The following is a 56,164-nucleotide window of genomic DNA, read 5'->3' as shown; positions in this document are numbered from 1 at the left end:
ACCGAATTGTCTCGGGCTTGGCTTTGTCACCCACGCACAGGAATAGGCCATTGACGTCATCCAAAATGGATTCGTACTCTCGCTTAGCGCGGATGCAGGGTGGGTCGTTTTTGTCGTCAAGCACCTTCTTGCTGCTAGCGACGATTATCGCACCTTCACGGGCCTGACCCAGCGCAGATCTCGCGTCCTTGGATACCTCCGCATCCTCCCCATAGGTCGACCAGCTATCGTGGGAAAGGGCGTGCCATGAACAGTGGTGTGGCGCCTGGAGCAAGTCGTACTCCAGCACTTCAGGAGTGTCTTTGTAGCGATCCCAAATTCGCTCCCAGATAGAGGTATGGGCATCGCCACCAGTCAGGAAGCGAGTTTTATTTCTGCTGAATGACGACGGAGCCAATTCGATGTTCAAAATCACACTAGAGTGGTTTTTCGAAAGAGTTTTCTCTGTGTCGTCATCTTGCTTCGGCATAGGCGCCAGCAGTGTTGCGCTGAAGAAGTCACCATAGGTGTGTCCGCCAATGGTCGAGAATGTCTCACCGGTCTTCACCAAGATTGGCTGGATGTCGTCTGTTTTCCCTCCCTCATCCTCGCCGAAAACGCGAACGGCATTACCCACCAGTGCGTAGCCAAGTTCTTTCCAGCGAAGCACTCGACGCCTGGCTTCAACATGGAAGGCTTGGGCGTCATCGCACAACGTCAGACCGAGTGAGTTGCGTCTCCGGAAAATCATGGGAGACGACCATATCTCACGGATCACGATTCGTTTTTCAGCTTGCGGCTTCTTATCGTCTGGGTAGTCCTCAATCGGCCCAAGCCAAAAATGCTTGCGTACACCGAGGCAATGATCCTCGTCAGGATGGCTGAGAAGAAACGCATCGACGTAGGGCCGTTGATCGCCGTCCGTAAGTAAATGCTTCCTCAGCTCTCCCGCAACGTCCGGCGTCTCATCGTTTGGATCATCCGCCGCTTGGCGGATACGGACATCGATGATGATGGTGGTGGCGTCGGTGTTAGCAAGCCGCACCATGGTCATGTCGCCGTTACCCACCGGGAAAAACGCAATTTGTCCAGCCATGGAACACCCCCCCAAAAGAAGACGCGGATCGTCGTGACGGCAGCACGATACTCATAAAAAGTAGATGAGTCTAGTTTTTAGTGGTGTTATGATCGGGTCACTCATAGCGTTAGGTAGAAAATGATGACCGACCAACGACCGAAAAAAGCAGGCCGCTGGGGGCAGATGCGACGCTTGGAGTTCATCGACTTCAGGCTTTTGTGGGAAGGGAGGGTAAATCGAGCTGATCTGCTGGAATTCTTTGGAATCTCAGCGCCGCAAGCGTCTATCGACTTCGCGAGCTACCTCGAACAGGCACCTGGAAATGCTGTCTACGATAAGAATGTGAAAGCGTACGTAGCCACGGATACGTTCACTCCAAAGTTTGCCCCTGATGACGGATTACGCTATCTGGATGAGCTTCTTGCACGGGAGATGGGTGTAATCGATGAAGCAGAAAGCTTCATCGGCTGGGCGCCTCCGATGGACTCGGTGCCTAATCCAATCCGCTTGGTTGATAAGTTGGCCTTAATAAAAATTCTCAGAGCGATCAAACGTGAGGATGCTCTCGAGATTAACTATCAGTCGATGAGTGGGCCAGATCCATCTGTGAGAACAGTTGCCCCGCATGCCTTAGGGTTTGATGGATATAGATGGCACATGCGAGCTTACTGCTTCAGACGAAGCAAACACATTGATTTTGTTCTTGCGAGAATACTTTCGCTAAGTTCGAAGGATATGCCATCAGCGCCGCCGTTCGATAAGATGTGGCATACCTATGTGAACGTGATAATTGGAGCTAACCCTCAATTGGATGAGGGGAGACGTCGGGCAATCGAGTTGGATTATGGAATGCAGGATGGCCAGAGTATCTTAACTACCCGGCAATCTCAGCTTTGGTATCTTTTGCAAAGACTGGGTCTTAGAAGCCAAAATCCTGATCCGAAAGCTCAGCAGTTGGTGCTTCTAAATCAACAAGAGTGCAGTGGGTGGTTGGGGGAGTAAGCTAAGCTGTGTGCAATGATTCAGAACTGTATTGGCAAATATAATTGATGGAATAAAAATGGTTGCGATATTAGAGCTGGTAAAAGATCCTTACGAGCGGAAGGCTAGAGTGATACCAGGCCTTCTAGTTTCATTGCCACTGCTTGTGCCATTACTTTGCGTGTATGGGGCTAAGCATCCGGTACTTACCAGTGTTATTGGGCTCTTGGGCGGATGTGGCGCGATCTATGCGTTAGCGAGCGTTGCGCGTGGTCGAGGAAAAAAGCTGGAGGAAAAGCTGCTCGCTAAATGGGGCGGGATGCCTACCACTCTAGCTTTGCGCCACAGTGATAATTTTCTGGATAGCCTCAGCAAGCAGCGATATCACCAACAAATCTCATCTAAGCTGGGCATCGCCATGCCTAGTCCACAGGATGAAAAAGCTGACCCTGCGAAAGCTGACGACATTTATATAGGTGCGACCAAGCGCCTTAGAGAGTTAACTCGTGGGAACAAAAACCTCCTGCTAAAGGAAAATATTGCCTACGGTTTTCATCGAAACATGGTCGCGATGAAGGCTGTTGGTATTTTATCTTGCCTCTGCGGGTTAGGGTATGGCGGACTGATTGCGGGAGTAATTAGGGTCAAAGCACCGCATTTTCAGCCTATTCACCTAGCAGATCCGGGACTTGCCGCAGGACTTACAATCCTGATATCCGGGGCGCTTTTGATGGCCTGGTTATTCTACTTCGACAAGGATGCGGTCAGGCGTATGGGGTTTGTCTACGCGGAGCGTCTGTTCGAATGTCTTGGTTCGCTGCCAAATCCAAGGACAAGAAAACAGCCGGCTAAAACCCAGGTGGAGTCATGAACTAGGCGGGGGGCGGCATTCTTGATCATTTTCTCCCTCCCACATGGGCTGTAGTTGGTGTTAAAACCCCAAAACCGCCATCAAACAGTTTCAGGGATGTCGCTCGTAATATCTGGCTCTTGTCTGCGGGCTTTGGGCGTGCAGATCAACAGGTCATTTCCTCAAATTGAGATTTTAATGCCAGATACATATCCCACTAGCGGATTACTGAAATCTTCCGGGTAGCAATGGTACTGTGCGTGGGCAAGTGTCTTGGCCGGCTACTAGCGAATCACTTCGAGCTTTCTCCTGATGCTGAATGAGATCTGAGCTACCTCAGTCAGCCTTGTGCCAGTAGCGGTTCACCGTAGTGGTTGGCACCCCTAGCTTTCTGGCAGTTTCAACCTGAGTCATGCCTAAAGCTTTGCACGCGAGCACGGCAGTCAGCCTTCCCTGGGAGACCTGGGCGCCAGATCGGCGAGCAATCAGCTTGCCATTTTCCAACTGGGCCATCGCGGAAGTGATTATGCCAAGGGTAGACAGCTCTTCTACCTGATCGGAAAGCTCCCTTAGCAAATCCTGAGGAGTGACATTTTCGCGCAAGCTGGTTTCGAGCAGAAGGAGCGACATAGCTCTCACGCCAAGAATGCTTGCAGCGGCTTCAAGCGTGTCCATCGAGGGGGTAACCTTAGCATTTTCAAGGTTGTTGACGTGCTTTGGGTCGATGCGAGAGGAGAAATCCTCCGCCTTCAGGCCGCGAGCAAGCCGCATTGCGCGGAGAACGGCGGCGAGTGATTCCTTGGCCTGCATTCAAACCTCAAAAATGAGGATAAGGCCACAATTGCTAAATTCCATTCCACGGAATATATTCCACGTCGGGATAGCAGGTTGACATCCCCCTGCGGAAGGCGACCTGCCTTGCCTTAGCTCCCACAGGCGGAAGCTGATCCATGTGAGGGTCTAATAACCGCTGTTTTTTAGTGTCACCTGCGCAGTTGCTCCAGCTTTACGCCAGCGGGGAACTGCGCCCTGAATACATAGGATATGTAGTGATTAAATTTGACTGCGTGAAAGTCTCCGGGAAGCTTGATTACATCAATGTGACTTATCAAATGAGCAAAGGGGTCAAAGCGACTGTTAGCCTTGATGGGCAAAAAATCCCCAACATTCAAATGGAGACTGAGTTTTACGAAGAGCTAAACGAGGGGGATAACGTCACGCTTTATACGATTTTTAAAAACTCCAAGAAAAAAGAGAAAAACTTTGGAGTTCTCTACGGATTTGAGAACACTAAGGGCGTGAAAGATTTTGCTACTAAATATCGGTGGCAGGTTCCTTCTTACTTGTCCTTTTACGCGATGATAGCTTTTGCCGTCGTGTTTGTTCTAGGGTGGTTCGCCACCGTTTTTGTAGGGTACTTCCTCGGTTTCAGAGGTGTTGAGATCTCACAGATAACGACATGGGCATTAGTTGAGGGTGGCCTGGCGGCGGCGTTTTTCCTTCATGCCGCTTGGCGAATGGTGAAATGCACGTCTGACCCACAGAGCTGGGTCGTGATGGAACCTGCGACGCTAGCGAGTCGATTCAGCAAGCTTCACAAGTAAGATAACCGCAGCGGTTACAGGAAACGTTTACAGCCGCATCCGGATTTGCAGATTCACTATGTCTCATAGCTGCCTGGCTCCTGCTCCTGCTTAACGGATGGTTCGGGCGCGTCCAGCAACACTAACGGCTTGCCGTTTTTGGTAATGATAAAAGTGTGTCCCTTGGCAACTAGCGCTACCAGGCGCCTGAGACGTCTACCAGCTTGGCTCATGGGAATAATGGTCAGCACTCGTCATTCTCCTGCATGGCGGCCCCGGCACCTTCCCAGCAAGCGGAGCGCGCAGGCGTGAGGATGGAAGCCCGGCAGGGCCGAGACCCGCCTGGCGGGGCTCGGTTCACGACAGCCATCCGCCAGAGGCGGCACGCTACAGAGCCGAAAGGCTAGGTTTAAAGGATATTCAGATCCTGCTAACTGCGCTGTTGCTCATCAATGGGCATCTTTTGCAAAGACCTTGCTCCAATCTCGAGCAACCAGATCGGCACACACCCTTGGCGCTCCGCCGAAGCATCGTTGAGATAATTGAAGCATTTCGGCCTCTGTTTGATACCTGATTGGATTTCCATCCTCGTCAACCAGCACACCGTTGACGCCCATCAGCAACGCATGACCCGCTACGACGTCGTGAGCGGAGACAGGACACAGCGATACACCGCAGACTCCGTCCCCAGCCGCCACCTTGGCCAGCCTGTAAGCAATCGACGGCATAGGGTAAAAATCACCAGGTGCACATAGCTCTCGGTTTACCTGTGGCTTCTTGCCGGCCGCCGAGCTGACCATTACAAGGCTCGATTCGGACAGCCGCTGCTTGGTCAGATCCAAGTACACGGGCGATCCGTTTCTCAGCAAATGATCCATACCAGCAGCCCAAGCGATGCAATCCGACGCACCCTCAGGAGTGACTGGAGCATGCACCACGCCCAGCACCGGCTTATTGTCATGCAGCAGTCCAACAGACACTGCCGAGCCCTTGAGCCCCTTCAGAAAGTCACTGGTACCATCATTAGGATCTACGACCCAGCAGAAAGGATCGCCGGTCAGTACATGCCCAGTTTCCTCGCCCCAGAAATCGCATTGAAGGACGCGTAGGAGCTCAGTCCGCAGCACATCCTCAATTTCGACGTCTACCTCTGCCTTGTCCCCGAAACCTCTAGGCCCACTAGGACGCATGTACTCAGCTGCGAGGAGGGCCCCAGCTAGCTCAACAGCTGTAATTACTAAGGGAAGAATGTTCTGTGTGTCCATGCGCCCAGTGGGCCGAGACGATGCTCGGCCCGTACGACTGCCCTTCATTTAGCTGGAAATTTGCTAGTTGTGATAATGCTTGGCCCGCAATTCAGGCACTCAGTAGACCCACTCAGTAACTCAAATTTGCGTTCAGAATTATCACGCCGACAGGCACCCATCGGCGTACGGGAATAAAGCCTCGTCATGTCGGTCGATTTGTGCCCTAGCATAGCCTCTATCCTATCGCGAATGGGCATGACATCGGCGTTATTGGAATAGCTACTCAGGTAGTAAGCGGTCATTTGCAAGGACTCTAGCATTTGCTTCTCAGGTGCTGGAGATCTGGAGTGAAAAAAGGGGTTTGTGAAAATTTGTAGGCCAATGAAAGGCCATGTGCTAATCCGCTCAAGCAGTTTTTCAAACTTTACTTCTTGGGAGGGGCAAGCTTTCTCGACCTCAGCCTTGATGACCTCAAAGCTCTGCGCCCTCAGTTCCTCTAGGGTTGCAAACTCAAACTTCGAGCTGCCTACACTCATCCTGACATCGTGATAGTTCGCATAGCCAAGGCAACGGCTAATGAGATTCTGAGCGGCGCTAAGTCCGATTCGATTCTCGCCTGGCCAATCACGCTGTAGAAGCTTTGCTAGGCGTAGAACGCCTTTGCCAGATTTTACATCCTGCGGAAAAATAGAGATTCGCATGGTCATCCTCCAATGATTGAGCGGTGTCGGCTGCCCGCAGCGACATATGTCGAATGAATTGCGAAGCGTAGGATGTTGAACCTGTGAGTGACCTATGCGTGCCGACCGCTCGATCCAGGCTGACCGATTGGGCAAGCCTATCACGCTCATGGCAGAGGCTGTCCAGCACACTTTAAGGGTATGCGACTGGCATACTCTTAGTTGGTGTTGAGTTTGCTTGGGCAATAGTCGAGAGCGGACTATTAATGTGGCCCAGTAATTGAAATGGCATACTTAGCTTGCCGACAATGACCATGAGATAAGTTGAGCACCAGCGCTCGCGGCAAGCGGAGCGCGTCAGGCGTGAGGATGGACGCCCGGAGGGCCGAGACACGCATAGCGGGGCTCGGTTTACGACAGCCGTCCGTCGTGGCGGCACGCAACAAGCCTCCCATATGTAGTGCGAAGAACTTGGAGACCAACAACATGAGACACGAAAATCTCCGCATCAGAGAAGCAGCCAGGCGCAAGACGCTCTGGAGGTTAGCCTCACTAGAACCAGGTCACCCTGATGCGCCCTCTTTGATAGTGCTCCTCGACAGTATTTCTCTTGAAGAGCGGGGCGAGCCTGTTCTCGATCCTGTATTGACGCTGGAAGAAATTCCACGCTTCGTGCCGATCCGCCGCCATCCCTCTGGAAAAGAAATTGTTCTCGAGCATGAAATTCCAGAACCATGGCGAGAGCGCTTTCTCCAAGCAAGCATCGGTTCCACGCGACTGGTAGACGGAATGTATGCAACGGACTGGCAGAAATTCTTGAAGGAGTGGGCACTAGAGATGCAGGTTGTCGATACTCATCGAGCTGCCATATTCAAAGATCAGGCTATTGACGGATCAGGAGATTAAGCATGGCTGATGAAAGAGATGACACTGTTTACTGCGACATCAAGATGCCTGTCGACCAAGGAAGGGAACTGCTCAAATTGGTGCAAGCACTGCGAGAGTCCAGAGATCACCCGCACCTTGAGCGAGTGTTATCCGATATGGAGTACGAACTAACTACCTCCATAGATATCGTTGACAATCCTCCAAGCTGGGGATTTTGGGTGCACTGATGCCTCTGCTTGGCTGACCTCTGTCAAGGATCGCGATTTACTAAAGGTCTCGATCCCAGGCATCCATCGCATCTTTTATGCTTTTGTGCCATTGAAGATTGGCGCTCGTTAATGTGGCGGCCACCTGCTTATTTACGTCTATATCTAGGCGGGACGGTAGATTTTCTCTGTCGCTGAACAAACTTGCGCACGCTACGGCATAGTCACCAGTTGTGATCGACTGCAGGCAGATGTACTGCACGGATGAACCGTTAGCTAGTCGACGCCAACTTATCTGTTGGATGGTCTCGGTGTGCTTAGATAGGGTGTTCGCCGCTTTATGTGGTGCTTCGTCTTGGCATCCACGCTTGCAGTATGAGGCCATGATAATGTCACGCAGCTCCTCAGCATCAATCGACATGCCTCCACGCTCAGTCGTCGAAAGCGTCTCGAGGCTGTTCACTGCCTGAATGAAATTATCCTCCTGATCCTTTTCGCGCTGCGATCTTTTATCAGGGAAGAGCCATTCAGCTATTCGTTTCAAAAACATTGGTTGGCACCTGAGCCTAGATTCTGGTTGGCAGGCTACCACCTTGCGTGCTCGGCAGTCATGTGTGTGATTGGCTGTTGGCAACTGTGGTGGGGCGCCAACAGCGGTGCAGACCTTTGAAAGCTGTGCAGAACTGTTTTGCCAGCAGCAGGTCTGTATGCCATCTTGTCGGCCATAGTGCTGCTCCAGAGATATTCTGGTGAGTCTGGCGCTTCCAGGCACGAGATTGTTAAAAACTATTAAGGAAGAATTAAAATGGCCGGCAGCAGTTTTTTTGCATTGTTGGATGATATCGCAGCCCTGTTAGATGACATTTCTCTCATGAGCAAAGTCGCTGCAAAAAAATCCGCCAGTGTGCTGAGTGACGACTTGGCAGTGAACGCTGAGCAAGTTACAGGCATGAAAGCAGATCGCGAACTTCCTGTGGTGTGGGCAGTGTTCAAAGGCTCACTCAAGAACAAGGCGATCTTAGTTCCTTGTGCCCTTATCCTCAGCGCGGTGCTGCCCGCAGCCGTTAAATGGCTCCTCATGGCTGGTGGTATATACCTCTGCTACGAGGGCTACGAGGCGATCAAAGACAAATTTTCTCGCGAAGGGCATGGTGCGGAAGAGCACGGAAAGAAGGTGATCCCCAAAAGCACAGAGGAACTAGCGGAGTACGAGAGGCGGAAGATCAAGGGTGCGATCAAGACAGACTTTATTTTGAGCGCCGAGATCATCGTTATCACCTTGAACGTAGTGGCTGAGGCGCCTCTTTATCAGCAAATCTTGACCCTGATTGTGATTGCGTTGGCGATGACCGTGGGGGTCTATGGCATGGTTGCTGGCATTGTTAGACTCGATGACGCCGGGTTCGCGCTCGTTAAATCGAAGGCTGAAGGAGTGTGGGGTAGGGCGGTCAGAAAGTTTGGCCAAGTGTTGGTGTCGGCTGCGCCATTTCTGATGAAAGCTCTGTCCTGGATCGGGACGATTGCCATGTTCTTGGTCGGCGGTACTTTCGTTGCCGAAGGCATACTTCCGCTTGAGCACGCTGTCGAGGCTGTGGTCGCAGAAACTGGAAGCTGGGGTGCGGTCGTAAAAGTTGGGTTGTTTGGCGTAGTTGGAGCAATGGCAGGATTTGTAACTGCAGTAGCGGTCAGTGCTTTTTCTTGGGTTCGCAGGATCGCAGCGAACTGAGTTAGTCGGTGCTGAGATGGATTGCTCTCGGGCAGATTAAATATGTCAATTGACGGAAAATTCGGCGGGCTCACGAAGGCTCTGGCCCTCCATCGGAGGCTGGATGCCTTCCTCCGGCAAGGTGGTGGGGGCGGTCAAAGAAATCGTGCAGGTGGGCCCGCCCTCACGATGTCCACTTTTTTGGCTGTCCATATGGACAAATCTATGGTGGCTCAAGCCCTTGATTTTAGGGGCTTAGAGAGTGTCCATGTCCATGTACCTTTCGACTGGGGACGGGGCGGGATTCTGGTGCATGGCATCGCGCCGCTGCATCATGCCATCGAGGCGTTCAGTGAAGGGCGCGGCGGGGCGCTGACCGGGGCGTTGCTCAATGGCGTTGCCGGGGTGGTGGCCGGTGCCGTGGTGCTGGCGGTGGTGGCGGTTGCCGGCAAACTGTGGCGGGCGGTTCGGCCGGCCAGCTGATGCGAATGGGCCGCAGCGCGGCCCGGAGGGTTCAGGTCAGAAGTGAACCTTGACCAGGAAGCTCATGGTGTTCTGGTCAGTAGTAAAAGCATCGCTGTCCTTGATGCCGTACTTGTTCTTCCAGTAGTCGTACTCGACACCCACGTACAGCTGTTTCTCGCCCAGGTGCAGCGCCTTGCCCAGGTCGTACTTGATCTGCGGGTTGAAGTGCAGGTTGGCCTGGTAGGTGCCACGGCGGTTCTCGTCGTTGTCCACCACCCAGTCCATGAAGCCGTCGATCAGCACGTCGGAGTCCCCGACTGGAATGGTGTATGACCATACCGGGGTGATCTGCCACACGTTGTCGCCGGCACGGCTGCCGTCGGTGGTGCGGTTGTAGAAGTTCAGCTGGAAGTAGTCGAAGCCGGGGATGGCCAGGTCGAAGCCGGGGCCGATCAGGTACGCCTCGGTGTCACCCTCGCCAAACTCGTAGGTCATCGCCAGCAGCACGTCCTTGACCGGGCCGAACTCCAGCTTCTGGTCGAAGATCTTGCCGAACGACAGGCGCGGGCTGATTTCGCCGTAGTAGGTGTTCGGGCCGTTACCGGCGTCTTTCTGCCCCTGGTAGAAAATCTTGTCGACGAAGATGAAGTTGTCGCCGTACTTCCAGGCATCGGCGTGCTCGAAGGTAACGGTTTGCTGGATCGACGGGTTGACCTTGAAGTTCTTGCCCCACAGGTAGGTCAGGCTGTTGTTCTGCCACTGCAGCAGGTCGTCGGCGTGGCTGGCGCCACAGGCCAGCAGGCCGCCGGCAAGGATCAGGCTGTTGATGGTACGCATTGCGAGTGTCGCTCCCTTGATTGATCTGTTGTCAGCGCTCGTTGGCGGCGCTTTTGTTGTCTTGCGAGTCAGCTTTTTTTGATAGGCCACAGCTGTTTGGCAAGGGTCGAGCCAACTTTTCCGGGTTGGCAAAACCTTCCTGCTCGACTTCGTTCTGAACGGATGAAAAGGGTCTTTCAGGCTGGCAACACGTTGGCCAACCGCCCGTATTCATTGACTGAGCGGTCAGTAAACGCAGGCAGAATCCGTTCTGCCCTGATCGAGGGGCGCGCAGATTACTGGCTTGCGCGCCGCGCCTCAAGTGCTCCGTCCTGGAGCGGGGTGATTCAAACTTGTGCGTTTGGTCAGCTTCTTAGAAGTGTACCTTGATCAGCGTACTGGCAACGCTCTGGTTGCTGTCCAGGTTGCCGCGGCTGTCGATGCCGTACTTGTCCTTCCAGTAGCTGTACTCAAAGCCGACGTAGAGCTGTTTGGCGCCCAGGTTAAGGGCCTTGCCCAGGTCGTACTTGACCTGCGGGTTAATGTGCAGGTTGGCGTGATAGGTGCCGCGGCGGGTCTCGTCGTTGTCGGTAACCCAGTCCAGATAGCCGTCGATCAGAATGTCGGAGCGGCCCACCGGGATGGTGTACGACCAGCCGGGGGTAATCTGCCAGACGTTGTCGCCGGGGCGGCTGCCCTCGGTGTTGCGCACATAGAAGTTGAGGGTGAAGTAGTTGAAGCCAGGAATGTCCAGGTCGAAGCCGGGGCCGATCAGGTAGGCTTCGTTGTCGCCTTCGCCACGCTCGTAGGTCATGGCCAGCAACACGTCCTTGATCGGGCCGAAGGCCAGCTTCTGGTCGAAGATCTTGCCGAACGACAGGCGCGGGCTGAACTCACCGTAGTAGGTGGTCACGCCTTTGCCCGGGTCGGGTTTGCCGTTGTAGAAGATCTTGTCGACGAACATGAACGTGTCGCCGTACTTCCATTTGTTGGCGTGCTCGAAGGTAACCGTCTGCTGGATGCTGGGGTTGACCTTGAAGTCCTTGCCGTACAGGTAGGTCAGGCTTTCGCCGTGCCACTGCAGCCATTCGCCAGCGTGGGCGGGGACGGTGGCCAGCAGGCTGCTGCCCAGCAAGAGGGACGTGGTGATGCGTTTCATGTTGTGGTTCCCGGACTTATTGTTTTTTTTGGGTTTTTTCGGCGCGCAGGCGCCCCGAGCGGCCCATTCCGGCAGGCCGACGGTGAAGCGTTTACGGCTAGGTCGAGACAGGAGCGGCAGCGCGCCGCTCCCTTTGGCTCGAAGCGGTTTACTCAGTGCTGGTGACAGGCGTCGTTGTGCACCGCGCGGTCGGCACCCCCAAGGATGTTGAACAGTACGTTCAACACCAGGGCACTGACCGTGGCCATGGCGATACCACTGTGGGTGATGGGTTCCATCCACTGCGGCATCTGGGCGAAGAACTCCGGGCGCACCACGGGGATCAACCCGAAGCCGACGCTCACGGCAACCAGCAGCTGGTTGCGGCGGTCGCCGATGTCCGCCTCCTGAAGAATCTTGATCCCGGTGGCGGTGACCATGCCGAACATGGCGATGGACGCGCCGCCCAGTACTGCAGGCGGGATCGAGGCAATCAGGAAGGCCGCCTTGGGCAGCAGGCTGAGCAGAATCAACAGTGCACCGGCCACAATGGTGACAAAGCGGCAGCGGACCCCGGTCATCTGCACCAGGCCGATGTTCTGGGCGAACGAGGAGTGGGTGAAGGTGTTGAAGAAGCCGGCGATGAACGATGCACCGGCATCGCACAGCAGGCCGCGACGCAGCATGCCTGGGGTGACTTCACGATCGGTCACCTTGCCCAAGGCCAGGAACATGCCGGTGGACTCGACGAAGATGATCACCACCACCAGGCACATGGACAGGATCGGCGCCAGGCTGAAGGTTGGCATGCCGAAGTGCAGTGGGGTGACCACTTGCACCCACGGTGCCTCATTCAGGCCGGTCAGGTCGACCATGCCGATGGAGCCGGCCAGGATGTAGCCCAGGCCCATACCCACCAGTACCGACACGTTGACCCAGAAGCCGCGCATGAAGCGGTTGATCAACAGGATCACGGCCAGCACCAGGCTGGCCACCAGCAGGTAGATAGGTGCGCCGAAGTTTTCCGATGCTTCGCCACCACCGGCCCAGTTGACCGCCACCGGGAACAGTGACAGGCCAATCGAGGTGATCACCGTACCGGTGACCAGTGGCGGGAAGAAGCGTACGACCTTGGACATGAACGGCGCGATCAGCATGCCGAAGAACCCGGCAGCGATGGTCGCGCCGAAGATCCCCTGCAGGCCCACGCCGGGCATGCCGGCCATGGCCACCATGCTGCCGACGGCAGCGAAACTGGCACCCATCATCACCGGCATGCGGATGCCCACCGGGCCGATACCGAATGACTGGATGATGGTGGCGACGCCAGCGACCAGCAGGTCGGCGTTGATCAGGAAAGCGACTTCTTCACGGGACAACCCGGCAGCCTGGCCGATGATGAGCGGCACGGCGATGGCGCCACCGTACATCAGCAGAACGTGTTGCAGGCCAACCAGGATCAGTTGGAGCAAGGGCAAGGGTTCGCGCGGCGGCGCAATAGGGATATACGCCTTGCGTGACTCGGACATGCAGCACCTCGAGTTTTGTTTTTATTCTCGGATCCAAGCGCCTGTCTCAAGCGGCAGGCTCCCGGTTAAGAGAGCCTGGGGTTCCCGCTTGAGGCTGGACGCTCGATGCTTGCTTGTTGCGTAAATCTTCAAGTTTGAGGCCGGGTTTACCGGCCTCTTCGCGGGTGAACCCGCTCCCACAGGGAGAGGGGGTTACCCCGACAATTGTGTTTCAGTTGACCTGGGCGCCTTTGGCGATCCAGTCGCCGACGAGCTTGCGCTCTTCGGTGGTCATCTGGGTGATGTTGCCCAGCGGCATGATCTGGCTGGCGACCGCTTGCGCCTGGATGCGCGCGGCCTGGGCCTGGATCTGCTGCGGGGTGTCGAACATCACGCCGGCAGGGGCGGCGCTGAACAGTGGGCTGGTCGGTTTCGACGAGTGGCACACGGTGCAGCGTTCCTGGATGACGTTGTGGATCTTGTCAAAACTTTCACCACCGGCCTGAGCAGTTGCCGGGGCAGCGGCTGGCGCTTCGGCAGGCTTGGCAGCCTCTTCGGCACGCAGCTCGGCAGCGGTCTTGCCACCTACAGCGGTAGCCGGCAGTGGCTGGTACTCGACCTTCGCGGCGGCCTGCTCAGGGCTGACGGCCATCGGCTTGGGGCCGGTGACATAGGCCAGGCAGATCATTGCCAGGGCGCCGACGGGCAGGGTCCAGGCGTACTTGTTGCTGTCGTGGCGGGTGTTGAAGTAGTGGCGGATCAGAACCGCGGCTACTGCGATACCGGCCAGGATCAGCCAGTTGTACTGGCTACCGTAGGTGCTCGGGAAATGGTTGCTGATCATGATGAACAGCACCGGCAGGGTGAAGTAGTTGTTGTGACGCGAGCGCAGCAGGCCCTTGGCCGGCAATACCGGGTCGGGCGTCTGGTTGTTCTCGATCGCCGCCACCAGCTGGCGCTGGGCCGGCATGATGATGCGGAACACGTTACCGACCATGATGGTGCCGATGATCGCGCCGGTGTGCAGGTACGCACCACGGCCGCTGAACACCAGGCTGAAGCCCCAGCAGGCGGCAATGATCAGCACGAACAGTACACCGCCGAGCAGCGCTGGCTTCTTGCCCAAAGGCGAGTCGCACAGGAAGTCGTAGATGAACCAGCCGGCAATCAGCGAACCGATACCGATGGCCACGCCTTCGGCACCGCTCAGGGTGCTGCCAGGGGCCAGCAGGTACAGCGCCGGGTTCCAGTAGAACACCACGCACAGCAGGGCGATACCGGACATCCAGGTGAAGTAGGCTTCCCATTTGAACCAGTGCAGGTTCTCGGGCATTTTTGGGGGTGCGAGCTTGTATTTCTCCAGGTGGTAGATACCACCGCCGTGAATTGCCCAGAGATCACCCGACAACCCATCGCGCGGGTTGCTTCGGTTCAGGTGGTTCTCCAGCCAGACGAAGTAGAACGATGCACCGATCCAGGCGACACCGGTGATCATGTGAACCCAGCGAATGCTCAGGTTCAGCCATTCGTGAAGGTGTGCTTCCACAGTATGTACCTCTGCCGATCACCGTGAACGATGACCGACCTTTTCTTATTGGTGGGGATTGAGGATCAGCATCTGTTCCTCGGTGAAATAATGCTCATCGCAGTTGTTGCCAGAACCACTGCGATCAACCACCAGGAAGTCATCCCGCTTTTCGATCGTCAGCACCGGGTGGTGCCAGACGCCGCGATGGTAATTAACGCCCTGCCTGCCGTTACTACGGAAGGCACGGACCAAGCCTGATACAGGTGCATCGCCAACGGGCGCGACCACGATCAGAAAGGGGTTGCCGAGCAGCGGGATGAAAGCCTGGCTGCCCAGCGGATGGCGTTCCAGCATGCGCACGGTCAGCGGCATGTCCAGCGCGTCGGCGCGGAAGATGCTGATGATCGCCTTGTCTTCCGGCTCGGCGGTTTCGACCGTGGCGAGCTTGTGGAAGCGCATGGTCGAGCCGTTGTTGATCATGAAGTGGTCGCTGCCGTCGGTTTCGATCACGTCTCCGAACTGGGCGAAGGCTTCTTTGGTCAGGGGCTCGATCATCAGGGTGCGCATGCGGGTCTCTCTTATATGTTCGTTGTACTGAATTGGGTTCGGCTGTCGCTTACAGTTGCAGCAGACGGAACAGGGCGATCAGGTTGATCTGCGCCAGGGCTTCCTTGAATTCGGCATCGGTATCGTTGTGGATACGTTTTTCGAAGGAGGCGAGAATCTGGTGCCGATTGCTGCCTTTGACCGCCATGATGAACGGGAACTGGAACTTGGCCTTGTAGGCGTCGTTCAGTTCGGTGAAACGGGCGAACTCTTCGGCGGTGCATTGGTGGATGCCCGCGCCGGCCTGTTCGTTGGTGCTCGATTCGGTCAGCTCGCCCTGCACGGCGGCCTTGCCAGCCAGGTCCGGGTGAGCGTTGATCAGCGCCAGCTGGTCGGCGTGGTTGGCGCTGAGCAGGATGTCGCTCATGCGCTGGTGCAGCGCCTCGATCTCGTCCAGCTCGCCCAGTTGGCCCAGGTCATAGGCTTTTTCGGCCACCCACGGCGAGTGCTCGTAGATGTCGGCGAAGGCCTTGACGAAGGCGTCACGGCCCAGGACGGATGGCTTGAGGGTGTTGAAGGCGGTCATCAGGCGTTCTCTTTCTTGTACGGGTGGGTGGTGTGCCAGTGGCGGGCGATGTCCACGCGACGGGCGAACCAGACCTGGTCATGGCTTTTGGCGTAATCGACGAAGCGTTTCAGCGCGGCCAGGCGTGCCGGGCGGCCGACCAGGCGGCAGTGCAGGCCGATGGAAAGCATTTTCGGGGCTTCGGCGCCTTCTGCGTACAGCACATCGAAGGCGTCTTTCAGGTACTGGAAGAACTGCTCGCCGCAGTTGAAGCCTTGTACCTGGGTGAAGCGCATGTCGTTGGTGTCGAGGGTGTACGGGATCACCAGGTGCGGCTTGCCGGTCGGGTTGTTCGGCTCCCAGTAGGGCAGGTCGTCGTCATAGGTGTCGCTGTCGTACAGGAAACCGCCTTCTTCCATCACCAGGCGGCGGGTGTTCGGGCCGGTGCGGCCGGTGTACCAGCCCACGGGGCGTTCGCCGGTGAGTTCGGTGAGGATGCGGATGGCTTCGAGCATGTGCTCGCGCTCCTGGGCCTCGTCCATGTTCTGGTAGTCGATCCAGCGGTAGCCGTGGCTGCAGATCTCGTGGCCGGCTGCGGCCATGGCGCGGATCACGTCGGGGTGGCGCTGGGCGGCCATGGCCACGGCGAACACGGTCAGCGGCACGCCGCTGTCCTTGAACAGCTTCAGCAGGCGCCACACGCCGGCACGGCTGCCGTACTCGTACAGCGACTCCATGCTCATGTTGCGCTGGCCTTGCAGCGGCTGGGCAGCAACCATCTCGGACAGGAAGGCTTCGGACTCCTTGTCACCGTGCAGGATATTGCGTTCGCCGCCTTCTTCGTAATTGAGCACGAAAGACAGCGCGATGCGAGCGTTGCCCGGCCATTGCGGGTGAGGAGGGTTGTTGCCGTAACCGATCAGGTCGCGAGGGTAGTCAGCGCTCACTGCAGTCTTCCTTCTTGTGCGTTAGTGCGGGGGGTGGGCGGGCCGCGTCGGTATGTCGCACCACCGGATGGGCTGATTGTATACAACTTCTGAAATCTTTTGTAAGCCTGTTTTTCCGCATTTCTTCCCTTTTGTCGCCTGGCAGCGCTCTGGAAATACAGTGCAAGAAACCTGCCTGATTGGTCAGCTAATGGCATTGGGGTCGGCACCGGCCTTGTATTTGCGACCGATGGGTCGTTTCTGGGCAAGAATCGCGGAGTGCGACAGAAGGGATCAAAAAATTGTGTACAATTTTGCGATGGAATGTCTTAATGGCGTCATTCCCGCACATCGCTGGCCTGGTGCCGTGCTGATGGCCGTGTATTTTTTGCCCACAGATTGAACAAGAGGCGACAAGCAATGGGACGTTTGACCACACACGTACTGGATGCCGCGCATGGCTGCCCGGGCAGCTCGATCAAGGTCGAGCTGTACCGTGTCGAAGGCCAGCAGCTTGAACTGGTGAACACCGCCCTGACCAACAGCGATGGCCGCGTCGACGCGCCGCTGCTGCAGGGTGACGACTACCGTACCGGCGTTTATCAGCTGCAGTTCAGCGCTGGCGCCTACTACCGTGCCCGCGGCGTGCAGCTGCCGGAAACGGCCTTTTTGGATGTTGTCGTGCTGCGTTTCGGCATTGATGAAAAGCAGGAGCACTACCACGTGCCGCTGCTGATCTCGCCGTACAGCTATTCGACCTACCGCGGAAGCTAGTTGGTCGCTAGAAGAATCTTCGTAGGTCCTTTGGCCCGCTCTCACACTGGCGGGCTTTTTTTATTGTCGGACGTCGCTGACTGACAGCTGGAAGATCTCTCCCGTTATGTAGGGTTTTTTGTCCAACACTCCTGAAATGAATGTGGCGGAACCATTGAACAAGGCCCCAGTCGCAGCGGCCGGATCTGCGGTCTGCGCGAATTGCAGCGCCCAGCCGGCGGTGCTGTGCAGATGCAGGGTGGTGTTGCTGTCGTCTGACCAGGTTCCTTTTGTGTAGTAATCGGCTTGTTTTGCTGTAAGCGCGCCATCACCGTGGGATCCCAGATTCTCGTTAACCCGGTTCACCGCGTTGTTGAAAGGTTTGTCAGCCTTGTTTGCGTTTTTCCAGAGGTAGTATCGGTGCTCGGGGAATCCCTCAGGCGGTATCGCTCCGCGAGTGAGTGCTCGCTTGCTGGTAGTGAAAACTTCACCGATGAAATCACGGCTTTTCACCGCCCCCCACGCAATCCCTGCCCCTGCCAGCAGCTTGAAACCGCGCTTGAACAGCAGAGGGCTTCTGCCGCTCGGGTCTGTCCGATTGACCGGGTCTGCTTCGCAGTAGGCATAGCTGTTCAAGCCACCTCGGTCGAAAGGGCTCAGCATGTCTGAGCTACAGAACCTCATCAGCACCGGGCTGTACATGCGATGGCCGTTACCCAGCGGATAAAGACCGGTAATGCCTTGTTGAAATTCGCCATTAAAACCCAGCAAATGGTTAGCGGGAGTACTGTGACCAAAAGGTGTATAGGCGCGGGCGGCCCTTGTAAAATTTCGCATTGGGGCAGTCTCTATCGATATTCGGTAGCCTTTGTATCAAGCCCCTGCGCTCCTTGCACCTGACAGAAATATCAGCCTGACGCCGTCAATGTGGGAGCGGCCTTGCGTCGCGAAAGGGCTGCGTAGCGGCCCCAGGATCGGTGGCGCGATGAAGATTTCTGGGGCTGCTGCGCAGCCCTTTCGCGACGCAAGGCCGCTCCCGCAGGGAGACCGCGCCGGGAGGGACAAAGGGCGCCGTGGCGCCCTTTGTTGGTGCGGTTGAGCTCAGAGGAACACGAACTTCGCAATGAAGATCGCGCACAGCACCCACAGGCTGGCGGAGATTTCCTTGTACTTGCCGGTACCCGCCTTCAACGCCACATAGCTGATAAAGCCCAGGGCAATACCATCGGCAACCGAGAAGGTCAGCGGCATCATGATCACCGTGACGATCGCCGGAATGCTGTCGGTGGCTTCATCCCAGTGGATGTGCGCCATGCTGCCCATCATCAGCATCGCCACGTAGATCAGCGCGCCTGCAGTTGCATACGCCGGGATCATCCCGGCCAGCGGCGCGAAGAACATCGCCGCCACGAACAGCAGGCCGACCACCACGGCCGTCAGGCCGGTGCGACCGCCTGCGGCCACGCCGGCAGCACTTTCTACATAGCTGGTTACCGGCGGTACCCCAACCACCGCACCGAACACACTCGAAGCACTGTCGGCCTTCAACGCTCGTGACAGGTTTTCGATGCGCCCGTCCGGCGCCACTAGATTGGCCCGCTGGGCCACGCCCATCAGTGTGCCGGCAGTGTCGAACATGTGCACGAACAGGAACGCCAGCACCACGCTGATCATGCTGACGTTGAACACACCGGCAACGTCCATGGCCATCCAGGTCGGTGCCAGGCTCGGCGGCATCGACATCACCCCGCCGAACTTCACCAGCCCCAGGCCCCAGCCGGCCAAGGTGACGCCAATGATGCTGATCAGGATGGCGCCAAACACCCGCTTGTAGCTGAGGATGGCGATAAGCAGGAAGCACACGGCCGCTAGCAGTGGCCCTGGTTCATGCAGCGAGCCCAGCTTGATCAGGGTGGCCGGGCTGTCGACGATGATGCCGGCGGTCTTCAGGCCGATCAGCCCGAGAAACAATCCGACGCCAGCCCCCATGGCATGGCGCAGGCTCACCGGGATGCTGTTGAGCAGCCATTCGCGCACTTTCGACAAGGTCAGGAACATGAACAGCACGCCCGAGACGAAAACGGCCCCCAGCGCGGTTTCCCAGTTGTAGCCCATGGTGCCGACCACGGTATAGGTGAAGAACGCATTCAGGCCCATGCCCGGCGCCAGGCCCACCGGCCAGTTGGCGTACAGGCCCATCAGCAGGCAGCCCAGCGCGGCGGCGATGCAGGTGGCGACGAAGGCGGCACCATGGTCGATGCCGGCGTCGGCCATGATGTTGGGGTTGACGAAGATGATGTAGGCCATGGTGATGAAGGTGGTCACCCCGGCAATCAGCTCGGTTTTGACGGTACTGCCGTGTTGCTTGAGTTTGAAAATCCGCTCCAGCCAGCTCGTTTCGAGCGGTGGGGCAAGATCCAGCGTAGGGGCTTCGGATTTGCGGCTTTCCACAGCGAGTACTCCTCAAGTCTTTCTTGTTGTTGTTGGGGCCAGTTCCTGAGCAATGCACTTGGTGGCCCCACGAGGGAAGGCAGCGTCTGACCTTTTTGTTGACTCATGGGTCAAGAAGTTGCTCGGTGGATTATGCTTTTGTGTACAAAGAATGCAAATAATGTTTTATGTTTTGTGTGCGCAATGCGTCGTACAACGGCTATATAGGTAAAACGCCCCCTGCGGAATCGCCTCAGCCTGTGTACAATGGCGCCATACTTTCTCTTCGTGCCTCGAGAGCCCATGAACGAACAGCTGCAACCTCTGAAGAAACCTGCACGTGTCGGCAAGGCCGGCCGCAGCGGTACCCAGGACGACATCGTCTACGCGCACATTTTCGAGGCGATCCTCGAGCAGCGTCTGGCACCGGGCACCAAGTTGAGCGAGGAAGCGCTGGGCGAAATCTTTGGCGTCAGCCGCACCATCATCCGCCGCGCCTTGTCACGCCTGGCTCACGAGAGCGTGGTGCTGCTGCGGCCGAACCGCGGTGCGGTGGTGGCCAGCCCGACGGTGGAAGAGGCGCGGCAGGTGTTTTTCTCGCGGCGCATGGTGGAGCGCGCCATTACCGAACTGGCCGTGCAGCACGCCACGCTGGACCAGCTGAACGAGCTGCGGCAGATGGTGCGTGAAGAGCGCGACAGCTTCTCGCGAGGTGACCGTGGTGCCGGCATTCGTCTTTCCGGCGAATTCCACCTCAAGCTGGCCGAAGCCGCGGGCAATGCACCGCTGGTGAGCTTCCAGCGCAGCCTGGTGTCGCAGACGTCGCTGATCATTGCCCAGTACGAAACCGGCACCCGTTCGCATTGCTCGTATGACGAGCACATGCAACTGATCGATGCCATCGAGGCGCGTGATGCCGAGCAGGCGGTAAGCCTGATGATGCACCACATGGACCACATCGACAGCAAGCTGAACCTGGACGAGGAAAGCGCCTCGGACGACCTGCATGCGGTGTTCTCGCATTTGCTGAAAAAACCCAAGGTTTCCGCCAAGGGTTGATCGTTTGCCAATCTGACTCTGGGGCCGCTTCGCGCCCCCAGCCATTTCTGGCCATTACCCAAAGGTCTGCTAAATTCTTGTGGGCAAACCTTCATCAAGCAGTTGGGCTTGCGCATCCATTGCGTTCCACTACTTGTTGAGGAAAGGTCCATGACCATGTCTCTGGGTAAACGAATGGGTGCCGAGCTGATCGGCACCTTCTGGTTAGTGCTTGGCGGCTGTGGCAGTGCGGTACTCGCAGCCAGTTCCCCTGTTGGCATCGGTGTGCTCGGTGTCGCCTTCGCCTTCGGCCTCACCGTGCTCACCATGGCCTTCGCCATCGGCCATATCTCCGGTTGCCATCTCAACCCCGCCGTGTCGTTCGGGCTGGTGGTGGGTGGGCGTTTCCCGGCCAAAGAGCTGTTGCCCTATGTGATCGCCCAAGTCATCGGCGCGATCCTGGCCGCGGGTGTCATCTATCTGATCGCCAGCGGCAAGGCGGGCTTCGAGTTGTCTTCCGGGCTGGCTTCGAACGGCTACGCCGACCACTCACCCGGCGGCTACACGCTGGGCGCGGGCTTTGTCAGTGAGGTGGTGATGACCGCCATGTTCCTGGTGGTGATCATGGGCGCGACCGATTCCCGCGCACCGGCAGGCTTCGCGCCGATCGCCATCGGCCTGGCCTTGACCCTGATCCACCTGATCTCGATCCCGGTCACCAACACCTCGGTCAACCCCGCGCGTAGCACGGGGCCGGCCTTGTTCGTCGGTGGTTGGGCCCTGCAACAGCTGTGGCTGTTCTGGGTGGCGCCGCTGATCGGTGCTGCAATCGGCGGCGCGCTGTATCGAGGCCTTGCCAAGGAGCCTTAACGCTGGTGCACGCAACGCCCGGCAGCGTAGGTTTCACGCACCGTGCGGTCGTCGCCCAAGGTGGTGAGCACGAACAGGGTTTCTTCGATGCTGTTGGACTGCTGAATGCGGTAGTCCAGCAGCGGCGTGGCCTTGTAGTCCAGCACCACGAAGTCGGCATCGTTGCCTGGGCGCAGGCTGCCGATGCGGTCGTCCAGGCGCAACGCACGGGCGCCGCCGAGGGTGGCCAGGTACAGTGACTTGTACGGGTGCAGGCGAGCACCTTGCAGCTGCATCACCTTGTACGCCTCGTTCAGGGTGTTGAGCAGCGAGAAACTGGTGCCGGCGCCAACGTCAGTGCCCAGGCCCACGTTGACCTTGAAACGCTCGGCTTGTGGCAGGTTGAACAGGCCGCTGCCGAGGAACAGGTTGGAGGTGGGGCAAAACGCCACGGCCGAGCCGGTTTCGGCCAGGCGTTGGCACTCGTCGTCGCACAGGTGCACGCCATGGGCGAACACCGAGCGCTCGCCCAGCAGCTCGAAGTGGTCGTAGACGTCCAGGTAACCCTTCTGCTCGGGGAACAGCGACTTGACCCAGTCGATTTCCTTCAGGTTTTCCGAAAGGTGCGTGTGCATGTACACGCCCGGGTGTTCCTTGAGCAGTTGGCCGGCCAGGGTCAGCTGTTCAGGTGTGCTGGTCGGGGCAAAGCGCGGGGTAACGGCATAGTGCAGGCGGCCCTTGCCGTGCCAGCGTTCAATCAGCGCCTTGCTTTCGGCATAGCCGGATTCGGCGGTGTCGGTCAGGTAGTCCGGGGCGTTGCGGTCCATCATCACCTTGCCGGCAATCAGGCGCAGGTCCAGGCGCTCGGCCTCTTCGAACAGGGCATTGACCGACTCAGGGTGCACGCTGCCGAACACCAGTGCCGTGGTGGTGCCGTTGCGCAGCAGTTCCTTGAGGAAGATCTTCGCCACCTGGTCGGCGTGGCCTTTATCGGCGAACTGCTTTTCGCACGGGAACGTGTAGGTGTTCAGCCAGTCCAGCAACTGCTCGCCGTAGGAACCGATCATGCCGGTCTGCGGGAAGTGGATATGGGTGTCGATGAAACCCGGGGTGATCAGGGCGTCCTGGTAATGCTCGACCGGGATGCCGGCATTCAGCGTCGGCAGCAGCTCGCTGGCGTGGCCGACGGCGCTGATGCGGCCATCGTCGACCACCAGCAGGCCGTCCTCGAAGTATTCATGGGAAGCCTCCAGGCCCACCTCGGCCGGGTCGGCGATGCTGTGCAGGATGGCGGCACGGTAGGCTTTGCGGGTAACGGTCATAACACACTCGTCATATGGCTTGGCTGCGCCGGGAGGGCGGCAGCAACTGGGCAATGGGGCCTGCATTGGCGGCAGCATCGTGCTGGCCGAAGCAGGCATTGTAGGTGGCGATGATTTCACCGGCGATGGACACGGCGATCTCGATGGGCAGCTTGCCCTTGACCTCGGCCAGGCCCATCGGGCAGCGCATGCGCGCCAGCAGCGCGTCGTCGTAGCCACGTTCGCGCAGGCGGTGCTCGAACTTGACCCGTTTGGTCTTCGAGCCGATCAGGCCGAACCAGGTGAAGTCGTTGCGCTTGAGAATGGCGGCGGTCAGTTCCAGGTCGAGCTGGTGGTTGTGGGTCATGACGATGCAGTAGCAGCCTGGGGGCAGGTCTGCGACTTCGTCGACCGGTTCCTCACTGACGACCTTGGTCACCCCGTTGGGGATGAGTTCGGGGAATTCCTGTTCACGCGAGTCGATCCAGCGCACCCGGCAGGGCAGGGCGGCGAGCAAGGGTACCAGAGCCCGGCCGACATGGCCCGCGCCGAACACGGCGATCTGGGCCTGCACGGCGGCCATGGGCTCGAACAGCAGCACGGTGACGCCACCGCAGCACTGGCCCAGGCTGGCACCGAGGCTGAAGCGCTCCAGGTGCGGGGTGGTGCGTTGTTCTTCAAGCATTTGCCGGGCGATGTGCAGGGCCTTGTATTCCAGGTGGCCACCGCCGATGGTGTCGAACAGGCCGCTGGCGCTGACCACCATCTTCGAGCCGGCATTGCGCGGGGTCGAGCCGCGTTCCTCGATGATGGTCACCAGTACGCAGGCTTCGCCACGGGACTGGTGGTCGGCGAGGGCGTTGATCCATTGGTGCATGATGCAACCTCTCTAAGCCAGGCTGCTGACCCTGTAGGAGCGGGTTTACCCGCGAATGCGGCGGTGAAGCCACTATCGCATTCGCGGGTGAACCCGCTCCTACAAGGTCATGCGCTGTCAGTGGGTAACGGTTTCCAGTTCAGGCTCGGCAGGCTGCGCGGCAGCCACCGCCTTGCGCATCTGCTCACACCCCCACAACACCCGCTCCGGCGTTGCCGGCGCGTCCACCTGCGGCTGCACGCGGTAGTCGGCGAGGCTGGCCACGGCGTCCTTGATCGCGCACCAGGCAGCGATGCCGAGCATGAACGGCGGCTCGCCCACGGCCTTGGAATGGAACACGGTGTCTTCCGGGTTCTTGCGGTTCTCCACCAGCTTTACCCGCAGATCCAGCGGCATGTCGGCCACCGCCGGGATCTTGTAGCTGGCCGGGCCGTTGGTCATCAGCTTGCCCTTGGCGTTCCACACCAGTTCTTCGGTGGTCAGCCAGCCCATGCCCTGGATGAAGCCACCTTCCACCTGGCCGATGTCGATCGCCGGGTTCAGCGAATCGCCAACGTCGTGCAGGATGTCGGCACGCAACATCTTGTACTCGCCGGTCAGGGTGTCGACGATCACTTCCACGCACGCGGCGCCAAAGGCGTAGTAGTAGAACGGCCGTCCCCGCGCCTGGCTGCGATCGTAGAAGATCTTGGGTGTGCGGTAGAAGCCGGTACTGGACAGCGACACCTGGGCAAAGTAGGCCTGCTGCACCAATTGCTCGAAGCTGACGATCTGGTCGCGCACGCGCACATGGCCGTTGCGGAACTCGACGTCTTCCTCGGTCACCTGGTAATGCCGCGCGGCAAACTCGACCAGGCGCCGCTTGAGGATTTCAGCAGCGTTCTGCGCTGCCTTGCCATTCAGGTCTGCACCGCTGGACGCTGCAGTCGGCGAGGTGTTGGGCACCTTGTCGGTGTTGGTGGCGGTAATCTGGATGCGGCTGAAATCCACCTGGAAGACCTGCGCCACCACCTGTGCCACCTTGGTGTTCAGGCCCTGGCCCATCTCGGTGCCGCCGTGGTTCAGGTGGATGCTGCCGTCGGTGTAGATATGGATCAATGCACCGGCCTGGTTGAGGAAGGTGGCGGTGAACGAGATGCCGAACTTGACCGGGGTCAGCGCCAGGCCTTTTTTCAATACCGGGCTGTTGGCGTTGAAGCGGCGGATCGACTCGCGGCGTTCGGCGTAGTCGCTGCTGGCTTCCAGCTCGGCGGTCATCTCTTCGAGCATGTTGTGCTCGACGGTCTGGTAGTAGTGGGTGACGTTGCGCTCGGTCTTGCCGTAGTAGTTGGCCTTGCGCACCGCCAGCGGGTCGCGGCCCAGGTGGCGGGCAATGTGGTCCATCACCTGCTCGATGGCGACCATGCCCTGTGGGCCGCCAAAGCCGCGGTAGGCGGTGTTGGAGGCGGTGTTGGTCTTGCAGCGGTGGCCATGCACGGTGGCATCGCCCAGGTAATAGGCGTTGTCGGAGTGGAACATGGCGCGGTCGACGATCGAACCGGACAGGTCGGGCGAGTAGCCGCAGTTGCCGGCCAGGTCGAAGTTGATGCCGTGCAGGCGGCCAGTGTCGTCGAAGCCTACGTCGTATTCGACATAGAACGGGTGGCGCTTGCCGGTCATGGTCATGTCCTCGACCCGTGGCAGGCGCATCTTGGTCGGCTGGCCAGTCAGGCGTGCCACCACGGCGCACAGGCAAGCCGGGCTGGCAGCCTGGGTTTCCTTGCCGCCAAAACCGCCACCCATGCGGCGCATGTCCAGCACCACCTTGTTCATCGGCACGTCGAGCACTTCGGCGACCAGCTTCTGCACTTCGGTGGGGTTTTGCGTGGAGCAGTAGACGATCATGCCGCCGTCTTCGGTGGGCATCACCGAGGAAATCTGCGTTTCCAGGTAGAAGTGCTCCTGGCCGCCGATGTGCAGGGTGCCTTGAATGCGGTGCGGGGCAGTGGCCAGGGCGGCAGCGGAGTCGCCGCGCTGGTGCGTGTGGCTGTCTAGCACGAAGTGCTTCTTGCGCAGTGCCTCGACCACGTCCAGCACCGGCTCCAGGTCTTCGTATTCGACGATGGCGGCCATGGCGGCGCGGCGTGCGGTTTCCAGGTCACGGGCGGCTACGGCGAGTACCGGCTGGCCGAAGAACTCGACCTTGTCGATGGCCAGCAGCGGGTCGCCGGCAACCACCGGGCCGATGTCTTTCAGGCCGGGGATGTCTTCGTGGGTGATGGCGATGCGCACGCCCTCGAAGGCATAGCACGGCGTGGTGTCGATGCGCAGGATGCGGGCGTGGGCGCGGTCGGCCGTGCGTGCATAAACGTGCAGCTGGTTGGGGAATTCCAGGCGGTCGTCGATGTACAGTGCCTCGCCGGATACATGCTTGTCGGCGCTGTCGTGCTTGACGCTGCGGCCGACCCCGGTGGTCAGGTCCTGGCTGAACAGCTCGGCCATCTCGGCCTGGCTCTTGGCTACGTGATGGTTAGACATAAGCGGTCACCCGGGTTTCGATGTGCGGTGTTTGCTGTTCGATGAAATACTTGCGCAGCAGGTTTTGCGCGGTCAGCAGGCGGTATTCCTTGCTGGCGCGGAAGTCGCTGAGCGGGGTGAAGTCCTCGGCCAAGGCCTGGCAGGCGCGCTCGATGGCGGCCTGGTCCCAGGGTTTGCCGCGCAGTGCCGCTTCGCAGGCCCGGGCGCGCTTGGGGATCGCCGCCATGCCGCCGAAGGCGATGCGCACACCGCTGACCACGCCGTCTTCGAGGCTGAGGTTGAACGCTGCGCACACGGCGGAGATGTCATCGTCCAGGCGCTTGGACACTTTATAGGCACGGAACGCCCAGTCATTGCTGGCGCGCGGTACGATGATCTTCTCGATGAACTCGCTGTCCTGGCGGGCGGTGATGCGGTAGTCGATGAAGTAGTCTTCCAGTGGCATCACCCGCTGGCGGTCGCCCTGGCGCAGGACAACCTGCGCATCCAGCGCAATCAGCAAGGGGGGCGAGTCGCCAATCGGCGAAGCGTTGCCGATATTGCCGCCCAGGGTGCCCTGGTTGCGGATCTGTAGCGAGGCAAAGCGGTGTAGCAGGGCGCCGAAGTCGGGGTATTCCTCGTTCAGCGAGCCGTAGCAATCGGTGAGCGGGGTGGCGGCGCCAATTTCCAGGTGGCTGGCGGTTTTCTCGATGCGCTTGAGCTCGGCCACGTGGCCGACGTAGATCATGACGGGCAGGGTCTTGTGGAACTGGGTCACTTCCAGCGCCAGGTCGGTGCCGCCGGCCAACAGGCGCGCTTCGGGGTGCGAGCTGTACAGGTCGGCCAGGTCGGCCACGGTCAGCGGCACCAGGCAGCGCTTGTCGCCGCTGTTCAGCTCGCCGGTCTGGGTCGGGGTGATGGCTTTGAGGCGACTGATGGTCTGCGCCTGCTGGGCATCGAACTGGTCACGGCAGGGCTGGCGGCAGCTCTGTTCGGCAGCGTCGAGGATCGGCCGGTAGCCGGTGCAGCGGCACAGGTTGCCGGCCAGGGCTTCCTGGGCCTGGTGCAGGTCGGGGCCGCTGCTGTTCTTTTGCAGGGCGAACAACGACATGACAAAGCCGGGGGTGCAAAAGCCGCATTGCGAACCATGGCAATCGGCCATGGCCTGCTGCACTCTGTGCAACTGGCCCTGGTGCTTGAGGCCTTCGACGCTGATCAGTTGCTTGCCATGCAGCGACGAGACAAAGGTCAGGCACGAGTTCAGGCTGCGGTAGCGCAGGCTGTCGTGGCCCTGGTCGTCCTGGGTCAGTTCGCCGACCACCACGGTGCAGGCGCCGCAGTCACCACTGGCGCAGCCCTCCTTGGTGCCGGGTTTGCCCAGGTGCTCGCGCAGGTACTGCAGCACCGTCATGTTCGGGTCCAGGGCGTGCTCACTACGCAGCTCCTGGTTGACGAGAAACTGGATCACGGGGATAGCCTCGCAATGGTTTTATTGTTGTTGGGCGGACTCTAAGCAACACCTGTCTGGCAGGTCAATATTTTTCTGACTCGAAGGTCAAGAAAATACACGTACTCACGCCCGGCCGATCACATTGCCCATATTCCAAGCATAGATCGCGCCGGGCGCGGGACTGTCTGCAGGGTCAAATAAACCGCCTGGCCCCTCTGCGCGGTTACCGCCCAAGTACGCTACAATCCGCCACTTGTGCCCAGTTCAATGATTTTGAAGGAAAACCATGACGTTCAAGGCCCCGGACAGCCTCTCCGAGCAGATTGCCGATTACCTGGCCGAACGCATCATCCGCGGCGAGCTGGCGCCAGGCGAGCGTATCCAGGAGCAGAAGGTTACCCAGGCGCTCAACGTCAGCCGCGGCTCGGTGCGCGAAGCGCTGCTGATCCTCGAGCGCCGCCATCTGGTGGCGATCCTGCCGCGCCGCGGTGCCCACGTCACCGAACTGGACGAGCGCAGCGTGCGCAGCCTGTGCGCGCTGATGGGCGAGTTCTACATCCTGCTGGGCAACGCGGTTGCGCAAAAATGGCGCACCGAAGCCGACCTGCGCCCGTTCCTGGAGATCCAGCAGCGTCTGCAGCGCGCCCATGACCAGCTGGACATCAAGACCTTCGTCGCCGACAGCTTTGCGGTGATGCGTGCGGCCTTCCCGTTCGCCGACAACCCGTACCTGCAGGAAACCGTAGAGAACCTGCAGCCGGCCATGAGCCGTGCCTACTACCTGTCGCTGGACCAGCGCCAGGCCAACATGATCGACTACCTCGACCTGTTTGCCCGCCTGCTCGAAGCCGTGGTCGCGCGTGACCTGCCGCGTATTCGCGAGGTGCTTACCGCCTATGGCCAGCGCAGCTGCGAACTGGTGCTGGCGGCGCTGGCCCGGGGCTGACCGATGCGCCTGAAGTGCATTCGCCTGGCCGGCTTCAAGTCGTTCGTCGACCCGACCACGGTCAATTTCCCCAGCAACATGGCGGCCGTGGTCGGCCCCAACGGCTGCGGCAAGTCCAACATCATCGACGCGGTGCGCTGGGTGATGGGCGAAAGCTCGGCGAAAAACCTGCGCGGCGAGTCGATGACCGACGTCATCTTCAACGGCTCAAGTGGTCGCAAGCCGGTCAGCCAGGCCAGCATCGAGCTGGTCTTCGACAACAGCGAAACCACCCTGGTCGGCGAATACGCCGCCTACGCCGAAATCTCCATCCGCCGCAAAGTCACCCGCGACGGGCAGAACAGCTATTACCTCAACGGCACCAAGTGCCGCCGGCGCGACATTACCGACATCTTCCTCGGTACCGGCCTGGGGCCGCGCAGCTACTCGATCATCGAGCAGGGCATGATCTCCAAGCTGATCGAGGCCAAGCCCGAAGAGCTGCGCAACTTCATCGAGGAAGCCGCCGGCATCTCCAAGTACAAGGAGCGCCGCCGCGAAACCGAAAACCGCATCCGTCGCACCCAGGAAAACCTGGCGCGCCTGACCGACCTGCGCGAAGAGCTGGAACGCCAGCTGGAGCGCCTGCACCGGCAGGCCCAGGCCGCCGAGAAATACCGGGAGTACAAGGCCCAGGAACGGCAGATGAAGGCGCGCCTGTCGGCCTTGCGCTGGCGCGACCTGGACGAACGGGTGCGCCAGCGCGAGTCGGTGATCGGCGACCAGGACGTGTCCCACGAGGCGCTGGTGGCCGAGCAGCGTAATGCCGATGCCAGCATCGAGCGCCTGCGCGACGGCCATCATGAATTGTCCGAACGCTTCAACCAGGTGCAGGGCCGCTTCTATTCGGTAGCCGGCGACATCGCCCGGGTCGAGCAGAGCATCCAGCACGGCCAGCAGCGCCTGCGCCAGTTGCAGGACGACTTCAAGGAGGCCGAACGCACACGGCTGGAAACCGAATCGCACCTGGGCCACGACCGTACCTTGCTGGCCACCCTGGGCGAAGAACTGGCCATGCTCGAGCCCGAGCAGGAAATGACCCTGGCTGCCGCCGAAGAGGCTGCCGCCGCGCTGGAAGAAGCCGAACTGGGCATGCACGGCTGGCAGGAACAATGGGACAGCTTCAACAGCCGTTCCGCCGAGCCGCGGCGCCAGGCCGAAGTGCAGCAGGCGCGCCTGCAACAGCTGGAAACCAGCCTGGAGCGCCAGGCCGAGCGCCAGCGCAAGCTGGGCGAAGAGCGCGAGCAGCTGGGGAGCGACCCGCAGGACGCCACCATGCTGGAACTGGCCGAGCAGTTGGCCAGCAGTGAAATGTTGCTCGAAGAACTGCAGCTGTCTGAAGAGCAGGTGGTCGAGCGCCTGGAAGGCGCACGTGGGCAACTGCAGCAGGCTACCCAGGCCCAGCAGCAGGCGCAGGGCGACCTGCAGCGTCTGGGCGGCCGCCTGGCCTCGTTGGAGGCCTTGCAGCAGGCAGCCCTGGAGCCGGGGGCGGGCGCCGCAGACTGGCTGCAGGGCCAGGGCCTGGAGCAACAGCCACGCCTGGCCGAAGGCTTGCGGGTAGAACCGGGCTGGGAGCTTGCCGTAGAAACCGTGCTCGGCGCTGACCTGCAGGCTGTGCTGGTGGACGATTTCAACGGCCTCGATTTTGCCGGTCTGGAACAAGGCGAGCTGCGTTTGCTGCAGGCCAGCGATGCCAGCGCGTCGTTGCCCGGCAGCCTGCTGGAAAAGGTCGAAGGCCGTGTCGATCTGGCACCCTGGCTGGGTCAGGTCAAGCCTGTCGAAGACTTGGCCCAGGCGCTGGCACAGCGCACATCGCTTGGCGACGGCCAGAGCCTGGTCAGCCGCGATGGCTACTGGGTTGGCCGGCACTTCCTGCGGGTACGCCGTGGCGGTGAGGCCGAAGGCGGTGTGCTGGCGCGTGGCCAGGAAATCGACCGCCTGGGCCAGGAACAACTGCAGCAGGAGGCGGCGCTGGAGCAGCTTGAGCAACAGTTGCAAACCCTGCGCGAGCAGCAGCTGGGCCTGGAAGAACAGCGCGAGCAACTGCGCCGCCGCAGCCAGGAAGAAAACCGCCTGCACGGTGAACTGAAAGCCAGCCTCTCGGCCAGCCGTGCGCGCGCCGAGCAGGTCGAACTGCGCCGCCGGCGCTTGCAGGAAGAACTGGCCGAACTGGAAGAACAGCGCGCCCTTGAGCACGAACAACTGGGCGAAGCCCGCTTGTTGCTGCAAGAGGCCCTGGAGCTGATGGCCCAGGACACCGAACAGCGCGAGCAGTTGATGGCCCGCCGCGACACCCTGCGGGAAAGCCTCGACCGGGTGCGCCAGGAAGCCCGTCAGCACAAGGATCACGCCCATCAGCTGGCCGTGCGCCTGGGTTCGCTGCGTGCCCAGCACGACTCCACCCGCCAGGCCCTGGAGCGCCTTGAGCAGCAGGCGGCACGGTTAAGCGAGCGCCAGGAGCAACTGAGCCTGAACCTGGAAGAGGGCGAGGCCCCGCAGGAAGAGCTGCGCCTGAAGCTGGAAGGGCTGCTGGAACTGCGCATGAGCGTTGACGAGGAAATGCGCCTGGCCCGTCTGCACATGGACGAAGCCGACCGCGAGTTGCGCGACGCCGAAAAGCGCCGCACCCAGGCCGAGCAGCAGGCGCTATTGCTGCGCGGGCAACTGGAGCAGCTACGGCTGGAGTGCCAGGGCCTGGATGTGCGGCGCAAGACCCTGCAGGAGCAGTTGCTGGCCGATGGCTACGACCTGCAAGGGGTTCTGGCTACTTTGGAGGCCGAGGCCAGCGAACAGGGCACCGAACAGGAACTGGAACAGCTAGAGGCGCGCATCCAGCGCCTGGGGGCGATCAACCTCGCCGCCATCGAAGAGTACGAGCAGCAGTCCGAGCGCAAACGCTATCTGGATGCCCAGAACGCCGACCTGGTCGAGGCGCTGGAGACCCTGGAAAACGTCATTCGCAAGATCGACAAGGAAACCCGCAACCGCTTCAAGGATACCTTTGATCAGATAAATGCCGGATTACAGGCACTTTTCCCAAAAGTTTTCGGTGGTGGCAGCGCTTATCTGGAACTGACGGGCGAAGATCTACTCGATACAGGGGTGACGATCATGGCGCGACCTCCGGGCAAGAAGAACAGCACCATCCATCTGCTGTCCGGCGGCGAGAAGGCACTGACCGCTTTGGCGCTGGTGTTTGCCATCTTCAAGTTGAACCCCGCACCGTTCTGCATGCTCGACGAGGTCGATGCACCGCTGGACGATGCCAACGTCGGGCGCTATGCGCGTCTGGTCAAGGAAATGAGTGAAAGTGTGCAGTTCATCTACATCACCCATAACAAGATTGCCATGGAAATGGCGGACCAATTGATGGGGGTGACCATGCATGAACCAGGTTGTTCACGTCTTGTTGCAGTTGATGTGGAGGCCGCCATGGCCATGGTCGACGCCTGATACGCGACGATGGGGGCACATTCTGTAGCGAAATGCCCCCGCCATGTGCGACAGACGGTGTAAAGTTGTCTTTGGTCGTGCTAGCTTAATGTCACTCGTTTTTTGCGTGGGTAAAACGCCTGTCAGAACATAGAGTTGGCGCCACGTGTTAAAGGGCTTTGAACCCTTTGTTTTCAAGCATATTTTTATAGAGGCACGGGATTACATGGAAATCGGTCTGCGCGAGTGGCTGATCGTCATCGGCATCATTGTCATTGCCGGTATTCTTTTCGACGGCTGGCGCCGCATGCGCGGCGGCAAAGGCAAGTTGAAATTCCGTCTGGACCGCAGTTATTCCAACCTGCCGGACGAAGAGGGCGGCAGTGCCGAAGTACTCGGGCCGTCGCGGGTGCTGGATAACCACAAGGAGCCTGAGCTGGACGAAAGCGACCTGCCGTCGCTCAGCGCTTCTGCGCGTGATCGCGAGCGTGAGCCGAAGCCGGCCAAGGCCAGCAAACGTGCCAAGCGTGCCACCGCGGCTGCCGATGTGCAGCAGGGCGACCTGAATTTGAGCGCCGAGCCGCGCGAGCCCGACCTGTTTGCCGACAGTGACGACGATTTTGCCGCCGACAATACCCGGGGCAATGCTGCGCCGTCTGCCAGCAGCAGCGTCAAGGACCTGCCGCCGGCCGAAGAAGTGCTGGTGATCAGCGTGATCTCCCGCGACGAAGGCGGCTTCAAGGGCCCGGCGTTGCTGCAGAACATTCTCGAAAGCGGCCTGCGTTTCGGCGAAATGGACATCTTCCACCGCCACGAAAGCATGGCCGGTCACGGCGAAGTGCTGTTCTCCATGGCCAACGCGGTCAAGCCTGGCGTGTTCGACCTGGACGACATCGACCACTTCAGCACCCGTGCGGTGAGCTTCTTCCTCGGCCTGCCGGGCCCGCGTCATCCGAAGCAGGCCTTCGACGTGATGGTGGCTGCGGCGCGCAAGCTGGCGCATGAACTGAACGGTGAGCTCAAGGACGACCAGCGCAGCGTGCTGACCGCCCAGACCATCGAACACTACCGCCAGCGCATCGTCGAGTTCGAGCGCCGCGCGCTGACCCAGAAGCGCTGACAGATCCAGACGAAAGAGCAGCCTGAGGGCGTGCTGGTCGGTTCGGGTATCGTTTTGGCCTGTGCCGGCCTCTTCGCGGGTAAACCCGCTCCTACATTGAGGCGTGTGATGCCCTTGTAGGAGCGGGTTCACCCGCGAAGAGGCCAGCACAGGCTACAAATACCTTGAACCCCATGCACCACCCCCAGGCTGCTCTTTTGCTTTGCAAGAGAAGACAAATCCCATGACCGCCGAAACCCGTATCCACGAACTGCGTGCCGAGCTCGACCAGCACAACTACCGCTACTACGTGCTCGACGAGCCGAGCGTGCCCGATGCCGAATACGACCGCCTGTTCAACGAACTCAAGGCGCTTGAGGCCGAACACCCGCACCTGGTAACCCCCGACTCGCCCACCCAGCGCGTCGGCGGTACGGCGCTGGCCGCATTCAGCCAGGTACGCCACGAAGTACCCATGCTCAGCCTGGGCAACGCCTTCGAAGAAGCCGACCTGCGCGAGTTCGGTCGCCGGGTGGTGGAAGGCCTCGACCAGCCTGGTGCAGTCGACTACAGCTGCGAACCCAAACTCGACGGCCTGGCCGTGAGCCTGCTCTACCGCGACGGCCAGCTGGTGCAGGGCGCCACCCGCGGCGATGGCACCACTGGCGAAGACATCAGCGCCAACGTGCGCACCGTGCGCAACATCCCGCTCAAGTTGCAAGGCGAGGGCTGGCCGGCGGTGCTGGAAGTGCGTGGCGAGGTATACATGAGCAAGGCCGGTTTCGACCGGCTCAATGCCGCCCAGGCCCAAGCTGGCGGCAAGACCTTCGCCAACCCGCGTAACGCCGCCGCCGGCAGCCTGCGCCAACTGGATTCGAAAATAACCGCCAGCCGCCCATTGGAGTTCTGCTGCTATGGCGTCGGCCAGTTGTCCGAGAGCATCGGCGACAGCCATATCGGCATCCTTGAGCAGCTCAAGGCCTGGGGCATGCCGATCAGCCGCGAGCTCAAGCATGCGGCGGGGATCGAAGAATGCCTGGATTACTACCGCGACATCGGCGAGCGACGCAACAGCCTGCCGTATGAAATCGATGGCGTCGTGTTCAAGGTCAACAGCCTGGCCGCCCAGCGTGAGCTGGGCTTCCGCGCCCGTGAGCCGCGCTGGGCGATTGCCCACAAGTTCCCGGCCATGGAAGAGCTGACCGAGGTGCTGGACGTCGAGTTCCAGGTCGGCCGTACCGGCGCGGTAACCCCGGTGGCGCGCCTGAAGCCGGTCAAGGTGGCGGGTGTGACCGTGTCCAACGCCACCCTGCACAACATGGACGAAATCGCCCGCCTGGGCCTGCGCATTGGCGACACGGTGATCATTCGCCGCGCCGGTGACGTGATCCCGCAGGTGATGCAGGTGGTGCTGGAGCGTCGTCCGGAAGATGCTCGCCCGGTAGCGGTGCCCAGCGAGTGCCCGGTGTGCGGCTCGCAGGTCGAGCGCACCCAACTGGTCAAGCGCAGCAAAGGCAAGGAAACCACCAGCGAAGGTGCGGTGTACCGCTGCGTCGGCCGCCTGGCCTGTGGCGCCCAGCTCAAGCAGGCGATCATTCACTATGTATCGCGGCGTGCCATGGACATCGATGGCCTGGGTGAAAAGAGCGTCGAGCAACTGGTGGACGAAGGCCTGATCGGCTCGCCGGCGGACCTGTACAAGTTGCAGTTCGAGCAGGTAGTTGGCCTGGAAGGCTTCGCCGAGGTGTCTACCCAGAAGCTGCTCGATGCCATTGAAGCCAGCAAGCGCCCGAGCCTGGCGCGCTTCATCTATGCCCTGGGTATCCCGGATGTAGGCGAAGAGACCGCCAAGGTATTGGCCCGCTCGCTGGGCAGCCTGGCGCGCGTGCAGCAGGCATTGCCGCAGGTGTTGACTTACCTGCCGGACATCGGCCTGGAAGTCGCTTACGAGATCCACAACTTCTTCGAAGACGAGCATAACCAGAAGGTGATCCAGCAACTGCTCGATAGCGGCATGCAGCTGCAGGACGAAGGCGAGCTGGCTGCCGAATTCGCCGCCAGCACCACCCTGGCCGGCATGATCGCCAAGCTCGACATCGCCTCGGTCGGTCCGACTGGTGCCGAAAAGCTTGTGGCCAAGCTCGACAGCCTGGACAAGATCATCGCTGCCGACGGCATCGACCTGCGCCAGGCCCTGGCAGCCAAGCAGGCGGATTCGGTGCGCGAGTTCTTCAAGGATGAAGCCAACCAGAAACTGGCGCGGGACATCGAAGCGCAGTTGCTGGCATTCGGCATGCATTGGAGCAGCGAGAAGAAAGTCGCCGAAGGCCTGCCGCTGGCCGGTCAGACCTGGGTGCTGACCGGTACCCTGGAACGCATGAGCCGCGACATTGCCAAGGACAAGCTGGAAAGCCTGGGGGCCAAGGTGGCCGGTTCGGTTTCTGGCAAGACCCACTGCGTGGTGGCAGGGCCGGGGGCAGGGTCGAAGCTGGCCAAGGCCAGCGAATTGGGCGTAAAGGTGCTGGACGAAGATGCCTTCGTCGTCTTCCTGGCCGAGCAGGGCATCACCGTCTAAAAGCTGCCCGGGCTTGCACGGTCAATGTGGAACTGTCTTGCTCAACATTTGAAAAGCCTGCGTGCTCCCTTGTGGGAGCGGCTTCAGCCGCGAACACCGGCAAAGCCGGTGCCATCCACCGCGCCGTCTGCTTCGCGGGTAAACCCGCTCCTACAAGGATCGCGCATCTGCTCAGGCATACGCGATCCTTGTAGGAGCGGGTTCACCCGCGAATACGCCAGCCCTGCCACCCCAACCCGGACAAGTCATTGAGAAATGATGACTTTTTCTCCACCCAGAGGTTGTATCTGCCCCCAAGACCGGTACAATGGCGCCACTCGCTGCTCAGCGAGGCATGTAGTGGTGGCCCCATCGGTCCCCCCGCATTGATTACCCGTTAACCTGGTCAGGCCCGGAAGGGAGCAGCCATAGCGGGAACATCGAGTGCCGGGGTGTGGCTGGTGGGGCCGCCTCCATTTCAGGTCCTTGAATTCTCAAGGCCTAACGTTGTAGCAACGTTCCTTGCTCATCTTCTACGTCGCAATCCTGCTCAAGCATTGGCCAAGCCTCAAACTCGCCTGTTTGCAGTCTCATAGACTTCATCATTTCGTCGAGCTCCCAAGCATAGAATCAGCACTATCTCGCTGCCTTCGATTCTGTAGACGATGCGAATGTCGCCGGTCCGAATGCGACGATGACCTGCGAGTGCTCCCCGAAGCGGTTTGCCGATCTTGTCCGGCTCTCCTTCAACGATCCGCTCTCGGATAACTTTCAGGACCCGTTTTGCCTCGGCCTTGCCTAACAGAACAAGATCTTGCTCGACCTCTGGGTGAAACCGGACGCTCCAAATCATGGGTTCTTGCCTACTTGAAGCGAGCCTCCATGTCCTCAAGGCTCACGGTGGTCTTATCGTCTAGTGTGGCCATGCGTTCAATGGCCAAGAGTTCAGCACGAAGGTCCTCAAGTTCGTCCTGCAGGGCTTGGTAGGCTTCGACTCCCACCAGCACAGCTGCTGGTTCGTTGTCCTTGAAAATCACCAGATGGCTTACGTCGCCGCTGGTAACCTCCTTCAGTTTCGCACTGAAGCCTCGGACCATTGCTGTGGCGGATACTGCCTGTTCAGCGCGGTCTAGGAGTGCACTCATGCGCTTTTGCCTCGACTTGTCAGTAGGTTGGTGTGAGCAATCAGTTTCGATATCAGTATCGATGTCTGAGTCGCTCACGTCGCATTGCATTGCTGAGTATACGTAAAATAGTGCGTAAAACAATGCAAGCTCTGCGGCACTGGATTAGCGGCTCCAGCTAGGGGCGTTCGCTTGCGGTGCCTTGGTGCTTCTCAATGATTACTTTGCCCCTGCTATTTTTGTTGCTCAATGCCCCTGCCGCCGACAGCTTCATCAGCCGCTGGAATTTCGGGCAGGCCAGATGATCTTCCTCAGGGCACTGCGCCGCATGTCGCAAACCTTTGCTCATCGCCTGCAAGCGCCTGATCCGTGCATCCAGTTCATCGGCTTTGTGTAGCAGCTTCTGCCGGTCGACCTGCAAGTCCACCAGCATCGCCCCTACTTCATCCAGCGAGAACCCCGCAGCCTGGCCCAGCGCAATCAGCGCCAGGCGGTCTGCCACATCAGCTGCGAACTGCCGCCGCTGGCCGTGCCCAGCGAGTGATTTGAGCAACCCTTTCTTCTCGTAGTAACGCAGTGTCGAGGCGGGTACACCTGTGCGCTTGGCGACGTCGGCAATATCCATTCCGGGCCCTTGACTTGAAGTTGACTTCAACTTCTATGCTGCGCGGCATGGTGATGACAGTCAATCTACGGGGGATTTTTCAATGACGTTTATTGCGATGTTTTCAGCGGCCTTGCCGATTGGCATCGGTGCCACGGTGGTGATGGACTTGTGGGGGTTGCTGTTGAGGCGGTTGGGTGTTGCCACGTTGAATTTCGCCATGGTCGGGCGTTGGGCCGGGCATTTGCTGCGCGGGTGTGTGCGGCATCAGGCGATTGCCAAAGCCGAACCGGTACGAAATGAACTGGCGTGGGGATGGGGGATTCATTACGCCATCGGCGTGCTATTCGCGATGCTGCTGGTTGCGATCGTGTGGGAGGGCTGGTTGCTGGCGCCTACCTTGTTGCCTGCGGTGGTGGTGGGTATGGCCACGGTTGTGGCACCGTTAGGTTTCATGCAGCCGGCCATGGGGGCGGGGTTCTTTGCGTCGAAGACACCGACGCCTGCGCGTAACTGCGTGAAGAGCCTGGCCACGCATTTTGTGTTTGGTGTGGGGTTGTTCCTGAGTGCGGGTTTGCTGGCTTTTGTATGAGGCAGTGGATCAGCTCAGAGCCAGCGCGCAATCAATACACCAGCTATCAGCATTACTGCTGCAGAGGCGGCGCCGAGGTAGAACAGGAGTACGCCGGTCCACGGTGAAGATGTTCTGAGCTTGCGCAACTCCTCGTTGAGCATCTTGGCTTCACTCTGCGAGTTTTCAGTGGGAGTTTTGGTGGCACGGCGCATTCGCGATTCCTTGTGGCTGGGTGAATGAGAGCTTGGGGCATGATGCCTGCGATGGCGTTGATATTTGCAGGCGCGGTGTGTTTTTAGACGGATCTGACATTCGCCTGAGAAAACTCCTACGGGACAGATAATTGCAGCGAATTATCCTACGATCTGCGTCGACTCCCGTCTGATTGTCCCGGGAAACCCCGCCCACTAGGCTTTTGCGGTCGCTGTCGGTTCAGCGATCGGGTGTGGAAGCCTGGGCGGCACACGGGACAGTTGTCATTTATGGCGGCTGTGCGCGGGAGGTATTCGTACCTGCCGGGTCTACCGTGTGCCTGGTCTTCCACCCCGCGTACAGTTGCCACCCTAATGCGTGGAAGCAGAAGGGAACAACACAGCCAACACGGAGCTGTCATGAAAAAACTGGTCCCCGATCCACCCCACGTTTTCGACCTTCCCCAAGGTAAATCCCTTTCCCGCGCCATCCACGAAGGCATCGTGCCGATGGAGTTTGCGCTGATGAACGTCACCCACTACCTGATGTTTGCCTATAGCGATAGCCGGCGTGCGCTGGAACGTATCGAGGACGAAGAGACGCGGCAGTTGCTGGAGCATGGGTTGCGGGCCATGCAGATTGCCTGGGGGCAGGCGGATGCTGTCAGTCTGGCGTTTGAGCGCAAAGGCCAGTGATTTTGAGCGTGCAATAGAAATCATCAGTGCGCCGCGCAATCCTGTGGGAGCGGCTTTAGCCGCGAAGAATCCAACGCGGCGCATGGCACCGGCTGCGCCGGTGTTCGCGGCTAAAGCCGCTCCCACAGTGATCGCGCCATCTTTGAGGTTATGGGTCAGGGGTCAGGGGCGAGCTACAGAGGTGTTGTCGCCGTAACCCATCCCCCCATACCGCTGCACAATCCGCTCGATCTCCCCCGACTGCTTCATGCGCACCAGCGCCCGCAGCAGCCCTTGGGTCGGTATCGCCGGGTCATTGCGTACCATGCACCCCAGGTCCTGTTCCTCCAGCACTGCCAGCGTCTGCAACTGCCGATCTGCCGGCTGACCTTGATTGAACCACTGCAACGACAGCTGGTTGCTCACCGCATGCCGGTAGCGCCCGGCCTGCAGCTTCTGCAGTACCAGCAACTGGCTGCGGCTGTCCTCGCGGCGCAGCCGGCCTTGGTCCAGCAGCGGTTGCAGGGTCGAGTAGGTGTAGCCCAGCACCGTGCCGATAGCCTGGGGCGGCAGTTGCTCCGGCGGCATCGGTGTGCTGTCGCCGACGCGCCCCACCAGCAGGTCGCGCTGGTGAAGCAGCGGGATGCTCCAGACAAAATCGCCCGGGCGGTCGTTGAACCACTGGGTGCTCACATAGCAGCGCACATCGATATCGCCGCTGTTCATGGCCTCCTGCAAGCGCAGGCGGGCCATGACGTGAAACTCCGGGCGTACGCCGACTTCCCTGGCCATGGCTTGCATCAGGTCGTACACCAGGCCTTCCACCGGCTGGTCGCCTTCGATGCGCACCAGTGGCATGCCCCAGCTTTCGGCGACAGAAAAACGCAGCACGGGCTGCTCAGCCAGGCTGGAGGTGGTCCAGAGCAGCAACAGGGCCAGCAGTGTTCGCAATGGCAGTCCTCCCTGGATAGCGCCAGTATCAAAGCTTAGACGACTCGCGCAGGGTGCAATTTTGCCCCCGCTCCGCTAGCATTAGCGATCTTCCGCTCGATCAGGCTACGATGGTTTTTCGATGAGTTATCAGGTTCTTGCACGTAAATGGCGTCCGCGCTCGTTCCGCGAAATGGTCGGCCAGACCCATGTGCTCAAGGCCTTGATCAATGCCTTGGACAACCAGCGCCTGCACCACGCCTACCTGTTCACCGGTACCCGCGGCGTGGGCAAGACCACTATCGCCCGTATCATCGCCAAGTGCCTGAACTGCGAAACCGGCATCACCTCCACGCCATGCGGCACCTGTTCGGTGTGCCGGGAGATCGACGAGGGCCGCTTCGTCGACCTGATCGAGATCGACGCCGCCAGCCGCACCAAGGTCGAAGACACCCGCGAACTGCTCGACAACGTGCAGTACGCCCCAAGCCGTGGGCGCTTCAAGGTCTACCTGATCGACGAAGTGCACATGCTCTCGACCCACTCGTTCAACGCCTTGCTGAAGACGCTGGAAGAGCCGCCGCCCTACGTCAAGTTCATCCTCGCCACCACCGACCCGCAGAAGCTGCCGGCCACCATCCTGTCGCGTTGCTTGCAGTTCTCGCTGAAGAACATGAGCCCGGAGCGGGTAGTGGAGCACCTCAGCCACGTGCTGGCCGCTGAAAACGTGCCTTTCGAGGCCGATGCCCTGTGGTTGCTGGGCCGCGCCGCTGACGGCTCGATGCGTGATGCCATGAGCCTGACCGACCAGGCCATCGCCTTTGGTGAGGGCAAGGTAATGGCCGCCGATGTGCGGGCCATGCTTGGCAGCCTTGATCATGGCCAGGTCTATGGTGTGCTGCAGGCGCTGCTTGAAGGCGATGCCCGAGCCTTGCTGGAGGCCGTGCGCAACCTGGCCGAGCAGGGGCCGGACTGGGCTGGTGTGCTGGCCGAGATGCTCAACGTGCTACACCGTGTGGCCATTGCCCAGGCGCTGCCGGAGGCCGTGGACAACGGCCAGGGCGATCGTGACCGGGTGCTGGCGCTGGCCCAGGCGCTGCCGGCCGAGGACGTGCAGTTCTATTACCAGATGGGCCTGATCGGCCGTCGCGATTTGCCCTTGGCGCCGGACCCGCGTGGCGGCTTTGAAATGGTCCTGCTGCGCATGCTGGCGTTCCGCCCGGCCGACACTGACGACGCGCCGAAACCGGTGCTAAAGCCAGTGGGGATCAGCCAGGCCACAGCTGATCCTGCGATGCCGGTGGCAGCACCGGCGGTTGCCGTGGCGCCGCCCCCTGTCGAGGCTGCGGCGCCTGAAGCTGCGGTGGCTGCCCCGCAACTGGTGGTGCCCCCGCCTGCGACGGTCGACCATGAGCCGGAGCTGGAACCCGACACTGAGCTGAAGGCCGAAATCGAGGCCATCTCGATCCCCGAGCCAGTTGCCGAGGTCGTCGACCTGCCATGGGAAGATCCGGTGGCGGCAGTTGAGCCTGCGCCCGTCCAGCCTGTGGCAGAGCAGGCGGCAGCCCCGCAGCCAGCGCCTGTGATGCATGATGCGCCACCGTTCGACCCGTCGGCCTACGCTGCCGTAGGCATGGACCGCGACGACGAGCCGCCGCTGGACGACGACTATTACGACGGTGAAAGCGACCCGGTCGGTTTCAGCTACCTGGACGAGCTGGCCGAGCACGTTCAGGAAGAGGCGCCCAAGCCTGCAGCCGAACCGCTGCCGGCAGCCAAGCCGGCCACGGGTCTTGCCCTGCAATGGCTGGAATTATTCCCGCAGTTGCCTGTGTCCGGGATGACAGGCAACATCGCGGCAAACTGTACGCTGATTGCCGCCGAGGGCGACGACTGGCTGCTGCACCTGGACCCTGGCCAGGGCGCGCTGTTCAACGCCACCCAGCAGCGGCGCCTGAACGAGGCGCTCAATCAGCACCTGGGGCGCACGCTGAACCTGCGTATCGAGCTGATCCTGCCCGAGCAGGAAACCCCGGCCCAGGCAGCGTCGCGCAAGCGTGCCGAGCGCCAGCAGGACGCCGTCACCTCGATCGAGCAGGATCCGTTGATCCAGCAGATGATCAAGTTGTTCGGTGCCAAGGTGCGGCAGGATACTATTGAGCCTGTAGAAGCCCTGACCCATCAGGGCCAGTAACGGATAACCATGCGGCCGGCCCGGTGCCGGGCCGCATCACATGACCCAATCGAGGTATACCCCCATGATGAAAGGTGGCATGGCCGGCCTGATGAAGCAGGCCCAGCAGATGCAGGAAAAGATGCAGAAGATGCAGGAAGAGCTGGCCAACGCCGAAGTCACCGGCCAGTCCGGTGGCGGCCTGGTGAGCGTGGTGATGACCGGTCGTCACGACGTCAAGCGCGTCAGCATCGACCAGAGCCTGATGTCGACTGAAGAAGACGACAAGGAAGTGCTGGAAGACCTGATCGCCGCTGCGTTGAACGACGCCGTGCGCAAGGTCGAGCAGAGCAGCCAGGAGAAAATGGGCGGCATGACCGCTGGCATGCAGCTGCCGCCGGGCTTCAAGATGCCGTTCTAAGGCATTGCGCTACCGAAACCGCCGCTGACAACAGCGGCGGTTTTTTTGTGCGTACTCGCCGCCGCTGTGGTCATTATTCTTGAACCCGACGCGGTCCCTGTAGGAGCGGCCTTGTGTCGCGATAGGGCTGCAAAGCAGCCCCAGCAACTTATGCTGCGAAGCTGCAATCCTGGGGCCGCTGCGCGCCCCATCGCGACACAAGGCCGCTCCTACACGGACGGCGTAGGGCCAGAGGTGGATTTGACGCCACCGCCCCCGCTGGGTATAAACCGCCTCTTATTGAATTGTCAGGCCTTCCCCATGAGCTTCAGCCCCCTCATCCGCCAACTGATCGACGGCCTGCGCATCCTGCCAGGTGTCGGTCAGAAAACCGCCCAGCGCATGGCCCTGCAGTTGCTTGAGCGTGACCGCAGCGGCGGCCTGCGCCTGGCCCAGGCTTTGACCCAGGCCATGGAAGGGGTCGGGCATTGCCGCCAATGCCGCACCCTCACCGAGCAGGAGCTGTGCCCGCAGTGCGCCGACCCGCGCCGTGACGACACCCAGCTGTGCGTGGTCGAGGGGCCGACCGATGTGTATGCCGTGGAGCAGACCGGCTACCGTGGCCGTTACTTCGTGCTCAAGGGCCACCTGTCGCCGCTGGACGGCCTGGGGCCGGAGGCAATCGGCATTCCGCAGCTGATGGCGCGCATCGAAGAGCAGGGCACCTTTACCGAAGTGATCCTGGCGACCAACCCGACGGTGGAAGGCGAGGCGACGGCGCATTACATAGCGCAGTTGCTGAACGAGAAGGGGCTGGTGGCTTCGCGGATTGCCCATGGCGTACCGCTGGGGGGCGAGCTGGAGATGGTGGATGGTGGGACTTTGGCCCATGCCTTTGCCGGGCGGCGGCCGATTTCGCTCTGATCCGGAATTGTTGGGGCCCTGTGGGAGCGGGTTTACCCGCGAACACCGGCGCAGCCGGTGCCATATACCGCGTTGGGTTCTTCGCGGGTTAACCCGCTCCCACAGGTTCAGCGTTGCCCCGGAATGCTCAATACTCGCTGAGGGAAAACTCGGTCAGGCAGAAGGTAGGCACCCCAGTCGCCTGCAACCGGCGCGACCCGTCCAGCTCGGGCAAATCAATGATCGCCGCCGCCTCGAACACCTGCGCCCCGGTGCGGCGTACCAGGTTGGCCGCCGCCAGCAGGGTACCGCCAGTGGCGATCAGGTCATCGAAGATCAGCACCGAGTCGCCTTCACACAGGCTGTCGGCATGCACTTCCAGGAAGGCTTCGCCGTACTCGGTCTGGTAACCCTCGCTCAGCACGTCAGCCGGCAGCTTGCCTTGCTTGCGGAACAGGATCAGTGGCTTGTTCAGCTGGTGGGCAATGATCGAGCCGATCAAAAAGCCACGCGCGTCCATTGCACCAATGTGGCTGAACTCAGCCTCGACATAGCGCTCGATGAACTGGTCGGCCACATAGCGCAGCCCGCGCGGCGACTGGAACAGCGGGGTGATGTCGCGGAAGATCACGCCCGGTTTGGGGAAGTCCACCACCGGGCGGATCAGGGCTTTGAGGTCGAAGGCGTCGCTGTGCATTGTTGCGGGTATCCTGGGGAAACGAATGCCCAAGTATACCCGCTAAATACCGGCCTCAGGCCTCGATTGCACCACCGGCCAGCGCACACAGCTGGATCGGGTCGAGGATGTGCACTTCCTTGCCTTCTGCGCGCAACAGGCCGTTTTGCTGGAAGCGGGTGAATACCCGTGACACGGTTTCCACCGCCAGGCCCAGATAATTGCCGATTTCGTTGCGCGACATGCTCAGGCGGAACTGGTTGGCCGAATAGCCACGGGCGCGGAAGCGTGCCGACAGGTTGACGAGGAAGGTGGCAATGCGTTCGTCGGCGGTCTTCTTCGACAGCAACAGCATCATTTGTTGGTCGTCGCGGATTTCCCGGCTCATTACCCGCATCAGCTGGCGGCGCAGCTGTGGCAGTTGTACCGACAGCTCGTCCAGGCGCTCGAAGGGGATCTCGCAGACCGAGGTGGTTTCCTGCGCCTGGGCCGATACCGGGTAGGCTTCGGTGTCCATGCCCGACAGGCCGACCAGCTCGCTGGGCAGGTGGAAGCCGGTGATCTGCTCTTCGCCGCTGTCGCTGAGGCTGAAGGTTTTCAGGGCGCCGGAACGTACTGCGTAGACCGAGCCGAAATTGTCACCCTGGCGGAACAGGAACTCGCCTTTTTTCAGTGGGCGCCCCCGTTTGACGATTTCATCCAGTGCATCCATGTCTTCCAGGTTCAGCGAAAGAGGCAGGCACAGGGGGGCCAGGCTGCAATCCTTGCAGTGGGCCTGGTTGTGTGGGCGCAGTTTGACTGGCTCGGACATTTGAATCGATCCTTGTGGGAAAGCACACATAAGTCGTAAGGGTAACTCACGACACAGGGTGTAGGCCAGTGTGCGCGATGATGGTGCGCGCTGGCGAAACCCCGGCAGGCGGCCTGCCGGGAGTCCTTGTACGCCCATAGTGTGCCTGGCCAGGAGGCTTGTCCATGCGGTTGAACGCCTCGGTGCTCAGATCACCCGCGAGAAACGCTGGCGGTTCTGCATGGCCAGGTAGGCGTCGAACACCATGCACACCGAGCGCGCCAGCAGGCGGCCGGCCGGGAGGATGCGGATGCCCTTGTCGTCCAGGCTGATCAGGCCGTCGCGCTGCAAGGTCAGCAGTTCGGGCCAGAGGTCGTTGAAGTAGCCACGGAAATCAATCGTGAAGGCCTGTTCGATCGGCTCGAAATCCAGCTCGAAATGGCAGATCAACTGCTGGATCACCGCCCGGCGTATGCGGTCGTCAGCGTTGCAGACCAGGCCGCGCTGGGTGGCCAGCTGGGCGTTGGACAGGCTGTCCTGGTAGGTGTTGAGGTCGCTGCTGTTCTGGCAGTACAGGTCGCCGATCTGGCTGATGGCCGACACACCCAGGCCAATCAGGTCGCAGTGCCCGTGGGTGGTGTAGCCCTGGAAGTTGCGCTGCAGGGTGCCTTCTTCCTGGGCGATGGCCAGTTCGTCGTCGGGCAGGGCGAAGTGGTCCATGCCGATGTAGCGGTAGCCGGCGGCGGTCAGCTGGTCGATGGTGGCGTGCAGCATCTCCAGCTTGGCGGCCGCGCTGGGCAGGTCGTTGCTGTCGATGCGCCGCTGCGGCATGAAGCGTTCGGGCAGGTGCGCGTAGTTGAACACCGACAGGCGGTCGGGTTGCAGGCGGATCACTTCATCGACGGTGCGGGCAAAGCCTTCCGGGGTTTGCTTGGGCAGGCCGTAGATCAGGTCGAGGTTGACCGAGCGGAACTGCAAGGTGCGCGCTGCCTCGATCAGGGTGCGGGTTTGCTCCAGGCTCTGCAGGCGGTTGACCGCGCGCTGTACGGCCGGGTCAAGGTCCTGCACGCCCAGGCTGATGCGGTTGAAGCCCAGCTCGCGCAACAGGCCCATGGTCGACCAGTCGGCCTCTCGCGGGTCGAGCTCGATGCCGTAGTCGCCGGAATCATCGTCCAGCAAGTGGAAGTGCTGGCGCAGGGTGGCCATCAGCTGGCGCAACTCTACATGGCTGAGGAAGGTGGGTGTACCGCCGCCGAAATGCAGCTGTTCAACACGCTGTTTAGGGTCCAGGTGGCAGGCGACCAGCTGGATTTCCTGCTCCAGGCGCTGCAGGTATGGCGCGGCACGGGCGCGGTCCTTGGTGATGACCTTGTTGCAGGCGCAGTAGTAGCAGATGTTGGCGCAGAACGGCACATGCACGTAAAGCGACAGCGGGCGCACCGCCCGACGGCTCTCGCGCAGGGCGTGGAGCAGGTCGAACGAGCCCACCTCGCTGTGCAGTTGCACGGCGGTCGGGTAGGAGGTGTAGCGTGGCCCGGCGAGATCGTAGCGGCGGATCAGGTCGGTATCCCAACGAATGTCGTCGAGCATGTGGGCGGTCCCCGGAAAGAGCAGCAGTGCTCCGGAGTCTATGGGCGTCTGTAGGAATCTGTGTTGATTTGTATCAAGCGCCAAGCCGCGAGCTGCAAGCTGCAAGCAAAGCAGATCGGCTTCATCTTGTAGCTTGTAGCTTGTAGCTTGTAGCTTGTAGCTTGTAGCTTGTAGCTCTCAATGTCCCATCAACCAGTGCTGGTGCGGTCCGGGCATGGTCCAGATACCAAACAGCATCACCAGCACCCCGCCAGCCACCCGCACACTGCGCCGTCTCAACAAAGCGTTTACCCGTTCAGCCGCCAATCCGGTCGCCAGCAGCACCGGCCAGGTCCCCACCCCGAACGCCAGCATCAACGCCGTGCTGTACCCGGCATTGCCCTGGCTGGCGGCCCACAACAATGTGCTGTACACCAACCCGCACGGCAGCCACCCCCACAAGGCCCCCAGCAGCAACGCGCGGGGCAGGCTGGACACCGGCAGCAAGCGTGACGCCACTGGCTGTATATGCCGCCACAGCCCGCGCCCGAGCGCCTCGATACGGGTCAGCCCGCTCCACCAGCCGGCCAGGTACAGGCCCATGGCAATCAACAGCAGCGCCGCCACAACCCGCAGTGCCAGCGCTGCCGGGCTGCTGGCCACGGCCCAGCCGGCCAGGCCCAGCAGCAGGCCGGCGCAGGCATAGCTGAAAATGCGCCCAAGGTTGTACGCCAGCAGCAGGCGCAGGCGCCTGCCGCGTTGTTCGGGGGGGATGGCCAGGGTCAGTGCGCCCATCAGGCCGCCGCACATGCCCAGGCAGTGGCCGCCGCCAAGCAGGCCAAGGATCAGTGCCGAGCCCAGCAGGGGAAGCAGGTCAGGCACGGGGCGGGGGTTCCTTGTCGGCTTCGGCCGGGGTGTCGTCTGGTTTTACTGCCGCCTGGTGGCGCGGGTCCTGGTCGTCGAACAGGATGCTGTGGGCGGGGCCGTCAAGGTCGTCGTACTGGCCGCTGTCCACTGCCCAGAAGAAAATGTACACGGCCACGCCGACCAGCAGCAGGGCTGCGGGGATCATGACATAGAGGGCGGGCATGGTGACTTCCTCCCGGGCTGGGGTGCTTCGGTTTTCGCCAGGGCCGTGGCCTGCGGCATGCGGGTCAGGCGCAGGGCATTGAGCACCACGATCAGCGAGCTGACCGACATGCCGATGGCGGCCCACACCGGGGTGATCCAGCCGAGCGCGGCAAACGGCAACATCAGGCCATTATACAGGGTCGCCCACAGCAGGTTCTCGAGGATGTTGCGGCGGGTACGCCGGGCCAGTTCAAAGGCCTGCACCAGCGCCTGCAGGCGGTTGGACAGCAGCACGGCGTCGGCGCTGGTCTTGGCAAGGTCCGTGGCGCTGCCCATGGCGATACTGATGTCGGCTGCGGCCAGCACGGGCACGTCGTTGACCCCGTCGCCAAGCATCAGCACCTTGCGCCCCTCGGCTTGCAGGGCCTTCAGCCGGTCCAGCTTGTCGTCCGGGCGCAGGCCGCCAATGGCCTGGTCAATGCCCAGTTGCGCAGCCACTTCGGCCACCATCGGCGAACTGTCGCCCGACAGCAGCAGGGTACGCCAGCCGCGCGCCGTGCAGGCGGCAAGCAGGGCCGGGGCGTCGTCGCGCAGGCGGTCGTCCAGGCCGAACCAGGCCATGGGCCCCTGGCGGTCGCCCAGCAGCAGCCACTGGCCGCGAGGTTCGGGCACGGCAGGGATTTCTGCGCCGCTCAGGGCGCAGACGAAGGTGGCCTGGCCAATGCGCAGGCGCTGGCCGTCAACCAGCCCTTCCAGGCCAAGGCCGGGCACGGTCTGCACATCTTCGGCTGGCGTGGCGGTGCGGCCGAATGCCCGGGCGATGGGGTGTTCGGAGCGGTTTTCCAGTGCGGCGGCCAGGGCCAGGCAGCGGTCGGCGGCCTGGCTGCCGAGCGGGCGGATGCTACGCAAGGTCAGGCGGCCTTCGGTCAGCGTGCCGGTTTTGTCGAAAATGACCGTGTCGATCTGGTTCAGGCCTTCCAGCACATGGCCGCGGGTGACCAGCAGCCCGAGCTTGTGCAGGGTGCCGGTGGCCGCGGTCAGTGCGGTTGGCGTCGCCAGCGACAGCGCACAGGGGCAGGTTGCCACCAGCATCGCCAGCACGATCCAGAATGCCCGGGTCGGGTCCAGGTGCCACCACCACAGGCCGATGGCGACGGCGGCCAACAGCGAGAACAGCAAGAACCACTGCGATGCGCGGTCGGCGATTTCTGCCAGGCGTGGTTTTTCGGTCTGGGCGCGCTCCAGCAGGCGGACGATGGCCGACAGCCGTGAGTCCTGGCCAAGGGCTTCGACTTCCACATTCAGCGTGCTTTCGACGTTCAGCGTACCGCCAGTGACCCGTTCGCCCACCCGCCGTGGTTGTGGCAGGTATTCGCCGGTCAGCAGCGACTCATCGACGCTGGAGCGGCCTTCGACGATGCGCCCGTCGGCGGGGATGACCGCGCCAGGCAGCACTTGCACAGTGTCGCCGCAGTGCAGCTCACTGAGCAGGATACGCTCACTGCGGCCGATGGCGTCCAGGCGCAGGCACGACGCCGGCAGCAGGTTGACCAGTTGCGCGGTGGCCGCCGCCGTGCGCTCACGGGCGCGGCGTTCCAGGTAGCGACCGGTGAGCAGGAACAGGGCGAACATGCCCACGGTGTCGAAATACAGTTCGCCGCTGCCGGTGATGGCGGTCCAGATGCCGGCGCCGAAGGCCAGGCCGATGGCCAGCGACACCGAAACGTCCATGGTCAGGTGGCGCGTGCGCAGGTCGCGTGCCGCGCCCTTGAAGAACGGCGCACAGCTGTAGAACACGATGGGGATGGTCAGGAACAGCGCCACCCAGCGCAGGATGGTGTGCAGCTCGGGTGACAGGTCGATGTTGAATTCCGGCCAGGTCGCCATGGTTGCCATCATGGCCTGGAACCACAACAGCCCGGCTACGCCCAGGCGGCGCAGGGCGCTGCGGTTTTCCCGGGCCAGCTGTTCGGCGGCCTGGTCGGGCTGGTAGGGGTGGGCGGCGTAGCCGATCTGGCGCAGCTCGGCGAGCAGGCGCGACAGCGGCAGTTGCCTGTCCTCCCAATTCAACAGCAGGCGGTGGTTGGACAGGTTCAGGCGTGCCTCGGCGACGCCGGGCAGGTTGCGCAGGTGCTTTTCGATCAGCCAGCCGCAGGCGGCGCAGCTGATGCCTTCGACCAGCAGGGTGGCCTCGGCCAGCTCGCCCTGGTGGCGGACGAAGGTTTGCTGGACATCGCTGCGGTCGTACAGGGCCAGTTCGTCCTGCAGCTGTTTGGGCAGGGCTTCGGGGTTGGCGCTGTTATCGCTGCGGTGCTGGTAGTAATGCTCCAGGCCGCCGGCAACGATCGACTCGGCCACCGCCTGGCAGCCGGGGCAGCAGAACTGCCGGGGCTGGCCGAGGACCACGGCGGTGAAGCGGCCGCCGGCAGGGACGGGCAGGGCGCAGTGGTAGCAGGGGGTGGGTTGGGTCATCACATCATTGCCTTACACATATCGGCCTGCGGGGTGAGGTACCTGTGGGAGCGGGTTCACCCGCGAATACGTCAGATCAGGCAATGATGTTTTCAGGGCTGACGCATTCGCGGGTAAACCCGCTCCCACAGGGGCGGTAGTGGTTCGGTTATTGGTGTTCGGCGCCTTGAAGGGCTTCATCACCCAGCTGCAAGGTCACGCCATGCTCGACCTTCTCCTCCTCGAACAGCCGCCACACCTGGCCACCTTCACTGCCCAGCAGCTCAACGAAACGCCGCCCGTCAACCTTGTCTTCCAGCTGCCCCACATAACGCCCGGTCTCAACCCGGCTCAGCACCACCTTGCGGTCCTTGTCCGGCTGGGTGGGCGAAATCAGGTTCAGTTCCAGGCTCTGCGGGTCGCTGCTGCCGGCCAGGCGCAGGTCCACTTCGCCGGTCAGCTCGTCCAGGTGCACACTGGCCTTCAGGCCCAGGTTCTGCGCCAGCAGCTCACGGTCCAGCGAGCGGTTGATGCCCTTGCCGGCCTCGTAGTAGTTGTCGTTCACCAGGTTGTCCGGGTTGCTGACGGCGATGCTGACCATGCTCAGGCTCAGGCACACCGAGGTGGTCAGGATACCGATGATGATCCAGGGCCAGAGGTGCTTGTACCAGGGGTCGGCGGCGGTGGCAGGCATTGTGCGTTATCTCTCTCAGCGGATCTGTGGGCCGATGAAGCGGCTCTTGGCTTCGACCTGGGCGTCACTGTCGTCGGCGCTTTTCAGGATGAAGGTGATTTCGTTGGTGGTCGATGGCAGTTTCTCGGGGGCAACCGACAGCTGCACCGGCAGGCTGACGATATCACCGGCGGCCACGCGAATCTCGCGCTGGCCCTCAAGCTTGAGGTCTGGCAGGCCGGCGGCGTCCAGCACGTACACATGGTCGCGCTGGTCCTTGTTCATGACCTTCAGGCTGTACACGTTCTCGATTCGGCCCTGGGCGTTCTCGCGGTACAGCACGCGGTCCTTGCTGACGTCGAAGCCGACCAGCGAACGGGTGGCGAAAGCGGTGGCCAGGCCGATCATCATCACCAGCAGCACGGCGGCATAGCCGATCAGGCGCGGGCGCAGCATGTGGGTCTTCTGCCCGGACAGGTTGTGTTCGGTGGTGTAGCTGATCAGCCCTTTGGGGTAGTTCATCTTGTCCATGATGCTGTCGCAGGCGTCGATGCAGGCGGCGCAGCCGATGCACTCGATCTGCAGGCCGTCGCGGATGTCGATGCCGGTGGGGCAGACCTGCACACACATGGTGCAGTCGATGCAGTCACCCAGGCCCTGGGCCTTGTAGTCGGCGTCTTTCTTGCGCGGGCCACGGGTTTCGCCGCGGCGCGGGTCGTACGAGACAATCAGCGTGTCCTTGTCGAACATCACGCTCTGGAAACGGGCGTAAGGGCACATGTACACGCACACCTGCTCGCGCAGCCAGCCGGCGTTGCCATAGGTGGCGAGGGTGAAGAACCCGACCCAGAAATAGGCCCAGCCATCGGCCTGGCCTGTGAAGAATTCGATGACCAGTTCACGGATCGGCGAGAAGTAGCCGACAAAGGTCATGCCGGTGACGAAGCCGATCAGCAGCCACAGGCTGTGCTTGGCGAACTTGCGCAGGAACTTGTTGCCGCTCATGGGCGCCTTGTCGAGCTTCATGCGCTGGTTGCGGTCACCCTCGGTGACTTTTTCGCACCACATGAAAATCCACGTCCACACGCTTTGCGGGCAGGTGTAGCCACACCACACCCGGCCGGCATAAACGGTGACGAAGAACAGGCCGAAGGCGGCGACAATGAGGATGCCCGAGAGCAGGATGAAGTCCTGCGGCCAGATGGTGGCGCCGAAGATGTAGAACTTGCGTTCTGGCAGGTTCCACCAGACGGCCTGGTGGCCCCCCCAGTTCAGCCAGACGGTGCCGAAGTACAGCAGGAACAGCACTGCACCGCCGACCATGCGCAGGCGACGGAACAGGCCGGTGAAAGCGCGGGTGTAGATTTTTTCGCGGGAGGCGTAGAGGTCGACGGAATCCTTCCCTTTGTTGGCAGGCGGGGTGACGTCATGTACCGGAATTTGCTTGCTCATCATCAAGTCCCACGGCAGTGGAGAAACGCCGCGGCCAGTGCGTGCCGGCCGCAGTCTCGCGCAATCTGCTAGCGCTCTGCGGTCCATGATACGCCGCTGATGGCGGTATGGGATCGCGATGCGACCTTTTGTCGCGTTGGGTTTGGGGTGTTAAACGTGTTATGGCGGGTGTCAATTGATCCAGGTCAGCAGGTGGTGCATTTGCTGGCCTCTTCGCGGGTGAACCCGCTCCCACAGGTTCACCCATTGCGTCAGGACCTGTGCGATCACTGTGGGAGCGGGTTTACCCGCGAAGAGGCCAGGCCTGCCTTACTCAGTCTTGGCTTGCTCCTGGTCCTTGTGCGACAGGCTATAAACATAAGCCGCCAGCAAGTGCACCTTGTCATTTCCCTGCAGCTGTTCCTGGGCCGGCATCTGCCCTTGGCGGCCATAACGAATGGTCTGCTGCAACTGGGCAAAGCTCGAACCGTAGATGAACGCCTGCGGGTGGGTCAGGTTCGGCGCGCCCATGGCCGGCGTGCCTTTGCCTTCCGGCCCGTGGCAGGCCACGCAGTTGGCGGCGAAGATCTTCTGCCCGTTTTCGGCATCGGCCTTGGCGCCTTCCGGCAGCGTGCGGCCATCCAGCTTGCTGACCACGAACGCCGCCACGTCAGCCACACCCTGGTCACCGATGACCTCGGCCCAGGCCGGCATCACGCCATGGCGGCCACCCATGATGGTGGTCTTGATGGTGTCCGGCTCGCCGCCCCAGCGCCAGTCGTTGTCGGTCAGGTTGGGGAAGCCGAAGGCACCCTTGGCGTCGGAGCCGTGGCACACCGAGCAGTTCGAGGCGAACAGCCGCGCGCCCATTTTCAGTGCTTGCGGGTCCTTGGCCACTTCTTCGATAGGCATGGCGGCGAACTTGGCGAAGATCGGCCCGAAACGGGCGTCGGCCTTGGCCATTTCCTTTTCCCACTCGTGCACGCCGGTCCAGCCTGGCTGGCCGTTGGAAAACTCGGTCTGCTTGTCGTTATCCAAGTACGAATAGCCGGGCAGGATGCCTTTCCAGTTGCCCAGGCCCGGGTACAGCACCAGGTAGCCGAGGGCGAAGACGATGGTGCCGACGAACAGCCAGAACCACCATTTCGGCAGCGGGTTGTCGTACTCCTCGATGCCATCGAAGGCATGCCCGACGGTTTCGTCGGTGACCTCTTCGCGCTGGCCCTTGCGGGTCGACAGCAGCAGCCAGGTCAACGAGAAGATGGTGCCCAGGGTCAGGACGGTAACGTACAGACTCCAGAAGGTTGTCATTGTTGTTTGCTCCCAGAAGCTTTTGCTTGCTCGACGTGCCTGCTGGCCTCGGGGTCATCCGCGAAGGGCAGTTGGGTCGCTTCGTCGAAGTCCTTTTTACGCCGTGGGTTGAACACCCACAGCGCCAGGCCCACGAAGGCCACCATCACCACGACGGTGCCCAGGCCGCGAATCATCCCGATATCCATCAGCGTCACCGTTTGCTCTTGATGATGGTGCCAAGACCCTGCAGGTACGCGACGATGGCGTCCATTTCGGTCTTGCCCTTGACCGCGTCACGGGCGCCGGCAATGTCGGCGTCGGTGTACGGCGTGCCGAGTGTGCGCAGCACTTCCATCTTCTTCGCGGTGTCCTTGCCGTCGAGCTTGTTCTCGACCAGCCACGGGTAGGACGGCATCTTCGATTCCGGTACCACGTTGCGCGGGTTGTACAGGTGCGCGCGGTGCCAGTCATCGGAGTAGCGGCCACCGACCCGGGCCAGGTCCGGCCCGGTGCGCTTGGAGCCCCACAGGAACGGGTGGTCCCATACACTTTCGCCGGCCACCGAGTAATGGCCATAGCGCTCGGTTTCGGCGCGGAACGGGCGGATCATCTGCGAGTGGCAGCCCACGCAGCCTTCGCGGATGTAGATGTCGCGGCCTTCCAGCTCCAGTGCGGTGCGCGGCTTCATGCCTTCGACCGGCTTGTTGGTGACGTCCTGGAAAAACAGCGGGACGATCTGGGTCAGGCCACCGACGCTCACGGCGATGACCATGAAGAAGGCCAGCAGGCCTATGTTCTTCTCGACGGCTTCATGCTTCATCAGTGCGCTCCCACAACGACGATCTTGGCGGCTTCCTCAGCCTGTACCGGGTTGGCGGCACGTACGGTACGGAACACGTTGTAGGCCATCAGCAGCATGCCGCTGGCGAAGAACGCACCGCCCAGGGCGCGGACGATATAGCCAGGGTGGCTGGCTTGCAGGGCTTCGACGAACGAGTAGGTGAGGGTGCCGTCATCGTTGATGGCGCGCCACATCAGGCCCTGGGTGATGCCGTTGACCCACATCGAGGCGATGTACAGCACGGTACCGATGGTGGCCAGCCAGAAGTGCGCGTTGATCAGGCCGACGCTGTGCATCTGCTCGCGGCCATACAGGCGCGGGATCATGTGGTACACCGCACCGATCGAGATCATCGCCACCCAGCCGAGGGCACCGGCGTGAACGTGGCCGATGGTCCAGTCGGTGTAGTGCGACAGCGAGTTGACGGTCTTGATCGCCATCATCGGGCCTTCGAAGGTGGACATGCCGTAGAACGCCAGCGACACCACCAAAAAGCGCAGGATCGGGTCGGTGCGCAGTTTGTGCCAGGCGCCGGACAGGGTCATCATGCCGTTGATCATGCCGCCCCAGCTGGGTGCCAGGAGGATGATCGACATCACCATGCCCAGCGACTGCGCCCAGTCAGGCAGAGCGGTGTAGTGCAGGTGGTGCGGGCCGGCCCAGATGTACAGGGTGATCAGCGCCCAGAAGTGCACGATCGACAGGCGATACGAGTAGATCGGCCGCTCGGCCTGCTTGGGCACGAAGTAGTACATCATCCCCAGGAAACCGGTGGTGAGGAAGAAGCCCACGGCGTTGTGGCCGTACCACCACTGGATCATCGCATCGGTGGCACCGGCGTAGGCCGAGTACGACTTGAACAGGCTCACCGGCAGCGAGATGTGGTTGACGATGTGCAGCATCGCGGTAACCACGATGAAGGCGCCGTAGAACCAGTTGCCGACATAGATGTGCTTGGTCTTGCGCTTGACGATGGTGCCGAAGAACACCAGCCCGTAGGTGACCCAGACGATGGCCAGCAGAATCGCCAGCGGCCACTCGAGCTCGGCGTATTCCTTGGTGGTGGTGTAGCCCATCGGCAGGGTGATCAGTGCGCCGACGATTACCGCCTGCCAACCCCAGAAGGTGAAGGCGGCCATGCTGTCGGAGATCAGCCGGGTCTGGCAGGTGCGCTGCACCACGTAGTAGCTGGTGCCGAACAGCGCACAGCCCCCGAAGGCGAAGATCACCAGGTTGGTGTGCAGCGGGCGCAGGCGGCCGAAGCTGGTCCAGGGCAGGTCCAGGTTCAGTTGCGGCCACACCAGCTGCGAGGCGATGAAGACGCCGAGGCCCATGCCAAGGATCCCCCAGACCACCGTCATGATGGCGAACTGGCGGACGACCTTATAGTTATAAGCAGTCGGACTGATTGCTGTGCTCATTCTAAGGTTCCACGGTTTTGATGTTCTTGTTGGTCGAAAAATCGGCGCCAGTATTGATAACCAGCCGGGTTACCGCAACGCAACTTTGGTACGCCGACCCGTGTCCGGGCCCGTTCACTGATGTCCCGCAGTGATCGGGTCCGAACGATTGTACACAAATAAATATTTGTAATGTGTACCGTTTTTCATCTTTTTCTGATCGATCGGTCAGGCTTTTTCAGGGAGCGGCGACAGGCCATGCGCCGCGTCTGCATCGGTGCTTGCGCAGCGATGCCCGCTGAGGCAACAAGCTTAGTTCTGTTCGGAGGGGGTGCAAGGGAGGGGTGGAGCGGGGGGAAGGGCTGCTATGCAGCCCATTCGCGGGGGGGCCCCCCCCCCCCGGGGGGGGGGGGGGCGCGCGGGGGGGGGGGGGGGGGGGGGG

The 56,164-nt window shown here is 61.0% G+C and carries 55 protein-coding genes, 1 other RNA gene and 1 pseudogene (1 of these 57 cut by a window edge); 21 read left to right on the top strand and 36 right to left on the bottom strand.

What is annotated here, in order from left to right; all coding sequences use genetic code 11:
* Positions 1–1,075, bottom strand: partial view of a metallohydrolase gene (locus tag IAE39_RS02760; protein ID WP_201199161.1) — the 5' portion only. 101 nt of this gene lie to the left of the window's left edge; only the first 1,075 of its 1,176 coding nucleotides appear in the window; its start codon is at positions 1,073–1,075; its stop codon lies beyond the left edge, outside the window.
* 123 nt (positions 1,076–1,198) lie between these two features.
* Here IAE39_RS02760 and IAE39_RS02755 point away from each other — a divergent pair, with 123 nt between their 5' ends.
* Positions 1,199–2,059 carry a WYL domain-containing protein gene (locus IAE39_RS02755; protein ID WP_201199160.1) on the top strand — a complete coding sequence of 287 codons (861 nt, stop codon included), beginning with the start codon at positions 1,199–1,201 and terminating at the stop codon, positions 2,057–2,059.
* Positions 2,060–2,117: 58 nt separating this feature from the next.
* Positions 2,118–2,909 (top strand): hypothetical protein, encoded by a 792-nt coding sequence (locus IAE39_RS02750; protein ID WP_201199153.1) that lies wholly within the window; start codon positions 2,118–2,120, stop codon positions 2,907–2,909.
* A gap of 315 nt (positions 2,910–3,224) precedes the next feature.
* On the opposite strand, the gene IAE39_RS02745 is transcribed toward IAE39_RS02750, so the two are convergent.
* Entirely contained in the window at positions 3,225–3,698 is a 474-nt protein-coding gene (locus IAE39_RS02745; protein WP_201199152.1) for a helix-turn-helix domain-containing protein, read from the bottom strand.
* Between the two features lie 239 nt (positions 3,699–3,937).
* On the opposite strand from IAE39_RS02745, the gene IAE39_RS02740 reads away from it, so the two are divergent.
* On the top strand, positions 3,938–4,492 hold the full coding sequence (locus IAE39_RS02740; protein WP_236548367.1) for a hypothetical protein: 555 nt from the start codon (positions 3,938–3,940) through the stop codon (positions 4,490–4,492).
* Positions 4,493–4,548: 56 nt separating this feature from the next.
* Here the strand turns inward: IAE39_RS02740 and IAE39_RS02735 are convergent, their stop codons facing one another.
* The 3 genes from IAE39_RS02735 to IAE39_RS02725 form a co-directional block, all read right to left on the bottom strand.
* On the bottom strand, positions 4,549–4,704 hold the full coding sequence (locus tag IAE39_RS02735; RefSeq protein ID WP_201199332.1) for a type II toxin-antitoxin system Phd/YefM family antitoxin: 156 nt from the start codon (positions 4,702–4,704) through the stop codon (positions 4,549–4,551).
* A 216-nt stretch (positions 4,705–4,920) separates the two neighbouring features.
* Entirely contained in the window at positions 4,921–5,736 is an 816-nt protein-coding gene (locus tag IAE39_RS02730) for an inositol monophosphatase family protein (RefSeq protein ID WP_201199151.1), read from the bottom strand.
* A gap of 44 nt (positions 5,737–5,780) precedes the next feature.
* Positions 5,781–6,419, bottom strand: a complete 639-nt coding sequence (locus tag IAE39_RS02725) for a hypothetical protein (RefSeq protein WP_201199150.1) — start codon at positions 6,417–6,419, stop codon at positions 5,781–5,783.
* A 465-nt stretch (positions 6,420–6,884) separates the two neighbouring features.
* Between IAE39_RS02725 and IAE39_RS02720 the strand changes: the two genes are divergently transcribed.
* Positions 6,885–7,304 (top strand): hypothetical protein, encoded by a 420-nt coding sequence (locus tag IAE39_RS02720; protein ID WP_201199149.1) that lies wholly within the window; start codon positions 6,885–6,887, stop codon positions 7,302–7,304.
* Positions 7,305–7,306: 2 nt separating this feature from the next.
* Complete coding sequence (locus tag IAE39_RS02715) at positions 7,307–7,513, top strand: hypothetical protein (RefSeq protein WP_161871117.1); 207 nt, start codon at positions 7,307–7,309, stop codon at positions 7,511–7,513.
* A gap of 40 nt (positions 7,514–7,553) precedes the next feature.
* Here IAE39_RS02715 and IAE39_RS02710 read toward each other — a convergent pair whose 3' ends face one another.
* Entirely contained in the window at positions 7,554–8,042 is a 489-nt protein-coding gene (locus IAE39_RS02710; RefSeq protein WP_201199148.1) for a hypothetical protein, read from the bottom strand.
* A 255-nt stretch (positions 8,043–8,297) separates the two neighbouring features.
* Between IAE39_RS02710 and IAE39_RS02705 the strand changes: the two genes are divergently transcribed.
* Positions 8,298–9,218 carry a DUF808 domain-containing protein gene (locus IAE39_RS02705; protein ID WP_201199147.1) on the top strand — a complete coding sequence of 307 codons (921 nt, stop codon included), beginning with the start codon at positions 8,298–8,300 and terminating at the stop codon, positions 9,216–9,218.
* A gap of 276 nt (positions 9,219–9,494) precedes the next feature.
* Positions 9,495–9,680: pseudogene (locus tag IAE39_RS02700) on the top strand (DUF808 domain-containing protein); the annotation flags it as partial.
* Positions 9,681–9,716: 36 nt separating this feature from the next.
* Here the strand turns inward: IAE39_RS02700 and IAE39_RS02695 are convergent.
* The 7 genes from IAE39_RS02695 to puuE all read right to left on the bottom strand — a co-directional run bounded on the left by IAE39_RS02695 (position 9,717) and on the right by puuE (position 16,710).
* On the bottom strand, positions 9,717–10,499 hold the full coding sequence (locus tag IAE39_RS02695; protein ID WP_201199146.1) for an outer membrane protein OmpK: 783 nt from the start codon (positions 10,497–10,499) through the stop codon (positions 9,717–9,719).
* A gap of 352 nt (positions 10,500–10,851) precedes the next feature.
* Positions 10,852–11,637: an outer membrane protein OmpK gene (locus IAE39_RS02690; protein WP_201199144.1), complete on the bottom strand. Its 786-nt coding sequence runs from the start codon at positions 11,635–11,637 to the stop codon at positions 10,852–10,854.
* A gap of 152 nt (positions 11,638–11,789) precedes the next feature.
* Positions 11,790–13,145, bottom strand: coding sequence for a nucleobase:cation symporter-2 family protein (locus tag IAE39_RS02685; RefSeq protein ID WP_201199142.1), 1,356 nt, complete (start codon positions 13,143–13,145; stop codon positions 11,790–11,792).
* A 211-nt stretch (positions 13,146–13,356) separates the two neighbouring features.
* A complete protein-coding gene (locus IAE39_RS02680; RefSeq protein WP_201199140.1) occupies positions 13,357–14,670 on the bottom strand; it encodes a urate hydroxylase PuuD in 1,314 nt (437 codons plus the stop codon).
* 45 nt (positions 14,671–14,715) lie between these two features.
* Positions 14,716–15,219 (bottom strand): ureidoglycolate lyase, encoded by a 504-nt coding sequence (locus IAE39_RS02675; RefSeq protein ID WP_110746428.1) that lies wholly within the window; start codon positions 15,217–15,219, stop codon positions 14,716–14,718.
* A 49-nt stretch (positions 15,220–15,268) separates the two neighbouring features.
* The gene (gene uraD / locus IAE39_RS02670; RefSeq protein WP_201199138.1) at positions 15,269–15,784 is read right to left on the bottom strand and encodes a 2-oxo-4-hydroxy-4-carboxy-5-ureidoimidazoline decarboxylase; all 516 of its coding nucleotides are present in this window, start codon (positions 15,782–15,784) and stop codon (positions 15,269–15,271) included.
* A complete protein-coding gene (gene puuE / locus IAE39_RS02665; RefSeq protein ID WP_201199136.1) occupies positions 15,784–16,710 on the bottom strand; it encodes an allantoinase PuuE in 927 nt (308 codons plus the stop codon). Before puuE ends, uraD begins: the two co-directional genes overlap by 1 nt.
* A gap of 76 nt (positions 16,711–16,786) precedes the next feature.
* Between puuE and IAE39_RS02660 the strand changes: the two genes are divergently transcribed.
* Positions 16,787–17,092 carry a hypothetical protein gene (locus tag IAE39_RS02660; protein WP_201199128.1) on the top strand — a complete coding sequence of 102 codons (306 nt, stop codon included), beginning with the start codon at positions 16,787–16,789 and terminating at the stop codon, positions 17,090–17,092.
* 17 nt (positions 17,093–17,109) lie between these two features.
* Positions 17,110–17,463 carry a hydroxyisourate hydrolase gene (gene uraH / locus IAE39_RS02655; RefSeq protein ID WP_016393758.1) on the top strand — a complete coding sequence of 118 codons (354 nt, stop codon included), beginning with the start codon at positions 17,110–17,112 and terminating at the stop codon, positions 17,461–17,463.
* 60 nt (positions 17,464–17,523) lie between these two features.
* Here uraH and IAE39_RS02650 read toward each other — a convergent pair whose 3' ends face one another.
* Positions 17,524–18,279: an RHS repeat-associated core domain-containing protein gene (locus IAE39_RS02650; protein WP_201199127.1), complete on the bottom strand. Its 756-nt coding sequence runs from the start codon at positions 18,277–18,279 to the stop codon at positions 17,524–17,526.
* A gap of 264 nt (positions 18,280–18,543) precedes the next feature.
* A complete protein-coding gene (locus IAE39_RS02645; RefSeq protein WP_009683929.1) occupies positions 18,544–19,893 on the bottom strand; it encodes an NCS2 family permease in 1,350 nt (449 codons plus the stop codon).
* A 282-nt stretch (positions 19,894–20,175) separates the two neighbouring features.
* Between IAE39_RS02645 and IAE39_RS02640 the strand changes: the two genes are divergently transcribed.
* Complete coding sequence (locus IAE39_RS02640; protein WP_201199125.1) at positions 20,176–20,931, top strand: GntR family transcriptional regulator; 756 nt, start codon at positions 20,176–20,178, stop codon at positions 20,929–20,931.
* 150 nt (positions 20,932–21,081) lie between these two features.
* Positions 21,082–21,780 (top strand): aquaporin Z, encoded by a 699-nt coding sequence (gene aqpZ, locus IAE39_RS02635; RefSeq protein WP_201199124.1) that lies wholly within the window; start codon positions 21,082–21,084, stop codon positions 21,778–21,780.
* On the opposite strand, the gene guaD is transcribed toward aqpZ, so the two are convergent.
* The 4 genes from guaD to xdhA all read right to left on the bottom strand — a co-directional run bounded on the left by guaD (position 21,777) and on the right by xdhA (position 27,901).
* Positions 21,777–23,081 (bottom strand): guanine deaminase, encoded by a 1,305-nt coding sequence (gene guaD / locus IAE39_RS02630; RefSeq protein WP_201199123.1) that lies wholly within the window; start codon positions 23,079–23,081, stop codon positions 21,777–21,779. The two genes, aqpZ and guaD, sit on opposite strands and share 4 nt — an antisense overlap.
* A 10-nt stretch (positions 23,082–23,091) precedes the next feature.
* The gene (gene xdhC / locus IAE39_RS02625) at positions 23,092–23,937 is read right to left on the bottom strand and encodes a xanthine dehydrogenase accessory protein XdhC (RefSeq protein WP_201199122.1); all 846 of its coding nucleotides are present in this window, start codon (positions 23,935–23,937) and stop codon (positions 23,092–23,094) included.
* A gap of 117 nt (positions 23,938–24,054) precedes the next feature.
* Entirely contained in the window at positions 24,055–26,454 is a 2,400-nt protein-coding gene (gene xdhB, locus IAE39_RS02620; RefSeq protein WP_201199121.1) for a xanthine dehydrogenase molybdopterin binding subunit, read from the bottom strand.
* Positions 26,447–27,901 carry a xanthine dehydrogenase small subunit gene (xdhA, locus tag IAE39_RS02615; RefSeq protein ID WP_201199120.1) on the bottom strand — a complete coding sequence of 485 codons (1,455 nt, stop codon included), beginning with the start codon at positions 27,899–27,901 and terminating at the stop codon, positions 26,447–26,449. Before xdhA ends, xdhB begins: the two co-directional genes overlap by 8 nt.
* Positions 27,902–28,169: 268 nt before the next feature.
* Here xdhA and IAE39_RS02610 point away from each other — a divergent pair, with 268 nt between their 5' ends.
* The 5 genes from IAE39_RS02610 (at position 28,170) to ffs (ending at position 36,420) form a co-directional block, all read left to right on the top strand.
* Complete coding sequence (locus IAE39_RS02610) at positions 28,170–28,829, top strand: GntR family transcriptional regulator (RefSeq protein ID WP_201199118.1); 660 nt, start codon at positions 28,170–28,172, stop codon at positions 28,827–28,829.
* 3 nt (positions 28,830–28,832) lie between these two features.
* Positions 28,833–32,321 (top strand): chromosome segregation protein SMC, encoded by a 3,489-nt coding sequence (smc, locus tag IAE39_RS02605; RefSeq protein ID WP_201199116.1) that lies wholly within the window; start codon positions 28,833–28,835, stop codon positions 32,319–32,321.
* Positions 32,322–32,526: 205 nt separating this feature from the next.
* The gene (zipA, locus tag IAE39_RS02600; protein ID WP_201199110.1) at positions 32,527–33,420 is read left to right on the top strand and encodes a cell division protein ZipA; all 894 of its coding nucleotides are present in this window, start codon (positions 32,527–32,529) and stop codon (positions 33,418–33,420) included.
* A 223-nt stretch (positions 33,421–33,643) separates the two neighbouring features.
* Positions 33,644–35,974 carry an NAD-dependent DNA ligase LigA gene (gene ligA / locus IAE39_RS02595; RefSeq protein ID WP_201199108.1) on the top strand — a complete coding sequence of 777 codons (2,331 nt, stop codon included), beginning with the start codon at positions 33,644–33,646 and terminating at the stop codon, positions 35,972–35,974.
* 349 nt (positions 35,975–36,323) lie between these two features.
* Positions 36,324–36,420: signal recognition particle sRNA small type (ffs, locus tag IAE39_RS02590), an RNA gene on the top strand.
* 101 nt (positions 36,421–36,521) lie between these two features.
* Here ffs and IAE39_RS02585 read toward each other — a convergent pair.
* The 3 genes from IAE39_RS02585 to IAE39_RS02575 form a co-directional block, all read right to left on the bottom strand.
* The gene (locus tag IAE39_RS02585; RefSeq protein ID WP_201199106.1) at positions 36,522–36,806 is read right to left on the bottom strand and encodes a type II toxin-antitoxin system RelE family toxin; all 285 of its coding nucleotides are present in this window, start codon (positions 36,804–36,806) and stop codon (positions 36,522–36,524) included.
* Between the two features lie 10 nt (positions 36,807–36,816).
* On the bottom strand, positions 36,817–37,050 hold the full coding sequence (locus IAE39_RS02580) for a type II toxin-antitoxin system Phd/YefM family antitoxin (protein ID WP_201199331.1): 234 nt from the start codon (positions 37,048–37,050) through the stop codon (positions 36,817–36,819).
* Between the two features lie 205 nt (positions 37,051–37,255).
* On the bottom strand, positions 37,256–37,702 hold the full coding sequence (locus IAE39_RS02575) for a helix-turn-helix domain-containing protein (RefSeq protein WP_201199104.1): 447 nt from the start codon (positions 37,700–37,702) through the stop codon (positions 37,256–37,258).
* A gap of 82 nt (positions 37,703–37,784) precedes the next feature.
* Between IAE39_RS02575 and IAE39_RS02570 the strand changes: the two genes are divergently transcribed.
* Positions 37,785–38,273 carry a DUF2938 domain-containing protein gene (locus IAE39_RS02570; RefSeq protein WP_201199102.1) on the top strand — a complete coding sequence of 163 codons (489 nt, stop codon included), beginning with the start codon at positions 37,785–37,787 and terminating at the stop codon, positions 38,271–38,273.
* A gap of 14 nt (positions 38,274–38,287) precedes the next feature.
* On the opposite strand, the gene IAE39_RS02565 is transcribed toward IAE39_RS02570, so the two are convergent.
* A complete protein-coding gene (locus IAE39_RS02565; protein WP_201199100.1) occupies positions 38,288–38,467 on the bottom strand; it encodes a hypothetical protein in 180 nt (59 codons plus the stop codon).
* 399 nt (positions 38,468–38,866) lie between these two features.
* Here IAE39_RS02565 and IAE39_RS02560 point away from each other — a divergent pair, with 399 nt between their 5' ends.
* Positions 38,867–39,142, top strand: a complete 276-nt coding sequence (locus IAE39_RS02560) for a hypothetical protein (protein ID WP_201199098.1) — start codon at positions 38,867–38,869, stop codon at positions 39,140–39,142.
* Between the two features lie 162 nt (positions 39,143–39,304).
* Here the strand turns inward: IAE39_RS02560 and IAE39_RS02555 are convergent, their stop codons facing one another.
* Positions 39,305–40,072 (bottom strand): substrate-binding periplasmic protein, encoded by a 768-nt coding sequence (locus IAE39_RS02555; RefSeq protein ID WP_201199096.1) that lies wholly within the window; start codon positions 40,070–40,072, stop codon positions 39,305–39,307.
* A 121-nt stretch (positions 40,073–40,193) separates the two neighbouring features.
* Here IAE39_RS02555 and dnaX point away from each other — a divergent pair, with 121 nt between their 5' ends.
* From dnaX to recR, 3 genes are all read left to right on the top strand, one after another.
* Entirely contained in the window at positions 40,194–42,245 is a 2,052-nt protein-coding gene (gene dnaX, locus IAE39_RS02550) for a DNA polymerase III subunit gamma/tau (protein ID WP_201199094.1), read from the top strand.
* 64 nt (positions 42,246–42,309) lie between these two features.
* Positions 42,310–42,645, top strand: a complete 336-nt coding sequence (locus tag IAE39_RS02545; protein ID WP_201199092.1) for a YbaB/EbfC family nucleoid-associated protein — start codon at positions 42,310–42,312, stop codon at positions 42,643–42,645.
* A gap of 300 nt (positions 42,646–42,945) precedes the next feature.
* Positions 42,946–43,548: a recombination mediator RecR gene (gene recR, locus IAE39_RS02540; protein ID WP_201199090.1), complete on the top strand. Its 603-nt coding sequence runs from the start codon at positions 42,946–42,948 to the stop codon at positions 43,546–43,548.
* Positions 43,549–43,675: 127 nt separating this feature from the next.
* On the opposite strand, the gene IAE39_RS02535 is transcribed toward recR, so the two are convergent.
* From IAE39_RS02535 to ccoN, 12 genes are all read right to left on the bottom strand, one after another.
* Positions 43,676–44,224, bottom strand: a complete 549-nt coding sequence (locus tag IAE39_RS02535; RefSeq protein ID WP_201199088.1) for an adenine phosphoribosyltransferase — start codon at positions 44,222–44,224, stop codon at positions 43,676–43,678.
* Between the two features lie 55 nt (positions 44,225–44,279).
* Positions 44,280–45,014, bottom strand: a complete 735-nt coding sequence (gene fnrA, locus IAE39_RS02530; RefSeq protein ID WP_012273416.1) for a Crp/Fnr family transcriptional regulator FnrA — start codon at positions 45,012–45,014, stop codon at positions 44,280–44,282.
* A gap of 186 nt (positions 45,015–45,200) precedes the next feature.
* Entirely contained in the window at positions 45,201–46,583 is a 1,383-nt protein-coding gene (hemN, locus tag IAE39_RS02525) for an oxygen-independent coproporphyrinogen III oxidase (protein WP_201199086.1), read from the bottom strand.
* Between the two features lie 177 nt (positions 46,584–46,760).
* Positions 46,761–47,444 (bottom strand): sulfite exporter TauE/SafE family protein, encoded by a 684-nt coding sequence (locus tag IAE39_RS02520; RefSeq protein WP_201199084.1) that lies wholly within the window; start codon positions 47,442–47,444, stop codon positions 46,761–46,763.
* The gene (gene ccoS / locus IAE39_RS02515) at positions 47,437–47,652 is read right to left on the bottom strand and encodes a cbb3-type cytochrome oxidase assembly protein CcoS (protein ID WP_201199081.1); all 216 of its coding nucleotides are present in this window, start codon (positions 47,650–47,652) and stop codon (positions 47,437–47,439) included. The genes IAE39_RS02520 and ccoS overlap by 8 nt, the downstream gene beginning before the upstream one ends.
* Positions 47,631–50,105, bottom strand: coding sequence for a heavy metal translocating P-type ATPase (locus IAE39_RS02510; RefSeq protein WP_201199074.1), 2,475 nt, complete (start codon positions 50,103–50,105; stop codon positions 47,631–47,633). The genes ccoS and IAE39_RS02510 overlap by 22 nt, the downstream gene beginning before the upstream one ends.
* Before the next feature lie 148 nt (positions 50,106–50,253).
* A complete protein-coding gene (locus tag IAE39_RS02505) occupies positions 50,254–50,778 on the bottom strand; it encodes a FixH family protein (RefSeq protein WP_201199072.1) in 525 nt (174 codons plus the stop codon).
* Between the two features lie 15 nt (positions 50,779–50,793).
* Positions 50,794–52,209 carry a cytochrome c oxidase accessory protein CcoG gene (gene ccoG, locus IAE39_RS02500; protein ID WP_201199070.1) on the bottom strand — a complete coding sequence of 472 codons (1,416 nt, stop codon included), beginning with the start codon at positions 52,207–52,209 and terminating at the stop codon, positions 50,794–50,796.
* Positions 52,210–52,518: 309 nt separating this feature from the next.
* Positions 52,519–53,499 carry a cytochrome-c oxidase, cbb3-type subunit III gene (gene ccoP, locus IAE39_RS02495; protein ID WP_201199069.1) on the bottom strand — a complete coding sequence of 327 codons (981 nt, stop codon included), beginning with the start codon at positions 53,497–53,499 and terminating at the stop codon, positions 52,519–52,521.
* Positions 53,496–53,687 (bottom strand): CcoQ/FixQ family Cbb3-type cytochrome c oxidase assembly chaperone, encoded by a 192-nt coding sequence (locus IAE39_RS02490; RefSeq protein WP_056801413.1) that lies wholly within the window; start codon positions 53,685–53,687, stop codon positions 53,496–53,498. Before IAE39_RS02490 ends, ccoP begins: the two co-directional genes overlap by 4 nt.
* Positions 53,688–53,692: 5 nt before the next feature.
* Positions 53,693–54,301, bottom strand: a complete 609-nt coding sequence (gene ccoO / locus IAE39_RS02485; protein ID WP_003254286.1) for a cytochrome-c oxidase, cbb3-type subunit II — start codon at positions 54,299–54,301, stop codon at positions 53,693–53,695.
* Positions 54,301–55,743, bottom strand: a complete 1,443-nt coding sequence (ccoN, locus tag IAE39_RS02480) for a cytochrome-c oxidase, cbb3-type subunit I (protein WP_201199068.1) — start codon at positions 55,741–55,743, stop codon at positions 54,301–54,303. Before ccoN ends, ccoO begins: the two co-directional genes overlap by 1 nt.
* Between the last annotated feature and the right edge of the window lie 421 nt (positions 55,744–56,164).

It is taken from the genome of Pseudomonas sp. S37 (assembly GCF_016658545.1).
GTDB lineage: Bacteria > Pseudomonadota > Gammaproteobacteria > Pseudomonadales > Pseudomonadaceae > Aquipseudomonas.
This window is presented reverse-complemented; position numbering and strand designations above follow the sequence as displayed.

Coding starts and splice junctions, on each gene's coding strand:
- IAE39_RS02510 (WP_201199074.1), bottom strand. CDS start 50,105: ATGACCCAACCCACCCCCTGCTACCACTGCGCCCTGCCCGTCCCTGCC.
- ligA (WP_201199108.1), top strand. CDS start 33,644: ATGACCGCCGAAACCCGTATCCACGAACTGCGTGCCGAGCTCGACCAG.
- IAE39_RS02570 (WP_201199102.1), top strand. CDS start 37,785: ATGACGTTTATTGCGATGTTTTCAGCGGCCTTGCCGATTGGCATCGGT.
- IAE39_RS02650 (WP_201199127.1), bottom strand. CDS start 18,279: ATGCGAAATTTTACAAGGGCCGCCCGCGCCTATACACCTTTTGGTCAC.
- xdhB (WP_201199121.1), bottom strand. CDS start 26,454: ATGTCTAACCATCACGTAGCCAAGAGCCAGGCCGAGATGGCCGAGCTG.
- uraH (WP_016393758.1), top strand. CDS start 17,110: ATGGGACGTTTGACCACACACGTACTGGATGCCGCGCATGGCTGCCCG.
- ccoO (WP_003254286.1), bottom strand. CDS start 54,301: ATGAAGCATGAAGCCGTCGAGAAGAACATAGGCCTGCTGGCCTTCTTC.
- IAE39_RS02505 (WP_201199072.1), bottom strand. CDS start 50,778: ATGCCTGCCACCGCCGCCGACCCCTGGTACAAGCACCTCTGGCCCTGG.
- IAE39_RS02735 (WP_201199332.1), bottom strand. CDS start 4,704: ATGAGCCAAGCTGGTAGACGTCTCAGGCGCCTGGTAGCGCTAGTTGCC.
- IAE39_RS02565 (WP_201199100.1), bottom strand. CDS start 38,467: ATGCGCCGTGCCACCAAAACTCCCACTGAAAACTCGCAGAGTGAAGCC.
- ccoG (WP_201199070.1), bottom strand. CDS start 52,209: ATGAGCAAGCAAATTCCGGTACATGACGTCACCCCGCCTGCCAACAAA.
- IAE39_RS02490 (WP_056801413.1), bottom strand. CDS start 53,687: ATGGATATCGGGATGATTCGCGGCCTGGGCACCGTCGTGGTGATGGTG.
- IAE39_RS02675 (WP_110746428.1), bottom strand. CDS start 15,219: ATGCGCACCCTGATGATCGAGCCCCTGACCAAAGAAGCCTTCGCCCAG.
- IAE39_RS02585 (WP_201199106.1), bottom strand. CDS start 36,806: ATGATTTGGAGCGTCCGGTTTCACCCAGAGGTCGAGCAAGATCTTGTT.
- IAE39_RS02640 (WP_201199125.1), top strand. CDS start 20,176: ATGAACGAACAGCTGCAACCTCTGAAGAAACCTGCACGTGTCGGCAAG.
- IAE39_RS02580 (WP_201199331.1), bottom strand. CDS start 37,050: ATGGTCCGAGGCTTCAGTGCGAAACTGAAGGAGGTTACCAGCGGCGAC.
- IAE39_RS02685 (WP_201199142.1), bottom strand. CDS start 13,145: ATGTCCGAGTCACGCAAGGCGTATATCCCTATTGCGCCGCCGCGCGAA.
- hemN (WP_201199086.1), bottom strand. CDS start 46,583: ATGCTCGACGACATTCGTTGGGATACCGACCTGATCCGCCGCTACGAT.
- aqpZ (WP_201199124.1), top strand. CDS start 21,082: ATGACCATGTCTCTGGGTAAACGAATGGGTGCCGAGCTGATCGGCACC.
- ccoN (WP_201199068.1), bottom strand. CDS start 55,743: ATGAGCACAGCAATCAGTCCGACTGCTTATAACTATAAGGTCGTCCGC.
- fnrA (WP_012273416.1), bottom strand. CDS start 45,014: ATGTCCGAGCCAGTCAAACTGCGCCCACACAACCAGGCCCACTGCAAG.
- IAE39_RS02720 (WP_201199149.1), top strand. CDS start 6,885: ATGAGACACGAAAATCTCCGCATCAGAGAAGCAGCCAGGCGCAAGACG.
- dnaX (WP_201199094.1), top strand. CDS start 40,194: ATGAGTTATCAGGTTCTTGCACGTAAATGGCGTCCGCGCTCGTTCCGC.
- zipA (WP_201199110.1), top strand. CDS start 32,527: ATGGAAATCGGTCTGCGCGAGTGGCTGATCGTCATCGGCATCATTGTC.
- IAE39_RS02750 (WP_201199153.1), top strand. CDS start 2,118: ATGGTTGCGATATTAGAGCTGGTAAAAGATCCTTACGAGCGGAAGGCT.
- IAE39_RS02545 (WP_201199092.1), top strand. CDS start 42,310: ATGATGAAAGGTGGCATGGCCGGCCTGATGAAGCAGGCCCAGCAGATG.
- IAE39_RS02705 (WP_201199147.1), top strand. CDS start 8,298: ATGGCCGGCAGCAGTTTTTTTGCATTGTTGGATGATATCGCAGCCCTG.
- IAE39_RS02610 (WP_201199118.1), top strand. CDS start 28,170: ATGACGTTCAAGGCCCCGGACAGCCTCTCCGAGCAGATTGCCGATTAC.
- IAE39_RS02535 (WP_201199088.1), bottom strand. CDS start 44,224: ATGCACAGCGACGCCTTCGACCTCAAAGCCCTGATCCGCCCGGTGGTG.
- IAE39_RS02755 (WP_201199160.1), top strand. CDS start 1,199: ATGACCGACCAACGACCGAAAAAAGCAGGCCGCTGGGGGCAGATGCGA.
- xdhC (WP_201199122.1), bottom strand. CDS start 23,937: ATGCACCAATGGATCAACGCCCTCGCCGACCACCAGTCCCGTGGCGAA.
- guaD (WP_201199123.1), bottom strand. CDS start 23,081: ATGACCGTTACCCGCAAAGCCTACCGTGCCGCCATCCTGCACAGCATC.
- IAE39_RS02745 (WP_201199152.1), bottom strand. CDS start 3,698: ATGCAGGCCAAGGAATCACTCGCCGCCGTTCTCCGCGCAATGCGGCTT.
- IAE39_RS02725 (WP_201199150.1), bottom strand. CDS start 6,419: ATGCGAATCTCTATTTTTCCGCAGGATGTAAAATCTGGCAAAGGCGTT.
- IAE39_RS02715 (WP_161871117.1), top strand. CDS start 7,307: ATGGCTGATGAAAGAGATGACACTGTTTACTGCGACATCAAGATGCCT.
- smc (WP_201199116.1), top strand. CDS start 28,833: ATGCGCCTGAAGTGCATTCGCCTGGCCGGCTTCAAGTCGTTCGTCGAC.
- IAE39_RS02695 (WP_201199146.1), bottom strand. CDS start 10,499: ATGCGTACCATCAACAGCCTGATCCTTGCCGGCGGCCTGCTGGCCTGT.
- recR (WP_201199090.1), top strand. CDS start 42,946: ATGAGCTTCAGCCCCCTCATCCGCCAACTGATCGACGGCCTGCGCATC.
- IAE39_RS02690 (WP_201199144.1), bottom strand. CDS start 11,637: ATGAAACGCATCACCACGTCCCTCTTGCTGGGCAGCAGCCTGCTGGCC.
- IAE39_RS02710 (WP_201199148.1), bottom strand. CDS start 8,042: ATGTTTTTGAAACGAATAGCTGAATGGCTCTTCCCTGATAAAAGATCG.
- IAE39_RS02730 (WP_201199151.1), bottom strand. CDS start 5,736: ATGGACACACAGAACATTCTTCCCTTAGTAATTACAGCTGTTGAGCTA.
- ccoS (WP_201199081.1), bottom strand. CDS start 47,652: ATGCCCGCCCTCTATGTCATGATCCCCGCAGCCCTGCTGCTGGTCGGC.
- IAE39_RS02560 (WP_201199098.1), top strand. CDS start 38,867: ATGAAAAAACTGGTCCCCGATCCACCCCACGTTTTCGACCTTCCCCAA.
- IAE39_RS02575 (WP_201199104.1), bottom strand. CDS start 37,702: ATGGATATTGCCGACGTCGCCAAGCGCACAGGTGTACCCGCCTCGACA.
- uraD (WP_201199138.1), bottom strand. CDS start 15,784: ATGACCGCCTTCAACACCCTCAAGCCATCCGTCCTGGGCCGTGACGCC.
- ccoP (WP_201199069.1), bottom strand. CDS start 53,499: ATGACAACCTTCTGGAGTCTGTACGTTACCGTCCTGACCCTGGGCACC.